At 71.9% G+C, this 57,671-nt stretch carries 44 protein-coding genes and 1 pseudogene (1 of these 45 running past the window's edge); 26 read left to right on the top strand and 19 right to left on the bottom strand.

The window, feature by feature from the left end; genetic code table 11:
- From ABT127_RS17200 to gabT, 3 genes are all read right to left on the bottom strand, one after another.
- Window positions 1-2,023, bottom strand: the 5' portion of a protein-coding gene (locus tag ABT127_RS17200; protein ID WP_351450174.1) for an McrB family protein. 440 nt of this gene lie to the left of the window's left edge; only the first 2,023 of its 2,463 coding nucleotides appear in the window; the start codon lies at window positions 2,021-2,023; its stop codon lies beyond the left edge, outside the window.
- A 15-nt stretch (window positions 2,024-2,038) separates the two neighbouring features.
- Complete coding sequence (locus tag ABT127_RS17195) at window positions 2,039-2,569, bottom strand: phosphatase PAP2 family protein (RefSeq protein ID WP_351450171.1); 531 nt, start codon at window positions 2,567-2,569, stop codon at window positions 2,039-2,041.
- A 372-nt stretch (window positions 2,570-2,941) separates the two neighbouring features.
- A complete protein-coding gene (gene gabT, locus ABT127_RS17190) occupies window positions 2,942-4,276 on the bottom strand; it encodes a 4-aminobutyrate--2-oxoglutarate transaminase (RefSeq protein WP_351450168.1) in 1,335 nt (444 codons plus the stop codon).
- Between the two features lie 285 nt (window positions 4,277-4,561).
- Between gabT and ABT127_RS17185 the strand changes: the two genes are divergently transcribed.
- From ABT127_RS17185 to ABT127_RS17130, 12 genes are all read left to right on the top strand, one after another.
- Window positions 4,562-6,697, top strand: coding sequence for an ATP-binding protein (locus ABT127_RS17185; RefSeq protein ID WP_351450165.1), 2,136 nt, complete (start codon window positions 4,562-4,564; stop codon window positions 6,695-6,697).
- A 174-nt stretch (window positions 6,698-6,871) separates the two neighbouring features.
- On the top strand, window positions 6,872-8,539 hold the full coding sequence (locus tag ABT127_RS17180; RefSeq protein ID WP_351450163.1) for a PucR family transcriptional regulator: 1,668 nt from the start codon (window positions 6,872-6,874) through the stop codon (window positions 8,537-8,539).
- Between the two features lie 320 nt (window positions 8,540-8,859).
- Window positions 8,860-10,305, top strand: coding sequence for an aldehyde dehydrogenase family protein (locus tag ABT127_RS17175; RefSeq protein ID WP_351450161.1), 1,446 nt, complete (start codon window positions 8,860-8,862; stop codon window positions 10,303-10,305).
- A 103-nt stretch (window positions 10,306-10,408) separates the two neighbouring features.
- Window positions 10,409-10,837, top strand: a complete 429-nt coding sequence (locus tag ABT127_RS17170; protein ID WP_351450158.1) for a DUF6892 domain-containing protein — start codon at window positions 10,409-10,411, stop codon at window positions 10,835-10,837.
- Between the two features lie 114 nt (window positions 10,838-10,951).
- Window positions 10,952-12,898 (top strand): acyl-CoA dehydrogenase family protein, encoded by a 1,947-nt coding sequence (locus tag ABT127_RS17165; RefSeq protein WP_351450155.1) that lies wholly within the window; start codon window positions 10,952-10,954, stop codon window positions 12,896-12,898.
- A gap of 199 nt (window positions 12,899-13,097) precedes the next feature.
- Window positions 13,098-14,384, top strand: a complete 1,287-nt coding sequence (dxr, locus tag ABT127_RS17160; protein ID WP_351450152.1) for a 1-deoxy-D-xylulose-5-phosphate reductoisomerase — start codon at window positions 13,098-13,100, stop codon at window positions 14,382-14,384.
- Window positions 14,381-15,682 carry a M50 family metallopeptidase gene (locus tag ABT127_RS17155; RefSeq protein ID WP_351450149.1) on the top strand — a complete coding sequence of 434 codons (1,302 nt, stop codon included), beginning with the start codon at window positions 14,381-14,383 and terminating at the stop codon, window positions 15,680-15,682. The genes dxr and ABT127_RS17155 overlap by 4 nt, the downstream gene beginning before the upstream one ends.
- Window positions 15,683-15,838: 156 nt before the next feature.
- Complete coding sequence (gene ispG / locus ABT127_RS17150) at window positions 15,839-16,996, top strand: flavodoxin-dependent (E)-4-hydroxy-3-methylbut-2-enyl-diphosphate synthase (protein ID WP_351450146.1); 1,158 nt, start codon at window positions 15,839-15,841, stop codon at window positions 16,994-16,996.
- A gap of 224 nt (window positions 16,997-17,220) precedes the next feature.
- Window positions 17,221-18,069, top strand: coding sequence for a GNAT family N-acetyltransferase (locus tag ABT127_RS17145; protein WP_351450143.1), 849 nt, complete (start codon window positions 17,221-17,223; stop codon window positions 18,067-18,069).
- Between the two features lie 43 nt (window positions 18,070-18,112).
- Window positions 18,113-18,679: a GNAT family N-acetyltransferase gene (locus ABT127_RS17140; RefSeq protein WP_351450140.1), complete on the top strand. Its 567-nt coding sequence runs from the start codon at window positions 18,113-18,115 to the stop codon at window positions 18,677-18,679.
- A 78-nt stretch (window positions 18,680-18,757) separates the two neighbouring features.
- The gene (locus ABT127_RS17135) at window positions 18,758-20,464 is read left to right on the top strand and encodes a proline--tRNA ligase (protein WP_351450137.1); all 1,707 of its coding nucleotides are present in this window, start codon (window positions 18,758-18,760) and stop codon (window positions 20,462-20,464) included.
- Between the two features lie 163 nt (window positions 20,465-20,627).
- On the top strand, window positions 20,628-21,116 hold the full coding sequence (locus ABT127_RS17130) for a GNAT family N-acetyltransferase (protein WP_351450135.1): 489 nt from the start codon (window positions 20,628-20,630) through the stop codon (window positions 21,114-21,116).
- A gap of 12 nt (window positions 21,117-21,128) precedes the next feature.
- Here ABT127_RS17130 and ABT127_RS17125 read toward each other — a convergent pair whose 3' ends face one another.
- Genes ABT127_RS17125 through ABT127_RS17115 form a run of 3 tightly spaced genes read right to left on the bottom strand, consistent with a single transcriptional unit; the run spans window position 21,129 to window position 23,018 of the window.
- The gene (locus ABT127_RS17125; protein WP_351450132.1) at window positions 21,129-22,031 is read right to left on the bottom strand and encodes an aminoglycoside phosphotransferase family protein; all 903 of its coding nucleotides are present in this window, start codon (window positions 22,029-22,031) and stop codon (window positions 21,129-21,131) included.
- Between the two features lie 28 nt (window positions 22,032-22,059).
- On the bottom strand, window positions 22,060-22,533 hold the full coding sequence (locus tag ABT127_RS17120) for a ferritin-like domain-containing protein (RefSeq protein WP_351450130.1): 474 nt from the start codon (window positions 22,531-22,533) through the stop codon (window positions 22,060-22,062).
- 8 nt (window positions 22,534-22,541) lie between these two features.
- Window positions 22,542-23,018 (bottom strand): hypothetical protein, encoded by a 477-nt coding sequence (locus tag ABT127_RS17115; RefSeq protein WP_351450127.1) that lies wholly within the window; start codon window positions 23,016-23,018, stop codon window positions 22,542-22,544.
- A 173-nt stretch (window positions 23,019-23,191) separates the two neighbouring features.
- Between ABT127_RS17115 and rimP the strand changes: the two genes are divergently transcribed.
- From rimP to ABT127_RS17075, 8 genes are all read left to right on the top strand, one after another.
- Window positions 23,192-23,689 carry a ribosome maturation factor RimP gene (gene rimP / locus ABT127_RS17110; RefSeq protein WP_351450124.1) on the top strand — a complete coding sequence of 166 codons (498 nt, stop codon included), beginning with the start codon at window positions 23,192-23,194 and terminating at the stop codon, window positions 23,687-23,689.
- A gap of 2 nt (window positions 23,690-23,691) precedes the next feature.
- On the top strand, window positions 23,692-24,690 hold the full coding sequence (gene nusA, locus ABT127_RS17105; RefSeq protein ID WP_351450121.1) for a transcription termination factor NusA: 999 nt from the start codon (window positions 23,692-23,694) through the stop codon (window positions 24,688-24,690).
- Window positions 24,691-24,792: 102 nt separating this feature from the next.
- Window positions 24,793-25,071 carry a YlxR family protein gene (locus ABT127_RS17100; RefSeq protein WP_351450118.1) on the top strand — a complete coding sequence of 93 codons (279 nt, stop codon included), beginning with the start codon at window positions 24,793-24,795 and terminating at the stop codon, window positions 25,069-25,071.
- Between the two features lie 146 nt (window positions 25,072-25,217).
- Entirely contained in the window at window positions 25,218-28,310 is a 3,093-nt protein-coding gene (gene infB / locus ABT127_RS17095) for a translation initiation factor IF-2 (protein ID WP_351450116.1), read from the top strand.
- Window positions 28,311-28,450: 140 nt separating this feature from the next.
- Window positions 28,451-28,744 (top strand): DUF503 domain-containing protein, encoded by a 294-nt coding sequence (locus ABT127_RS17090; RefSeq protein ID WP_111667322.1) that lies wholly within the window; start codon window positions 28,451-28,453, stop codon window positions 28,742-28,744.
- 44 nt (window positions 28,745-28,788) lie between these two features.
- A complete protein-coding gene (gene rbfA, locus ABT127_RS17085; protein ID WP_351450113.1) occupies window positions 28,789-29,262 on the top strand; it encodes a 30S ribosome-binding factor RbfA in 474 nt (157 codons plus the stop codon).
- Window positions 29,263-29,264: 2 nt separating this feature from the next.
- Window positions 29,265-30,170, top strand: coding sequence for a tRNA pseudouridine(55) synthase TruB (gene truB, locus ABT127_RS17080; RefSeq protein WP_351450110.1), 906 nt, complete (start codon window positions 29,265-29,267; stop codon window positions 30,168-30,170).
- A 265-nt stretch (window positions 30,171-30,435) separates the two neighbouring features.
- Window positions 30,436-33,066: a trypsin-like peptidase domain-containing protein gene (locus ABT127_RS17075; RefSeq protein WP_502971719.1), complete on the top strand. Its 2,631-nt coding sequence runs from the start codon at window positions 30,436-30,438 to the stop codon at window positions 33,064-33,066.
- A gap of 150 nt (window positions 33,067-33,216) precedes the next feature.
- Here ABT127_RS17075 and ABT127_RS17070 read toward each other — a convergent pair whose 3' ends face one another.
- Window positions 33,217-34,476, bottom strand: coding sequence for an MFS transporter (locus ABT127_RS17070; protein ID WP_351450107.1), 1,260 nt, complete (start codon window positions 34,474-34,476; stop codon window positions 33,217-33,219).
- 128 nt (window positions 34,477-34,604) lie between these two features.
- On the opposite strand from ABT127_RS17070, the gene ABT127_RS17065 reads away from it, so the two are divergent.
- The 3 genes from ABT127_RS17065 (at window position 34,605) to ABT127_RS17055 (ending at window position 37,184) form a co-directional block, all read left to right on the top strand.
- Window positions 34,605-35,483: a winged helix-turn-helix transcriptional regulator gene (locus ABT127_RS17065; protein ID WP_351450105.1), complete on the top strand. Its 879-nt coding sequence runs from the start codon at window positions 34,605-34,607 to the stop codon at window positions 35,481-35,483.
- Window positions 35,484-35,626: 143 nt separating this feature from the next.
- Window positions 35,627-36,586 (top strand): bifunctional riboflavin kinase/FAD synthetase, encoded by a 960-nt coding sequence (locus ABT127_RS17060; RefSeq protein ID WP_351450102.1) that lies wholly within the window; start codon window positions 35,627-35,629, stop codon window positions 36,584-36,586.
- A gap of 127 nt (window positions 36,587-36,713) precedes the next feature.
- The gene (locus tag ABT127_RS17055; RefSeq protein WP_351450099.1) at window positions 36,714-37,184 is read left to right on the top strand and encodes a carboxymuconolactone decarboxylase family protein; all 471 of its coding nucleotides are present in this window, start codon (window positions 36,714-36,716) and stop codon (window positions 37,182-37,184) included.
- Window positions 37,185-37,233: 49 nt separating this feature from the next.
- Here ABT127_RS17055 and ABT127_RS17050 read toward each other — a convergent pair whose 3' ends face one another.
- The 12 genes from ABT127_RS17050 to ABT127_RS16995 all read right to left on the bottom strand — a co-directional run bounded on the left by ABT127_RS17050 (window position 37,234) and on the right by ABT127_RS16995 (window position 53,298).
- A complete protein-coding gene (locus tag ABT127_RS17050; protein ID WP_351450096.1) occupies window positions 37,234-38,220 on the bottom strand; it encodes an oligopeptide/dipeptide ABC transporter ATP-binding protein in 987 nt (328 codons plus the stop codon).
- A complete protein-coding gene (locus ABT127_RS17045) occupies window positions 38,217-39,212 on the bottom strand; it encodes an ABC transporter ATP-binding protein (RefSeq protein ID WP_351450093.1) in 996 nt (331 codons plus the stop codon). Before ABT127_RS17045 ends, ABT127_RS17050 begins: the two co-directional genes overlap by 4 nt.
- Window positions 39,209-40,132 carry an ABC transporter permease gene (locus ABT127_RS17040; RefSeq protein ID WP_351450090.1) on the bottom strand — a complete coding sequence of 308 codons (924 nt, stop codon included), beginning with the start codon at window positions 40,130-40,132 and terminating at the stop codon, window positions 39,209-39,211. Before ABT127_RS17040 ends, ABT127_RS17045 begins: the two co-directional genes overlap by 4 nt.
- The gene (locus ABT127_RS17035) at window positions 40,129-41,217 is read right to left on the bottom strand and encodes an ABC transporter permease (RefSeq protein ID WP_351450088.1); all 1,089 of its coding nucleotides are present in this window, start codon (window positions 41,215-41,217) and stop codon (window positions 40,129-40,131) included. The genes ABT127_RS17040 and ABT127_RS17035 overlap by 4 nt, the downstream gene beginning before the upstream one ends.
- Before the next feature lie 73 nt (window positions 41,218-41,290).
- Window positions 41,291-43,177: an ABC transporter substrate-binding protein gene (locus tag ABT127_RS17030; RefSeq protein WP_351450085.1), complete on the bottom strand. Its 1,887-nt coding sequence runs from the start codon at window positions 43,175-43,177 to the stop codon at window positions 41,291-41,293.
- A gap of 265 nt (window positions 43,178-43,442) precedes the next feature.
- The gene (locus tag ABT127_RS17025; RefSeq protein WP_351450082.1) at window positions 43,443-46,094 is read right to left on the bottom strand and encodes an SCO5717 family growth-regulating ATPase; all 2,652 of its coding nucleotides are present in this window, start codon (window positions 46,092-46,094) and stop codon (window positions 43,443-43,445) included.
- 441 nt (window positions 46,095-46,535) lie between these two features.
- Window positions 46,536-46,805: a DUF397 domain-containing protein gene (locus ABT127_RS17020; RefSeq protein WP_351450079.1), complete on the bottom strand. Its 270-nt coding sequence runs from the start codon at window positions 46,803-46,805 to the stop codon at window positions 46,536-46,538.
- Between the two features lie 113 nt (window positions 46,806-46,918).
- On the bottom strand, window positions 46,919-48,343 hold the full coding sequence (locus ABT127_RS17015; protein ID WP_351450077.1) for a S8 family peptidase: 1,425 nt from the start codon (window positions 48,341-48,343) through the stop codon (window positions 46,919-46,921).
- 85 nt (window positions 48,344-48,428) lie between these two features.
- Entirely contained in the window at window positions 48,429-50,063 is a 1,635-nt protein-coding gene (locus tag ABT127_RS17010; RefSeq protein WP_351450074.1) for a WXG100 family type VII secretion target, read from the bottom strand.
- 12 nt (window positions 50,064-50,075) lie between these two features.
- Window positions 50,076-50,393, bottom strand: coding sequence for a hypothetical protein (locus ABT127_RS17005; RefSeq protein WP_351450071.1), 318 nt, complete (start codon window positions 50,391-50,393; stop codon window positions 50,076-50,078).
- Between the two features lie 129 nt (window positions 50,394-50,522).
- Complete coding sequence (gene mycP / locus ABT127_RS17000) at window positions 50,523-51,776, bottom strand: type VII secretion-associated serine protease mycosin (protein ID WP_351450068.1); 1,254 nt, start codon at window positions 51,774-51,776, stop codon at window positions 50,523-50,525.
- Window positions 51,777-51,798: 22 nt separating this feature from the next.
- Complete coding sequence (locus ABT127_RS16995) at window positions 51,799-53,298, bottom strand: type VII secretion protein EccB (RefSeq protein WP_351450065.1); 1,500 nt, start codon at window positions 53,296-53,298, stop codon at window positions 51,799-51,801.
- A gap of 409 nt (window positions 53,299-53,707) precedes the next feature.
- On the opposite strand from ABT127_RS16995, the gene eccE reads away from it, so the two are divergent.
- The 3 genes and pseudogenes from eccE to ABT127_RS16980 form a co-directional block, all read left to right on the top strand.
- Entirely contained in the window at window positions 53,708-54,925 is a 1,218-nt protein-coding gene (gene eccE, locus ABT127_RS16990) for a type VII secretion protein EccE (RefSeq protein ID WP_351450557.1), read from the top strand.
- Window positions 54,925-56,472 (top strand): hypothetical protein, encoded by a 1,548-nt coding sequence (locus tag ABT127_RS16985; protein ID WP_351450063.1) that lies wholly within the window; start codon window positions 54,925-54,927, stop codon window positions 56,470-56,472. Before eccE ends, ABT127_RS16985 begins: the two co-directional genes overlap by 1 nt.
- 208 nt (window positions 56,473-56,680) lie before the next feature.
- A pseudogene (locus tag ABT127_RS16980) lies at window positions 56,681-57,671 on the top strand (hypothetical protein); the annotation flags it as partial.

Genomic DNA, 57,671 nt, shown 5'->3' with positions numbered 1-57,671 from the left:
GCCGGACGTTCGGCGGGACGGCGAAGCGCTCGCCGCTCAGTGACAGCGTGACCGTGCGGCCCCGCTTGTCGAGCTCGATCAGGGTGATCAACTCGCCCAGGATCTTGGGGAGATCGCCCCGGTTCAGTTCGTCGACGACGATCAGGTACGGGCGCTCCGGATCCTTGGCCGCGGCCCGGCAGACCCGCTTGAAGACACCGTCGACCCGGTCGAGCGCGAGTCCGGTGCCTCCGGCTCCGGGTATCGGCCGGAATCCCTCGACGAAGTCCTCGTAGCCGTAACCGGGATGGAAGGTGACCACGGTCAGCAGGCCCGCCTCCACCAGCGCGGCGAGAGCGGCCTCGTAGCCGGGGGAGCCGGGCTCGGCGTACGGGTCGAGGCCGGGGAGGCCGCTGACCTCGCCGAGTCCGCGCACCGCGTAGTTCAGGGCGGTGTACGTCTTTCCGGTGCCCGGCGGGCCGAACAGGACGACCTGGCCGCGCCGGTCGAGGCCCTCGGCGATGCGCCGCAGCAGGGGTTCCAGCGGTGGGACGGGGGCTTCCTCGGACTGCCCGGCCGCTTCCGGGGTCTCCGTCCGCCGCAGGTCCTTGATCCGTTTCCAGGTGGCGGGGGGAACGTCCTTCACCGTTACCGTGGCCCAGGAACGCTCCGGTTCGGCGAGCCGGCCCTCGTAGCCGTCGTCCCACTCCACGGAGACGGTGTGCCGGTGGTCCGCCCGCTCGGGACGCCACGCGTAGCCCTCGTCGGTGACCCGGCCCACGGCGAGGATCTGGCTGGCCCCCGTGTTGGCGACGACCAGGTCACCGGCGCGCAGACTCAGCAGCTTCCAGACCTCGTTCGCCTTCGCGGAGACCTTCGACTGGAAGTTGTTGTGCTGGGCGCTGAAGGCCTCGCGGAACGCGGCCGTGTACTCGTCCTTGTCGGCGAACTCGCGCAGATCGCCGATCTCGTCCCAGCCCACCGCGATGTACCCGCCCGCGCGGCACTGCTCCCACAGCGCGCCGTCCCGGCCCGCCGCGATCTTGACGATCTGCTGGATCCGGTTCGGATCCGCCCACCAGTACAGGAACCGCATCACGAGCTGCGGCGGCCAGCCCGCGAACCGCCCGTCGGCGTCGATCACCTGCTTGAGCATCGCCTGGAGTGCGAACCGCTCCAGGCGCGGCGCGGGCCGCCCGGTCAGCCGGTGCAGGAAGTGGCGCACGGACTCGCCCGCGTGGACCGGGAGCGTGGACTGCGGCACGTACACCGACAGGGTCTTGGCGATCAGGGAGGGACCCGAGCGGACCGCGTCGATCGCGTCGATGTCGGACAGTCTCCCGTCGCGGGCCGCCTCCACCGCCTCGACGATCCCGGACCGCACGGCCTGCCACGCCGTCTCGACGTCGGGGTACCGGGGATCGTGCCACCAACTGCCGTCCTTGCGACGGAAGACGAGGTGCTTCATCGCCGAGCCGCCCGCGATGCTGCCGACCGCGCTGCTGCCGAACTCGAGGCGGTAGCAGTAAGGCCGGGTGGTGGCGCTGTCGCCCTGCCCGAGCGCGTAGCGCGCCAGCGACAGGGTGGGCCACCCGGCGAGCGGGAAGGCCTCCCGGATCCCGGCCGCCTGTTCCTCCGCCTCGGCCAGCGTCTTCTCGTGGCCGGCCCGGTCGAACGTGGCGAGGGCGTCGGCGAGCGGCCACGGCCGCATGGTCTCGGCCTGTGCGGAGGTGACCGGTTCGAGGACGCAGCCGCACACACCGGTGACCGGACGCCCCTGAGCGTTCGAAAGCCCCACTTCTCTGGCGAACGCGGCACGTCCCGCGATGTCGTCGGTCGGCGCCGAGTCGATCAGACGCCGCCAGAGCAACCCGTCCGGATCGGGTGCGCGGCGCAGGGTGTGCGCGTCGGTCAGATGCCGGCACGCGGGGTCGTGGTGGATCTTCTGTCCGTGCAGCGGCAGGATCACCGTGCCCGGCGACGGGGTGAGGGCGTACTCCCGGCCCTCGAACGCCACGACCGTCCGCTCCAGCCCGTCCGCCATGCGCAGCCCCCTCCGTCAACCATCGCCGTCCGGCTGTCGACCGTACCGTGCCAGGAGGTGGGCGACTCCGGTGAGCAGCAGGACCGACAGGCACCAGCTGCCGATCACGTCGACCGGCCAGTGATAGCCCTGCCGTACGAGGCCGATCCCGACGCCCACGTTCAACACGACGTATCCGTAGGCCGGTTCACGTCTGCCGAGGAGCAGGGCGCACAACCCGTACGCCACCGCCGCCGTCGCCGCGTGCCCCGACGGGTAGAAGCCCGTCTCCGGAGACATCGGGGGTGGGCCGGGGCGGGCCAGGAGGGACTGGAGGGGGGCCACGACGGCCAGGGTCAGGACCATCGTGAGTGCGGCGGTCGTCGCCGGGAGCCAGTGGCGGGTGCGCCACGTGACGTACGCGAGGACGGCGGCCATGACCGGGAGTGCGATCTGGAGATTGCCGAGGTCGGCGAAGAACTCCGCCGGGCCCGACGGGACGGCGCTGGTGCGGATCGCGGTGCCGAGACGTTCGTCGGGGGCCAGGAGCGGGCCGTCCGCCGCCACCTGCCAGGTGAGGACCGCGAAGAGGAGAGCCGCGAAGGCGGCCAGAAAAGTGGCCGGGCGCCCCGGAGCAGGGGGGGTAGCTCCGAGGCGCCCGATCTGATCGGCGTGCCGCGCGCCCCGGGGGGTTTGGGGCGGGCGACCGTCCGATCGGTGAGGAGTTCCGGAGCCGGAGGCTCCGGGTGTGTGCGCGAGGGCACGACCAGGGCAGGGCTGGGGAGGCTCCGACCCGGAACCGCCCGCAGTCCCCTGCGGGCGGGGTGTTTCTCTCATCTGCGGAAACCGTACGTCAGGGAATGGGGGCCACGACAGCCGGTTCGGCAAGCTGCCATGGGGCCCCCACACCTTCTTCACATGCTCCGACCGCCGTTCCGCTCAGAGCGCGGCGAGAGCGTTCTCGATGATGTCCAGGCCCTCGTTGAGCAGGTCCTGGCCGATGACCAGCGGCGGCAGGAAGCGCAGCACGTTGCCGTAGGTGCCACAGGTGAGGACGAGCAGGCCCTCGGCGTGGCAGGCCTTGGCGATCGCCGCGGTGGACGCCGCGTCCGGCTCCTTGGTCGCCGGGTCCTTGACCAGCTCGATGGCGATCATCGCGCCACGGCCGCGCACGTCGCCGATGACGGAGAACTTCTCCTGCATCGCCGTCAGGCGGGCCTTCATCGTCGCCTCGATCTCCTTCGCCTTCGCGTTGAGGTCGAGCTCCTTCATCGTCTCGATGGCGCCGAGCGCACCGGCACAGGCCACCGGGTTGCCGCCGTAGGTGCCGCCGAGGCCGCCCGCGTGCGCGGCGTCCATGATCTCGGCCCTGCCGGTCACGGCGGCGAGCGGCAGGCCGCCCGCGATGCCCTTGGCGGTCGTGATCAGGTCGGGGACGATGCCCTCGTCCTCGCACGCGAACCACTGGCCGGTGCGGCAGAAGCCGGACTGGATCTCGTCCGCGACGAACACGATGCCGTTGTCGGAGGCGAACTCGCGGATCGCGGGCAGGAAGCCCTTGGCCGGCTCGATGAAGCCGCCCTCGCCGAGTACCGGCTCGATGATGATCGCGGCGACGTTCTCCGCGCCGATCTGCTTGGTGATCTGGTCGATCGCCTGGGCGGAGGCCTCGGCGCCCGCGTTCTCCTCGCCGGTCAGCCAGCGGTAGCCGTAGGCCACCGGTACGCGGTAGACCTCGGGGGCGAACGGTCCGAAGCCGTGCTTGTACGGCATGTTCTTCGAGGTGAGCGCCATCGTCAGGTTCGTACGGCCGTGGTAGCCGTGGTCGAAGACGACGACCGCCTGGCGCTTGGTGTACGCGCGGGCGATCTTGACGGCGTTCTCGACGGCCTCGGCGCCGGAGTTGAACAGGGCCGACTTCTTGGCGTGGTCGCCCGGCGTCAGCTCCGCGAGGGCCTCGGCGACCTCCACATAGCCCTCGTACGGCGTGACCATGAAGCAGGTGTGGGTGAAGTCCTGCAGCTGGGCGGAGGCGCGGCGGACCACGGCCTCGGCGGAGGCGCCGACCGAGGTCACGGCGATGCCGGAACCGAAGTCGATCAGACGGTTGCCGTCGACGTCCTCGATGATGCCGCGGTCCACGCGGGCGGTGAACACCGGCAGCGTGGAGCCCACGCCGGCCGCGACCGCGGCGAGGCGGCGCTCCTGCAGCTCCTGCGACTTCGGGCCGGGGATGGCGGTGACGACGCGGCGCTCCTGCGGGATGTCGCTCATGCGGGGCTCCTTGTGGTGAAGAGGGCGTGTCACCGGGCTCTGGTCCGGTTTCGCCGGGATGTACGGGGGCTTTCCTCGCAGGTTAGGGGCGAAGGAAGGGGCCGGTCATGCTCCATCGGGGTGGGGTCGTCCCGGGCCGTTGTCCGCCGTGGACATATACATACGGAGGTACGTACCTGCCGAAGGCGCGCGTAACGGGGCGCGTAACCGGTGAACTCCCTAGGTACGGGCACTACATTGAGGCCGATTCGCAGAAAAAGATGCGCTGAGCAGGGGGCACGGGCCATGGACACCGAGGGCACGCAGGGCACGAGCGGCGCCGCCGCGGAGCACGGCCGTGCCGCCGTACCGCATCCGGCCCGCCCGGTCGCACCGCCACCGCGTCCCGCGCACGCACCGGGCGTGCGCGACGAGGCGGCCGCCGGGTCGGAGTTCCTGACCTGGCTGCGCACCCCGCGGCCGACCGCCGCACCGGGCATGTGGCGGTTCGGACACCGGCCGCGGCCCGAGGTGGAACCGGCGGTGACCCCGACCAGACAGCTGCTCAGCGGTGCGGTCATCGCGTTCCTGGTGGGCTGGCTGGTCTGGTCGCTGCTGTGGAACGGCTACCTGGGCGGCTGGTGGCTGCTCCCGCTGTACGCGATGATCCCGGACTCCTGGGCGTCCCCGCACTCCTTCACCTCCGTCGTCGTCGTGTACCTCTACTACGGCGTTTTCGCCGTCGGCATCATGGTCGCCGTCGGACGGCTCGGCCGCTGGGGCGAGATCTGGCGCCGCTTCGGCTACCCGGCCTGGCGCAAGGCCGCGGAGCCGGTGCAGGCCGCCCGGCCCGTCGCCCCCGAGAAGGACCCCGTCCAGTGGCCCACCCTGCGCGAGGCCGGTGCCGTCGACGCCGCCGACCGGCTCGGGGCCGACGCCCGCGCCGGGCTGATGCGCGACGTCGACCACGCCCGGATCGCCCGCGCCTGGCAGGGCGTGAAGCGCGGCAAGCACTCGCTCGCCGCCTTCTCCGCCGCCGTGGTCAAGGACGGCGCCGCGGCCTGCCCGCACCCCTCCGGCGTCCGCGACCTGCCCGCCCGAGCGGCCCGCCACGACCTGGGCACCGCGCAGGTCCGGCTCGGCGCCGCCGCCGACGACGAGCGCAACCCGTACGCGTACCGCGGTGTCGGCCTCGGTGTCGGCCCCGACCTGCTCGGCACCTCGCTGCTCGCGGTCGGTCCGCCCGGTGCCGGCAAGACCAGCGCCGTCGTGTGGCCGCTCGCCGAGTCGCTCTGCCTGGGCGCGCTCGCCGGACGGGCCGCCGTGATCGTCGTCGGCGCGGCCGGCGCCGGGCTGGGCCCGCAGGACGCCTACGACGTCGTGGTCCGCGTCGGCCAGTCCGACTCCGTCTACGACCTCGACCTGTACGGCGGCTCCACCGATCCGGACGAGGCCGCGGCCGTGCTCGCCGAGGCGCTCGTCGGCGACCTCGCCGACCCGCACCCCAGCGGCGACAGCCGCCGCTCCACGACCGTCCTCGGCCAGCTGCTCGGCCCGTACCACGCGGTGCACGGCCGCTTCCCGTCCGTCCCCGAACTGCGGCAGCTGCTCGACGGGGCGCCCACCGCCCTCGGCGCGCTGCGCAAGGCGCTCACCGAGGCCGGGCACGAGGCGATGCTGCGCGAGCTGGACGCGCGGGAGCGGCAGCTGAGCCAGTCGGGTGACGTGGGCGCCGTCCTCGCCGACCGGATCGCCCTGCTCGACCGGCCCGCCTTCGCCTCGTTCTTCGACACCTCCGGGCGGACCCGGCCGTTCTCCCTGCGCGCCCTCGACCACCCGGTCCGGGTCCGCATCGACCTGCCCGAGCGCGGGCACGCCGACGCCTCCCGGATCCTGGCCCGGCTCGTGCTCGCCCAGTTCACGGCGAACGTGGCGGTGCGCGAGGACCGCTCCCTGTTCGCCTGCCTCGTCCTCGACGACGCCACCGGGGTCGTCACCCCGCAGGCCGTGCGCGCCGTGCAGCGTCTGCGCTCGGCCAACGCGGGCGCCGTCCTCACCCTGCGCACCCTCGACGACGTGCCGCGCGCCCTGCGCTCCCCGCTGCTCGGCGCGGTCGGCTGCCGGATGGCACTGTCCGGGCTCACCCCGTGGGACGGTCAGGACTTCGCCGAGGTCTGGGGTAAGGAGTGGACCGAGACCCGCGACGTCACCGACCGGCAGATCATCGCCGAGACCCCCGCGGGCAAGGCACTGCACGCGGTGCGCCGGGTGATCACCGGGCGGGCGCCGACCGCCCGCGCGATCACCGTCCGCCAGGTCGAGCGCGAACGCTGGTCCGCCTCCGACCTCGCGCACGCCGTCCCGCCCGGCCACGCCGTGCTCTCCCTCACCACCGTGCGCGGTGAGCACGCGCCGCCGCTCCTGGTCGATCTGCGCGGCTGACGGCGGCCCGGCGGGCGTGCCCGTGGCCCCGGGGGACGCGGGGGCGGGGCCCCGGGAGTACGTACGGTGAGGCAGAATCGGCACGGGGCGTTCATACGGAGAGTCCAAAAGCTTCACAACTCCGCTGTCCGCCCGCCTGTCTGCCCTCCCCCCACAGCACACCTGAAGGCCCCCATGCCGCCCACGCTCGCCTCGCTCGTCCACCACTCGGCGCTCAAACTCACCGTGCGCGCGGGCGAGGCGCACCTGGACACCCCCGTTCGCTGGGCACACGTGAGCGAGCTGGCCGATCCGGTGCCCTACATGGAGGGCGGCGAGCTGCTGCTCATCACCGCCCTCAAGCTGGACGCCGACGACCCGGAGGCCATGCGCCGCTACGTGAAACGGCTCGTCGGCGCGGGCGTCGTCGGCCTCGGTTTCGCGGTCGGGGTCAACTACGACGCCGTGCCCGACGCGCTGGTGCGGGCCGCCCAGGACGAGGGCCTGCCGCTCCTCGAAGTACCGCCCCGCACGCCCTTCATCGCCATCAGCAAGGCCGTCTCCGCCGCCATCGCCGCCGACCAGTACCGGGCCGTCACCTCCGGCTTCGCCGCCCAGCGCGAGTTGACCAAGCAGGCGCTCGGCGAGGGCCCCGAGGGACTGCTCTCCGTGCTCGCCGCCCAGGTCGACGGCTGGGCCGCGCTGTACGACGCCTCGGGCGCCGTCGTCGCCACCGCCCCGGAGTGGGCCGGGCGGCGGGCGGCCCGGCTGACCCCCGACGTCGAACGGCTCCGGGAGCGCCCCGCACCGGCCAGCGCGGTCGTCGCGGGCGGCTCCGACAACGGCACCGACCGCGTCGAACTGCACTCCATCGGCACCGGTCGCAGGCCGCGCGCGGCGCTCGCGGTCGGCACGGCCGCCGCGCTCGGCACCGCCGAGCGGTACGCGCTGCACTCCGCCATCGCCCTGCTGACGCTCACCACCGAACGCTCACGGGCCCTGTACGCCGCCGAGCAGCGGATCGGCGCGGCCGTGCTGCGCATGCTCCTCGCCGGTGAACCCGACCACGCGCGGGCCGTCGCCGGTGATCTGTACGGGGCGCTGCTCGACGCGCCCTTCCGGATGGTGCTCGCGGAGGCCGTGGCGCCGCCGCCCACCGGCGTCGCGCCGAGCGGGGGCCGGCCGGCCGGTACCGCGCTGCTGCTCGCCGAGGCGGTGACCGGAGCGGGCGGTGCGCCCGGCGACCCCGTCCCGGTCCTCATCGACATCGTCGAGTCCGCCGCCGCGCGCTCCGGCGAGGCCGTGCTCGTCGTGCCGGACGGGGAGCGCGTGGTGCTGCTCGTGGTCGACGGGGGAGCGGCGGGCGAGGCCTGCGCGCAGTACGCGGAGGCGCTGGAGGTCACCCGGTCCGCGGCCTCCGGTTCGTCGGGCGGCCCCGACGAGGAACTGGTCATCGGCTTCTCGGCGCCGGCCGGGCCGATCGCGGCGGCCACCGCGTTCAAGCAGGCCGAGCAGGCGCTGTCGGTCGCGCGGCGGCGCGGGCGGGTCCTCGTCGAGCACGAGGACGTCGTCGCCGGGTCGGTCCTTCCGCTGCTCGGGGACGACGCGGTGCGGGCGTTCGCGGACGGGTTGCTGCGGGCGCTGCGCGATCATGACGCGACGGGTCGGGGAGACCTCGTCGCGTCGCTCCGGGCGTGGTTGTCGCGGCACGGCCAGTGGGATGCCGCTGCCGCCGATCTCGGCGTCCACCGCCACACCCTGCGCTATCGCATGCGCCGGGTGGAGGAGATCCTGGGCCGCTCCCTGGACGACCCGGACGTCCGCATGGAGCTCTGGCTGGCCCTGAAGGCGACCGGCGCCTAGCCGGTCGTTCGTCTGCGGCTCCGGTGGGGGCGGGCTGCCGCACGCTGCGCGTCACGCTCGCCACCGTCGTGGCTGGTCGCGCAGTTCCCCGCGCCCCTGAAGGCTGCGCTTTGCGCGCCTTCCCCCCGGCCCCGGGGCGAGCGAAGCTCGCTTCAGGGGCGCGGGGAACTGCGCGGGAAGCGGCCACCGGTCGGCACCCGACGAACCGTCCAACAAAGGTCCCCGAACACTCCAGCCCGGCCAAACCGATCCACCCGGCGCCCCACCTAACGTGGACCCCGCAACAAGCCCACGAACACGGAGAGGCCGGTAGAAGACACATGACCGCCACCCACGCCTTCTGGCTCGCCGGCCGCCAGGCCACCGGGGACGAGACCTTCGACGTCCACAACTCCTACGACGGCCGCCTGGTCGGCACCGTCGCCGTGCCGACCGAGGCCCAGGTCGAAGAGGCCGTCGCGGCGGCCCACGCCGTGGTCGACGAGTTCGCGGCGACCCCGGCCCACGTCCGCGCCAAGGCCCTGAACCACGTCGCCGACCGCCTCACCGAGCGCACCGAGGAGATCGCCCAGCTGATCTCCGCCGAGAACGGCAAGCCGATCAAGTGGGCCCGCGGCGAGGTAGGCCGCGCGGTCTCCGTGTTCCGGTTCGCCGCCGAGGAGGCCCGCCGCTGGAACAGCGGTGACGCCCAGCGCCTCGACACCGACGCCGGCGGCCAGGGCCGCCTCGCCCTGACCCGCCGCATCCCGAAGGGCGTCGTCCTCGGCATCGCGCCGTTCAACTTCCCGCTGAACCTCAGCGCCCACAAGGTCGCCCCGGCCATCGCGGTCGGCGCCCCGATCATCCTGAAGCCGGCGCCCGCGACCCCGATCTCCTCCCTCGTCCTGGGCGAGCTGCTCGCGGAGACGGACCTCCCGGCCGGTTCGTGGTCGGTCCTCACCGTCCCGAACGACAAGATGCCCGCCCTGGTCCAGGACGAGCGCCTCCCGGTCATCTCCTTCACCGGCTCGGGCCCGGTCGGCTACGCGATCATGGACAGCGTCCCGCGCAAGCACTGCACCCTGGAGCTCGGCGGCAACGGCGCGGCGGTCGTCCTCGCCGACTACGCCTCCGAGAAGGACCTCGACTGGGCCGCGACCCGCATCGCGACCTTCTCCAACTACCAGGGCGGCCAGTCCTGCATCTCGGTGCAGCGCGTCATCGCCGACGCCGCCGTCTACGACCGGCTGCTCCCGAAGATCGTCGCCGCCGTCGAGGCGCAGGTCACCGGCGACCCGGCCGACGAGGCCACCGACGTGGGCCCGCTGGTCAGCGAGGACGCCGCCAAGCGCGTGGAGACCTGGGTGACCGAGGCCGTCGACGCCGGCGCCACCCTCCTCGCGGGCGGCAAGCGCGACGGCGCCACGTACGCGCCGACCGTCCTGGCCGACGTACCGGCCGACGTCACGATCTCCTGCGAGGAGGTCTTCGGCCCCGTCCTCACGGTGAAGAAGGTCGACGGCGAGGCCGAGGCGTTCGCCGCCGTCAACGACTCCAAGTACGGCCTCCAGGCGGGCGTGTTCACGCACGACCTCCAGACCGCCTTCCGCGCCCACCGCGCCCTCGAGGTCGGCGGCGTCGTCGTCGGTGACGTCCCCTCCTACCGCGCCGACCAGATGCCGTACGGCGGCGCCAAGCAGTCCGGCGTCGGCCGCGAGGGCGTCCGCTACGCGATGGACGACTACACCTACGAGCGCGTCCTGGTCCTGACCGGCCTCGCCCTGTAGGTCCCTGACAGAACGGCGGCCCGAACCCACTGTGCGGGGGTTCGGGCCGCCGTTCCGCATGCGCGCCGGCCCCGTTGTCAGTGCCGCCCCCTACATTCCCCCCATGGCCACCTTCACCGACCTCAACTTCAAGCTCGTCGTCGTCGAGCAGCTCATGTACACCGACGGGACCCTCGCGCCGGCGTTCCGGATCGCCGATCTGCTCAAGGAGCGCGGGCTCGGGGACGATCCGTGGACGTACGCGTACGACCACGATCTGGCGTACAAGATCGTGCCGGAGGCGCGGGAGTACTTCGAGGCACTGGAGATAGGTGACGAACTCCTCGCCTCCGTGGAGGAGTTGGTGATGGACGGCGGGCTGCGGGTGTACCAGGAGTGCGCGCCGGTGTGGGACGGGGAGGACGACCTGTTCGACATCCGGGTGCTCGACGACCTGGCGCTGCTGCCCAACCTGCGGCGCGTCACCGGATCGGAGTTCCTCGGCCCCGAGCTGCGGGCCGCCCTCACCACGCGCGGCATCGACGCCGACTAGAGCCAACCGGGTCCGAGGACTGGTCGACATGCCTGTTTTCGGGTACATACGATCGGGTAGCACCGGCCGGTAACGGGACCGGGCCGGTGGACCCGAAGCGGCGAGGTGAACCTCATGTCCGCAACACCCCAGCATCAGGCGAAGGTCTCCGAACGGGAGGCCCGGCAGGTCGCCGAGGCCGCACGCGAACAGGACTGGCGCAAGCCCAGTTTCGCGAAGGAGCTGTTCCTCGGCCGGTTCCGGATCGACCTCATCCACCCCCACCCGCTGCCCGCCGACGAGGACGCGCAGCGCGGCGAGGAGTTCCTGGCCAAGCTGCGCGACTTCTGCGAGACGGAGATCGACTCGGCCCGCATCGAGCGCGAGGCGAAGATCCCCGACGAGACGGTCAACGCGCTCAAGGAACTCGGCGCGCTCGGCATGAAGATCGACACGAAGTACGGCGGGCTCGGCCTCACCCAGGTGTACTACAACAAATCGCTCGCCCTGGTCGGCTCCGCGTCCCCGGCGATCGGCGCCCTGCTCTCCGCGCACCAGTCCATCGGCGTACCGCAGCCGCTGAAGCTGTTCGGGACGCAGGAGCAGAAGGACACCTTCCTGCCGCGCTGCGCCCGTACCGACATCAGCGCGTTCCTGCTGACCGAGCCGGACGTCGGCTCCGACCCGGCCCGGCTCGCCACCACCGCCGTCCCCGACGGCGACTCGTACATCCTCGACGGCGTCAAGCTGTGGACGACGAACGGCGTCGTTGCCGATCTGCTCGTCGTCATGGCGCGCGTCCCGAAGTCCGAGGGGCACAAGGGCGGCATCACCGCGTTCGTGGTCGAGGCCGCATCCGAGGGCATCACGGTCGAGAACCGCAACGCGTTCATGGGCCTGCGCGGCCTGGAGAACGGCGTCACCCGCCTCGACCGGGTCCGGGTGCCGGCGGCGAACCGGATCGGGCCCGAGGGCGCCGGACTGAAGATCGCGCTCACCACCCTCAACACCGGACGGCTCTCGCTGCCCGCGATGTGCGTCGGCGCCGGCAAGTGGTGTCTGAAGATCGCCCGCGAGTGGTCGGCGGCGCGCGAGCAGTGGGGCAAGCCGGTCGCGTTCCACGAGGCGGTCGGCGCGAAGATCAGCTTCATCGCGGCGACCACGTTCGCCCTGGAGGCCGTCGTCGACCTCTCCTCGCAGATGGCCGACGAGGACCGCAACGACATCCGCATCGAGGCCGCCCTCGCCAAGCTGTACGGCTCCGAGATGGGCTGCCTGATGGCGGACGAGCTGGTGCAGATCCGCGGCGGCCGCGGCTTCGAGACCGCCGAGTCGCTCGCCGAGCGGGGCGAACGCGCGGTCCCCGCCGAGCAGATCCTCCGCGACCTGCGCATCAACCGCATCTTCGAGGGCTCCACCGAGATCATGCATCTGCTGATCGCCCGTGAGGCGGTCGACGCGCACCTCTCCGTCGCCGGCGACCTCATCGACCCCGACAAGTCCCTGTCCGACAAGGCGAGGGCGGGCGCGAAGGCGGGCGGCTTCTACGCCCGCTGGCTGCCCAAGCTGGTCACCGGCCCCGGTCAGCTCCCGCGCTCGTACGGCGAGTTCCACCCGGCGGGCCACCGCGACCTGTCCGGCCATCTGCGCTACGTGGAGCGCTCGGCCCGCAAGCTGGCCCGCTCCACCTTCTACGCCATGTCCCGCTGGCAGGGCCGCATGGAGACCAAGCAGGGCTTCCTCGGCCGCATCGTCGACATCGGCGCCGAACTGTTCGCGATGAGCGCGGCCTGCGTGCGCGCCGAACTCCTGCGCACCACCGAGGAGTACGGCCGCGAGGCGTACCAGCTCGCCGACGTCTTCTGCGGCCAGGCCCGCATCCGCGTCGACGAACTCTTCGACCGGCTGTGGACCAACACCGACGAGCTGGACCGCAAGGTCGTCAAGGGCGTGCTCGGCGGTACGTACACCTGGCTGGAGCAGGGTGTCGTCGACCCGAGCGGCGACGGACCGTGGATCGCGGACGCCAAGAAGGGTGAGGCTCCCCGGCCGAATCTGCGCCGGGTGATCGAGAAGGGGTGACCTCCGGCCCACGGCCCCCACCGCCCGAGGCGGCGGGGGCCGGTCGTTCGAGGTCGAGCCGGGAGGGAGCACGCGCCCCGCCTGTTCCGGCCCGGCAGCTTCCGGAATCCCACCCCATATGTGCGCTCGACGACCCCTTGAGGACGAACTGCCGGGGCACCCTGTCGGCCGCGCGGCCCGCGCGCGCAAGAATGGGGCAATGACCGACAGCCCCGACAGCTCCGTCAGCCCGTCCCCGCTCGCGGACCCCCACCTCGTCTTCGATCCGGCCCCCACCGACACCCCGCGGGACATCGCCGTCCTGGGCTCGACGGGCTCGATCGGCACCCAGGCCATCGACCTGGTCCTGCGCAACCCGGACCGTTTCCGCGTCACCGCCCTGAGCGCGGCGGGCGGCAGGGTCGAACTCCTCGCCGAACAGGCCCGCCGCCTGGGCGTGCGCACGGTCGCCGTGGCCCGCGAGGACGCCGTGCCGGCGCTGCGCGAGGCCCTGGCCGCCCAGTACGGCGCCGGCGAGCCGCTGCCGGAGATCCTGGCCGGCCCCGACGCCGCCACCGAGATCGCGGGCCGCGGCGACTGCCACACCGTGCTCAACGGCATCACCGGCTCCATCGGCCTGGCCCCGACGCTCGCCGCACTCGGAGCGGGCCGCACCCTCGCCCTGGCCAACAAGGAGTCGCTGATCGTCGGCGGCCCGCTGGTCAAGAACATCGCGAAGCCCGGCCAGATCATCCCGGTCGACTCGGAGCACGCGGCGCTCTTCCAGGCGGTCGCCGCGGGGACCCGCGCCGACGTGCGCAAGCTGGTCGTGACGGCGTCGGGCGGCCCGTTCCGCGGCCGCACCCGGGCCGATCTGGAGCAGGTCACCGTCGAGGACGCCCTCGCGCACCCCACCTGGGCGATGGGCCCGGTCATCACCGTCAACTCGGCGACCCTGGTCAACAAGGGGCTGGAGGTCATCGAGGCACACCTGCTCTACGACATTCCGTTCGACCGCATCGAGGTCGTCGTCCACCCCCAGTCCTACGTGCACTCCATGGTCGAGTTCACCGACGGCTCCACGCTCGCCCAGGCCACCCCGCCCGACATGCGCGGTCCGATCGCCGTCGGCATCGGCTGGCCCGAGCGGATCCCCGACGCGGCCCCCGCCTTCGACTGGACCAAGGCCTCCACCTGGGAGTTCTTCCCGCTCGACAACGACGCGTTTCCGTCGGTGGGGCTCGCCCGGCACGTGGGGGAGCTCGCGGGGACGGCCCCGGCGGTGTTCAATGCCGCCAATGAGGAGTGCGTGGACGCGTTCCTGAAGGGCGCCCTGCCGTTCAACGGGATCATGGACACGGTGACGAAGGTCGTCGAGGAACACGGCACACCGGAAACGGGAACTTCGCTCACCGTCGCGGACGTCCTCGAAGCGGAGACCTGGGCACGCGCCCGGGCCCGTGAACTGACGCTGACGGACAAGACGGCCGCGGAGGCTCGTGCATGACGACCTTGATGATGATCCTCGGCATAGTCATCTTCGTGGTGGGTCTGCTCGTCTCCATCGCGTGGCACGAGCTGGGCCACCTGTCGACGGCGAAGCTCTTCGGCATCCGCGTGCCGCAGTACATGGTCGGCTTCGGCCCCACCCTCTTCTCGCGGAAGAAGGGCGACACCGAGTACGGCGTCAAGGCGATCCCGCTCGGCGGCTACATCCGGATGATCGGCATGTTCCCGCCCGGCCCGGACGGCAAGATCGAGGCCCGCTCCACCTCACCCTTCCGGTCGATGGTGGAGGACGCGCGGGCGGCGGCCTTCGAGGAACTGCAGCCCGGCGACGAGACCCGGCTCTTCTACACGCGCAAGCCGTGGAAGAGGGTGATCGTGATGTTCGCGGGCCCGTTCATGAACCTGATCCTGGCGGTCGGACTCTTCTTCACGGTCCTGATGGGCTTCGGCGTCACCCAGCAGACGAACGTGGTCTCGTCGGTCTCCGCCTGCGTCATCAAGGCCAGCGCCGAACGTGACACCTGCAAGGCGTCCGACCCGGCGTCCCCGGCGAAGGCGGCGGGACTCCAGGCGAAGGACAAGATCGTCTCGTTCAACGGGATCGCGACGGACAAGTGGAACACGCTGTCCGACGAGATCCGCGAGAGCGCGGGCAAGACCGTCCCGATCGTCGTCGAGCGCGACGGGCAGCGGAAGACCCTGACCGCGAAGATCGCCACCAACCAGGTGGCGAAGAAGGACTCCAGCGGCCAGATCACCGACGGCTACGTGAAGGCCGGGTTCCTCGGCTTCACCGCCGCCACCGGCGTCGTCCACCAGGACTTCGGCGACTCGGTGTCCTGGATGACCGACCGGGTCGGCGACGCCGTCGACTCCATCGTCGCGCTGCCCGCGAAGATCCCCGCACTCTGGGACGCCGCGTTCGGCGACGGCCCGCGCGAGGCGGACTCCCCGATGGGCGTGGTCGGCGCGGCCCGGGTCGGCGGTGAGATCTTCACCATCGACATCCCGGCGACCCAGCAGCTGGCCATGTTCCTGATGCTGGTGGCCGGCTTCAACCTGTCCCTGTTCCTCTTCAACATGCTCCCGCTGCTGCCGCTGGACGGCGGACACATCGCGGGCGCGCTCTGGGAGGCACTGCGGCGCAACGTCGCGCGGGTGTTCCGGCGTCCCGACCCGGGCCCGTTCGATGTCGCGAAACTCATGCCGGTGGCCTACGTCGTCGCGGGAATCTTCGTCTGTTTCACGATCCTGGTGCTGATCGCCGACGTCGTTAACCCGGTGAAAATCTCCTGATCGCGTGATGTTCGGGGCGGCCGGGCACCCTGGGTGCCCGGCCGCCCACCTTCGGGTGGTGCGGCAGGGCGCGATGTGCTCGGCCGTGCACCGGTGACGTAATCTCGGAAGCCTCTGGACTCGATCCTCGATCCACACCTTGGGGTTGCACAGCAGATGACTGCGATTTCTCTCGGCATGCCGGACGTACCGACCAAGCTCGCCGAGCGGCGCAAGAGCCGGCAGATCCAGGTCGGCACGGTCGCCGTGGGCGGCGACGCCCCGGTCTCCGTGCAGTCGATGACGACCACGCGGACGTCCGACATCGGCGCCACGCTCCAGCAGATCGCCGAGCTGACCGCGTCCGGCTGCCAGATCGTGCGTGTGGCCTGCCCCACGCAGGACGACGCCGACGCGCTGCCGATCATCGCGAAGAAGTCGCAGATCCCGGTGATCGCCGACATCCACTTCCAGCCCAAGTACGTCTTCGCGGCCATCGAGGCCGGCTGCGCCGCGGTCCGCGTCAACCCGGGCAACATCAAGCAGTTCGACGACAAGGTCAAGGAGATCGCCAAGGCGGCGAAGGACCACGGCACCCCGATCCGCATCGGGGTGAACGCGGGCTCGCTCGACCGCCGCCTGCTCCAGAAGTACGGCAAGGCGACCCCCGAGGCGCTCGTCGAGTCGGCTCTGTGGGAGGCGTCGCTCTTCGAGGAGCACGACTTCCGCGAGATCAAGATCTCGGTCAAGCACAACGACCCGGTGGTCATGGTCAACGCGTACCGGCTGCTCGCCGAGAAGTGCGACTACCCGCTGCACCTCGGCGTCACCGAGGCCGGGCCCGCCTTCCAGGGCACGATCAAGTCGGCCGTCGCCTTCGGCGCGTTGCTCTCCGAGGGCATCGGCGACACCATCCGCGTCTCCCTCTCGGCCCCGCCGGTCGAGGAGATCAAGGTGGGCAACCAGATCCTGGAGTCGCTGAACCTCAAGCCCCGCCGCCTGGAGATCGTCTCCTGCCCGTCCTGCGGGCGCGCCCAGGTCGACGTCTACAAGCTCGCCGAGGAGGTCACCGCCGGTCTCGACGGCATGGAGGTGCCGCTGCGCGTCGCCGTCATGGGCTGCGTCGTGAACGGCCCGGGCGAGGCCCGCGAGGCCGACCTCGGTGTCGCCTCCGGCAACGGCAAGGGCCAGATCTTCGTCAAGGGCGAGGTCATCAAGACCGTCCCCGAGTCGAAGATCGTGGAGACCCTCATCGAGGAAGCCCTCAAGATCGCCGAGCAGATGGAGAAGGACGGGGTGCCTTCCGGCGAGCCGTCCGTCGCGATCGCCGGCTGATTCAGGGTCCGGCCTGATTGTTCCGCGCGCCTCCCCTGGGCGAGCGAAGCTCGCTTCAGGGGCGCGGGGAACTGCGCGGGAAGAGGCCACCGGCCGGCAGCCGCCGACGAACCCCCACCCGGCAGACGCCCCGGCGGAGGGCGGCCGAAGGCAGCCCCAGTACACCCGCTGCCACCGCCAGGTACAGTGCGGAGATCAGCCCTCCCCGCCAAAAGGCCCCGCACGTGTTGACTCAGACCACCACCCGGGTCCTCGAACCGAGTGACCTCGACGCCGCGCTCGCCGTCCTCGACCGCGAGCCGGTCGTGAACGCCTTCGTGACGGCCCGCGTCCGCATCGCGGGCCTCGACCCGTGGCGGCTCGGCGGCGAGATGTGGGGCTGGTACGAGGACGGCATGCTCCGGTCCCTGTGCTACGCGGGCGCCAACCTCGTGCCCATCTGCGCCACCGACCGAGCCGTCAGAGGCTTCGCCGACCGCGCCCGCAGAGCCGGCCGCCGCTGCTCCTCCATCGTCGGCCCGGCCGAGCCCACGGCCCGCCTGTGGCAGCTTCTCGAACCCTCCTGGGGCCCGGCCCGCGAGGTCCGCGCGCACCAGCCCCTGATGGTCACCGACCGGCTGCCGGCCCACGTCGAGCCCGACCCCTACGTCCGCCGCATCCGCAAGGACGAGATGGAAACGATCATGCCGGCGTGCGTGGCGATGTTCACCGAGGAGGTCGGCGTCTCCCCGCTGGCGGGCGACGGCGGCCTGCTCTACCAGGCGCGGGTCGCCGAACTGGTCGGCTCGGGCCGCTCCTTCGCCCGCCTCGACGAGCACGGCAAGGTGATCTTCAAGGCGGAGATCGGCGCCGCGACCCCGGAGGCCTGCCAGATCCAGGGCGTCTGGGTGGCGCCCGAGCACCGCGGCAAGGGCCTCGCCGCCCCCGGCATGGCAGCCGTGGTCCGCTACGCCCTCGCGGACGTGGCCCCGATCGTCAGCCTCTACGTCAACGACTTCAACACCCCGGCACGCGCGGCCTACCGCAGGGTCGGCTTCGAGGAAGTCGGCGCCTTCATGAGCGTGCTGTTCTAGCGCCCGCCCCCTCACCCGCCCGCCCCGGGGTACTCTCCGGGGCATGCCGCACCGCAGCAGCACGGACGAGCCCTCCGTCACCATCGGCCCCCTCGACCTGCGCACTCGCGTGGACGAGGCCCTCGCGGTCCAGGCCCATGCCTTCGGCCTCAGCGACGACGAGATCGCGGTCCGCCGCCAGATTGTGCTGCGTCACATCACCTACCCGGGAGCCCGCGCCCTAGGCGCCACCACCGAGACCGGCCGCCTCGTCGGCTTCGTGTACGGCATGCCGAACGACCGCACCCACTGGTGGTCCACGGTCGTCGAGCCGTACCTGCGCTCGCGCGGCACCGACCACTGGCTCGACGACTCCTTCGTCATCACGGAGCTGCACGTCCACCCCGGTTACCAGAACCGCGGCATCGGCCGCACCCTGATCACGACGATCACCGACACCGCGTACCAGCCCCGCTCGATCCTCTCCGCGATCGACCACGAGAGCCCCGCACGCGGTCTGTACCGCTCCCTCGGCTACGCCGACCTGGCCCAGCAGGTGCTCTTCCCGAGCGCCCCGAAGCCGTACGCCGTGATGGGCGCCCCGCTTCCGCTGCTGCGTCACCGTCCCTGACCGGCAACCGATTTCCGGCCGCCGGGCCCGCACGGCTAACCTCCTGGGACCACCCTTTTCCAGCAGGAGTCAAGAATCATGGCCAAGGCCCAGGTCCAGCGCATGTCCCGGTTGATGGTGAAGACCCTGCGCGACGACCCGGCGGACGCCGAGGTGCTGAGCCACAAGCTCCTCGTGCGCGCCGGGTACGTGCGTCGCACCGCCGCCGGAATCTGGTCCTGGCTGCCGCTCGGCAAGAAGGTCCTCGCCAACGTCGAGCGCGTGGTGCGCGAGGAGATGGACGCCATCGGCGCCCAGGAGGTCACCCTCCCCGCCCTGCTGCCCAAGGAGCCCTACGAGGCGACCGGCCGCTGGACCGAGTACGGCGCCGAGCTGTTCCGCCTGAACGACCGCAAGGGCGGCGACTACCTCCTCGGCCCGACCCACGAGGAGATCTTCACCCTCCTGGTCAAGGACCAGTGCACGTCCTACAAGGACCTGCCCGTGATCCTCTACCAGATCCAGTCGAAGTACCGCGACGAGGCCCGCCCCCGCGCCGGCATCCTGCGCGGCCGCGAGTTCCTGATGAAGGACTCGTACTCCTTCGACCTGGAGGACGAGGGCCTCGCCCACTCCTACGCGCTGCACCGCGCCGCCTACCAGAAGATCTTCCAGCGCCTCGGCCTCGACCACCGCATCTGCGCCGCCACCGCCGGCGCCATGGGCGGCTCGAAGTCCGAGGAGTTCCTGGCTCCGGCCGCGGCCGGTGAGGACACCTTCGCCGACTGCCCGAACTGCGACTACGCGGCCAACACCGAAGCCGTCTCGTTCGCGCTGAAGGCGGTCGACGCCACCGGCGCCGCGGCCCTCGAAGAGATCCCCACGCCCGACACCCCCACCATCGAGACGCTCGCCGCGCACCTGGGCGTCCAGGCGTCCGAGACCCTGAAGAACCTCCTCGTGAAGGTCGACGGCGAGATCGTCGCCGTCGGCGTTCCCGGCGACCGCGAGGTCGACCTGGACAAGGTCGAGGCGCACTTCGCCCCGGCCGCCGTCGAGCTGGTCACCGCCGAGGACTTCGAGGGCCGTGACGACCTGGTCCGCGGCTACGTCGGCCCGCAGGGCCTGGAGAAGGTCCAGTACATCGCCGACCCGCGCGTCGCCCCCGGCACCGCCTGGATCACCGGCGCCAACAAGACCGGCGTGCACGCGAAGAACGTCGTCGCGGGCCGCGACTTCGACGTCGACGCGTACGTCGACGTCGTCGTGGTCCAGGAGGGCGACCCCTGCCCCGCCTGCGGTACGGGCCTGAAGCTGGACCGCGCCATCGAGATCGGCCACATCTTCCAGCTCGGCCGCAAGTACGCCGACGCCTTCCAGCTCGACGTGCTCGGCCAGAACGGCAAGCCGGTCCGCGTGACCATGGGCAGTTACGGCATCGGCGTCTCCCGCGCCGTCGCCGCCCTCGCCGAGCAGCACGCCGACGACAAGGGCCTGGTCTGGCCCGAGGAGATCGCCCCCGCCGACGTGCACGTGGTCGCCGCGGGCAAGGCGCTCCAGACCGAGCTGGCCCTGGAGGTCTCGGACCTCCTTGCCGAGGCCGGCGTCCGCGTCCTGGTCGACGACCGCCCGGGCATCTCGCCCGGCGTGAAGTTCACCGACTCCGAGCTGATCGGCGTCCCGAAGATCCTGGTCGCGGGCCGCCGCAGCGGTGACCGTGTCCTCGAGCTGAAGGACCGCCGCACCGGCGAGCGCGAGGAGCTCTCGGTCGAGGAGGCCGTGGCCCGCCTCACCGCCTCCAAGTAGGCGCTCCGCTTTCGTCTGACGGCCGGTGGGGGCTGGCCGCGCAGTTCCCCGCGCCCCTGGAAGCGAGCTTCGCTCGCTCAGGGGAGGCTGCGCGCAGCGCATGCCTCAGGGGCGCGGGGAACTGCGCGGCCAGCCCCCACCGGCCCGCACTATCGTGACGACCATGCCCGAACTGCAGCGCCTGGCCCCGGAACACGCGGCGGCCGTCCTCGCTTTCGAGCGCGAGAACCGTGAGTTCTTCGCCGCTCATGTTCCCGACCGCGGCGACGCCTACTTCCGCGACTTCGCCGAACGGCACGCCGCCCTCCTCGCCGAGCAGGACGCCGGCACGATGCAGTGCCATGTGCTGACCGGTGACGACGGCGAGATCCTCGGCCGCTTCAACCTCTACGACCCGGCCGACGGCAGCGCCGAACTGGGCTTCCGCGTCGCAGAGAAGGCCACCGGGCAAGGCCTGGCCACCGCCGCCGTCCGCCGCCTGTTCGAGGTGGCCGTCGCCGACTACGGCCTGAACCGGCTCACCGCCGCCGCGGCCGAGGCCAACCACGCCTCCCGCACGGTGCTCACCCGCACCGGCTTCCGCCGGGCCGGCGAACGCCTCCTGAAGATGGGCGGCCCCGGCATCACCTACGTCCGGGACCTGACCGCCTGACTGCCTGAACGCTCAGAGCCAGCCGGCGAATTCGAGCAGGTTCTCGGCGTCCCGCTCGCGCCCCACGCGCAGCGCCCGCACCCCGGACTCCACCGCACGGAACAGTGTCCAGCCGCGCAGCCGCTCCTGCTCCACGTCCAGCGACTCGGCGAGCTTCTTCACCCGGCGCCGGGTGATCGCGGGCCCCGACGGCGAGCCGATCAGGTCCTCCACCCGGTCGCGCACCAGCCGCGCCAGATCGAAGGCGCACTCGCCGACCACCGGGTCGGGACCGACCGCCAGCCACGGCGTGCGCTCCCCGGACAGCACTTTGGACTGCCGGAACGTGCCGTGCAGCAGCCGCAGTTCGGGGGCGGAGGCCACCAGCTCGTCCCGCGCCGCGAGCGCCGCGTCCACGAGGGGCGCCACCTCGGGGAAGGCGTCCACGGACGCACGCATCGCCGTCGCCTGACGGCCCGTGCGCTCGGGCACCGTCTCGCAGTTGCGCCCGGCCGGCGGGTCCACCCACAGCCGCCGCAGCGTGCCCGCCGCCTCCAGGAGCGCCTTCGCCTCCGGCAGCGTCCGCACGGAGACCTCCGGGTGCAGCCGCTCCAGCAGCAGCGCGCCGTCGTTCGGCCCGGCGTCGAGCAGCCGTACCGCGCCGAACCCGTTCCAGTGCGTCAGCGCCGCCCGCTCCGCCTCCGGCCGGAACCGCTCCGGCGCCAGCTTCAGGATCGCGGGTTCGCCCTGCGCGGTGCGCACCTGGGCGACCAGGCTGCTGCGTCCGCCGGGCACGTGCACCCGCTCCACGGTCACCGCGCGGCGGGCCGCCGCCTCGTCGAGCAGCGCGCCCAGATCGGCGAGCCACGCGGACGCCCCGTCGTCGCGCACCTCGCCGAGCGCGTTCACCAGCCGCTGCGGCGGTTCGAAAGCCATACGCGCGTGATTCCCTTCCGAAGACTCCTCAGGTGCCGGGCGTCGCCGTGGAACCGGAGGCGGACGCCGAAGGCGCCGCGGCCCGTTCGGTGAGCCCAGGGAAGGCTACGCTGCTGCCGCGCCAGCGCACCGCACGGACCGCCGCCTCCCGCAGTGCGTCGGCCGCCGCACGCCGCCGCGCGCCGCTCGCGGCCCGGACGAGGTCCGAGTAGACCCCGGCGACCTTGTCCTCGATGTCGGCCGCCAGCCGGGCCGCCGCGGCCGAGTCCGGCACCGGGAACGGCAGCGCGTACGCGCCCGCCGACTCCTCGGGGGCGCCGCCCAGCTCACGCACCGTGCGGCGCAGCTCGTCGCGCCGGGCGCGATGGGCGTCGTACGCGGACTTCGCCTCGTCGCCGCGGCCCGCGCGGATCCGGCCGCCGACCACCCCGTACCCGTACACGGCCGCGTGTTCGGCACGCAGCGCCGCCTGCACGGCGGCCAGCAGATCCTGATCGGTCATCGCGATCCTCACCCCTCACCCAGCAGATACGCGTGCCCGGCACCGGCCGCCGCCACCGACGCGAGCAGCCGCGCCTGCTCCGCCGGGGTGTCCGGCTCGGCCAGCGCCTTCATCCGGCGGTCGGCCAGCTCCCGCTCCGCCGCCGCCAGCGCCCTCAGCACGTCCTTCTCGGCGACCGGCGGCGTCGAGGCGCTGCTCGCCGAACTCGGCCGGGACGCCCCGCCGAACGCCTGCACGTGCCGGGCGACCTCGTCGCGCAGCGGTGCGAGCCGGGCGGCCAGCGACGGCTGCGCGGCGAGCGCCCGGTCGTACTGTCCGAGCAGGTCGGCGCTCTCGCGGGCCGCCTTCGCGCGCAGCCGCTTCTCCCGTGAGACGGCGGGCGCCCCCTCGGCGCCGCCGCCGTCACCGCCGCCGTCCGAGCACCCGGAGAGCAGCGCGGCGCCGGCCAGCGAGACCAGCAGACTCCTACGAGTGGTGAGCGGCACGGCGGACGTCCTTGAGGCAGGAGCGGGCGGGGAACGGGGAGTGACCGGTGATCACCGTACAGTCGGCCCCCCTCCGGTGGACGGCAACACCCCCCTGGACCGGATACCCTTTGACCTGACGCGCAGGGAATGTCAGCAACCACAACAGCACACGCGGCCGAGGAGTCACCCGGATGAGCACGACCCAGAACGAGAGGCTGCGGGAGCTACTGGAACCGCTCGTCAGCTCTCAGGGACTCGACCTCGAAGAGGTCGAGGTGGCCTCGGTGGGACGCAAGCGTGTGCTGCGTGTCGTCGTCGACTCGGACGAGGGCGCCGACCTGGACGCGATCGCCGATGTGAGCCGCGCGCTCTCGGCGAAGCTCGACGAGACGGACGCCATGGGCGACGGCGAGTACGAGCTGGAGGTCGGGACGCCGGGCGCCGAGCGCCCGCTGACCGAGCACCGCCACTACGTCCGCGCCACGGACCGCCTCGTGAAGTTCACGCTGAACGACGGCGCCGAGCTGGTGGCCCGCATTCTCAAGGTCGACGACGAGGGTCTCGACCTGGAAGTACCGGGTGTGAAGGGCCGCAAGCCCACCGCCCGACGACTCGACCTCGCCGACATCGCCAAGGCGCGCGTGCAGGTCGAGTTCAACCGCAAGGACAAGAACGAAGAGGAGGCGTAGCCGTGGACATCGACATGAGTGCCCTGCGGGGTCTGGTCCGGGAGAAGGAGATCTCCTTCGATCTGCTGGTCGAGGCGATCGAATCGGCCCTCCTCATCGCCTACCACCGCACCGAAGGCAGTTTCCGCCGGGCGCGCGTGAAGCTGGACCGCGAGAGCGGCCACGTCACGGTGTGGGCGACGGAGGACCCGGCGGACCTCGAAGAGGGCCAGGAGGCCAAGGAGTTCGACGACACCCCCTCCGACTTCGGCCGGATCGCCGCCACCACCGCCAAGCAGGTCATCCTGCAGCGGCTGCGCGACGCCGAGGACGACGCGACGCTCGGCGAGTACGCCGGCCGCGAGGGCGACATCGTCATGGGCCAGGTCCAGCAGGGCCGCGACCCGAAGAACGTGCTGGTCGACATCGGCAAGCTGGAAGCGATCCTGCCGGTGCAGGAGCAGGTGCCGGGCGAGGAGTACCCGCACGGGCTGCGGCTGCGCAGTTACGTCGTCCGCGTCGCCAAGGGCGTGCGCGGTCCGTCGGTGACGCTGTCGCGCACGCACCCGAACCTCGTGAAGAAGCTCTTCGCGCTCGAGGTCCCGGAGATCGCCGACGGCTCGGTGGAGATCACCGCCATCGCCCGCGAGGCCGGCCACCGCACGAAGATCGCCGTGCGCTCCACCCGGAGCGGACTCAACGCCAAGGGCGCGTGCATCGGTCCCATGGGCGGGCGCGTGCGCAACGTGATGGGCGAGCTGAACGGCGAGAAGATCGACATCGTCGACTGGTCGGACGACCCGGCGGAGATGGTGGCCAACGCCCTGTCCCCGGCGCGCGTCTCCAAGGTCGAGGTCGTCGACATGGGCGCCCGCTCGGCCCGGGTCACGGTGCCGGACTACCAGCTGTCGCTGGCCATCGGCAAGGAGGGGCAGAACGCCCGCCTGGCCGCCCGGCTGACCGGCTGGCGGATCGACATCCGTCCGGACACCGAGCAGCCCGGCTCCGACGCCGGGGAATAATTCCGGGCGCTGTGCGCTTGGATCACGACAGAATGTGACGTAGACGGCCGTTCGATTCTTCCCCCAAAGGGGTGAGGTCGCTGCGGGGAGGTAGACTTAAGCGTGTCTGGCCGGACGCAAGCCCGCGCCTGCCCTGAGCGAACCTGCGTGGGATGCCGGGAGCGAGCGGCCAAGAGCGATCTGCTGCGGATCGTGATCGTCGAGGGTGAATGTGTCCCCGATGATCGCGGTACGCTGCCCGGCCGGGGTGCTTATGTGCATCCCGCCGAGATCTGTCTCGACCAGGCGGTCCGCCGCCGGGCGTTCCAGCGGGCGTTCAAGTCCCCTGGTCCGTTCGACACGGCGGCCCTTCGCCACCGCGTCGAGCAGGCAACACCGTAAGAAGCGCCGCACGGAACCCCCGTGCGGCCCTGGTACCTCGCGAGTTGGAAGTAGGTCGAGATTGCGATGAGCACTCGATGAGTACGCGATGAGTACGCCCATGAAGTAGCGACGGTCCGGCGTAACCCGGACCTAAAAGGAGCGAAGTGGCTAAGGTCCGGGTATACGAACTCGCCAAGGAGTTCGGTGTGGAGAGCAAGGTCGTCATGGCCAAGCTCCAAGAACTCGGTGAATTCGTACGTTCGGCGTCCTCGACGATCGAGGCGCCGGTTGTGCGCAAGTTGACTGACGCCCTGAACCAGGGCACCAACGGCGCGGGCAAGCCCGCGTCGAAGAAGGCCGCGCCCGCGAAGCCCGCGGCGCCGCGTCCCACCCCTTCCCCCGCGCAGGCCTCCAAGCCTGCCGCTCCGCGTCCGGGCCCGGCTGCGCCGAAGCCCGCCGCCGCGGAGAAGCCCGCCGCGACCCCCGCCCCCGCGGCGCCGGGCCCGCGGCCTACCCCGGGTCCGAAGCCGGCTCCCAAGCCCGCTTCTCCGGCCCCGGCAGCGCCCGAGTTCACGGCGCCGCCCGCCGCCCCGGCCGCCTCGTCGGCCCCGGCGCCGGCCGGCCCGCGTCCCGCCGGCCAGGGTGCCCGTCCGGGCGCCCCGAAGCCCGGTGGCCGTCCGGCCCCCGGTCAGCAGGACCGCGGTGACCGTGGTCAGGGCCGTGGCGACCGTCAGGGCGCCCCGCGCCCCGGTGGCCAGGGCGCGCGTCCCGGTGGTGCCCGTCCCGCGGGTCCCCGTCCGGGCAACAACCCCTTCACCTCTGGTGGCTCCACCGGCATGGCGCGCCCGCAGGCGCCCCGTCCGGGCGGCGCCCCGCGTCCCGGCGGCCAGGGTGCCCCGGGTGGCCCCCGCCCGCAGGGCGGCGGCCAGGGTGGTCCCCGTCCCCAGGGTCAGGGCGGCGCCCGTCCGACCCCGGGCGGCATGCCTCGCCCGCAGGGCGGCGCGGCCGGTGCCGGTGCGGGCGGTCCCCGTCCCGGCGGCGGCAACCGTCCGAACCCGGGCATGATGCCGCAGCGTCCCGCTGCCGGCCCGCGTCCCGGTGGTGGCCCCGGCGGTGGCCGTGGTCCCGGTGGCGGCGGTCGTCCCGGCGGTGGCGGCGGCGGTCGTCCCGGCTTCGCCGGTCGTCCCGGTGGCGGCGGCGGTGGCGGCGGTTTCGCCGGCCGTCCCGGTGGTCCCGGTGGCGGTGGCGGCGGTTTCGCCGGTCGTCCCGGTGGCGGCGGTGGCCGTCCCGGCTTCGGCGGTCGTCCCGGCGGTCCGGGTGGCCGTGGTGGCACGCAGGGTGCGTTCGGCCGTCCCGGCGGGCCCGCCCGTCGTGGCCGCAAGTCGAAGCGGCAGAGGCGCCAGGAGTACGAGGCCATGCAGGCCCCGTCGGTGGGCGGTGTCATGCTGCCTCGCGGCAACGGACAGTCCGTCCGTCTGTCGCGCGGTGCGTCGCTGACCGACTTCGCGGAGAAGATCGGCGCCAACCCGGCCTCGCTCGTCGCCGTGATGATGAACCTCGGCGAGATGGTCACTGCCACGCAGTCCGTCTCCGACGAGACGCTGAAGCTTCTCGCGGACGAGATGAACTACATCCTCGAGATCGTCAGCCCCGAGGAGGAGGACCGCGAGCTGCTCGAGTCCTTCGACATCGAGTTCGGCGAGGACGAGGGCGGCGAGGACATGCTCGTCTCGCGTCCGCCGGTCGTCACCGTCATGGGTCACGTCGACCACGGTAAGACCCGCCTGCTCGACACCATCCGCAAGACGAACGTCATCGCGGGTGAGGCCGGCGGCATCACGCAGCACATCGGTGCGTACCAGGTCACGACCGAGGTCAACGACGAAGACCGCAAGATCACCTTCATCGACACCCCGGGTCACGAGGCCTTCACCGCCATGCGTGCCCGTGGTGCGAAGTCGACCGACATCGCGATCCTCGTGGTCGCGGCCAACGACGGTGTCATGCCGCAGACGGTCGAGGCGCTCAACCACGCCAAGGCCGCCGAGGTCCCGATCGTCGTCGCGGTCAACAAGATCGACGTCGAGGGTGCCGACCCGACCAAGGTGCGCGGTCAGCTGACCGAGTACGGCCTGGTGGCCGAGGAGTACGGCGGCGACACCATGTTCGTCGACATCTCCGCCAAGCAGGGTCTGAACATCGACTCCCTGCTCGAGGCCGTGGTCCTGACCGCGGACGCCTCGCTCGACCTGCGGGCCAACCCGGAGCAGGACGCGCAGGGTATTGCGATCGAGTCGCACCTCGACAAGGGCCGCGGTGCCGTCTCGACGGTCCTGGTCCAGCGCGGCACGCTGCGCATCGGCGACACGATGGTGGTCGGCGACGCGTACGGCCGTGTCCGGGCGATGCTCGACGACAGCGGCAACAACGTCGAGGAAGCGGGTCCCTCGACCCCCGTCCTCGTGCTCGGTCTCACCAACGTCCCGGGTGCCGGCGACAACTTCCTGGTGGTCGACGAGGACCGTACGGCCCGTCAGATCGCCGAGAAGCGTGCCGCTCGCGAGCGCAACGCCAACTTCGCGCGCCGCGGCGTCCGGTTCTCCCTGGAGAACCTGGACGAGGCCCTCAAGGCCGGTCTGGTGCAGGAGCTCAACCTCATCATCAAGGGCGACGCGTCCGGTTCGGTGGAGGCTCTCGAGTCCTCGCTGCTCCAGCTCGACGTCGGTGAAGAGGTCGACATCCGTGTCCTGCACCGCGGTGTGGGTGCGGTCACCGAGTCCGACATCAACCTGGCGACCGGCTCCGACGCCATCGTCATCGGCTTCAACGTCCGGGCAGCCGGCCGTGCGCAGCAGATGGCGGAGCGCGAGGGCGTCGACGTCCGGTACTACTCGGTGATCTACCAGGCCATCGAGGAGATCGAGGCGGCCCTCAAGGGCATGCTCAAGCCGGAGTACGAAGAGGTCGAGCTGGGCACGGCGGAGATCCGCGAGGTCTTCAAGTCGTCCAAGCTGGGCAACATCGCCGGTGTGCTGGTCCGGTCCGGAGAGGTCAAGCGCAACACCAAGGCGCGCCTGCTGCGCGATGGCAAGGTCATCGCGGAGAACCTCAACATCTCCGGTCTGCGTCGCTTCAAGGACGACGTCACCGAGATCCGCGAAGGGTTCGAGGGCGGTATCAACCTCGGCAACTTCAACGACATCAAGGTCGACGACGTCATCGCGACGTACGAGATGCGCGAGAAGCCGCGCGTCTGACCGATGCGGTAAGCGATCGGGGCCGATCGGCGGGACTTATTTCCGTCGATCGGCCCCGGCCGTTGCGTGTACGGTTCCGGTGACGGTGTCCGGAACCGGCACCTCGACGAACCCGAACCGGCGGGACATCCGGAACACCTATGTACGTGGGGACTCTGTCCTTCGACCTGCTCCTCGGCGACGTCCACTCGCTGAAGGAAAAACGCTCCCTCGTCCGACCGATCGTGGCCGAACTCCAGCGCAAGTACGGAGTGAGCGCGGCGGAGACGGGGAACCAGGACCTCCACCGCAGGGCCGAGATCGGCCTCGCGGTGGTCTCCGGGGACACGGGACATCTCACCGATGTACTGGACCGCTGCGAGCGGCTCGTCGCCGGGCGGCCGGAGGTGGAACTGCTCTCGGTTCGACGCAGGCTCCACAGCGACGAAGACTGAAGCCTGAAGCAACAAGAAGTAAGCACTTAAAAGGAGACGGACCAGTGGCCGACAACGCGCGCGCCAAGAGGCTGGCGGACCTCATCCGAGAGGTGGTGGCCCAGAAGCTGCAGCGCGGGATCAAGGACCCGCGGCTCGGCACCCACGTCACCATCACGGACACCCGCGTCACCGGTGACCTGCGGGAGGCGACCGTCTTCTACACGGTGTACGGGGACGACGAGCAGCGGGCCGAGGTGGCCGCCGGTCTGGAGAGCGCCAAGGGCATCCTGCGCTCCGCGGTCGGAGCGGCGGCCGGCGTGAAGTTCACGCCGACCCTGACCTTCGTCGCGGACGCCCTGCCGGACAACGCCAAGACGATCGAGGACCTCCTCGACCGGGCGCGGTCCTCGGACGCCCAGGTGCGCGAGGCGTCCGCGGGCGCCTCGTTCGCCGGGGACGCCGACCCGTACAAGAAGCCCGAGGACGACGACACGGACACCGACAGCGCCGCCGCCGACAAGGACGGCGACGCCTGAGCATGTCCGACCGCACCCCTCCGCCCGACGGCCTGGTCATTGTCGACAAGCCGTCGGGCTTCACCTCGCACGACGTGGTGGCCAAGATGCGCGGGATCGCCAAGACCCGGCGCGTCGGCCACGCGGGCACCCTCGACCCGATGGCGACGGGTGTCCTGGTGCTCGGCATCGAGCGCGCCACCAAGCTCCTCGGCCATCTCGCGCTGACCGAGAAGGAGTACCTGGGCACGATCCGGCTCGGGCAGAACACGCTCACCGACGACGCGGAGGGCGAGATCATCTCGTCCACGGACGCCTCCGGGGTCCGGCGCGACGCCGTCGACGCGGGCATCGCCAAGCTGACCGGCGACATCATGCAGGTGCCGTCCAAGGTCAGCGCCATCAAGATCAACGGCGTACGTTCGTACAAGCGGGCGCGGGACGGCGAGGACTTCGAGATCCCGGCCCGGCCCGTGAAGATCTCCTCGTTCGCCGTGTACGACGTCCGGGACGCGGTCGCCGAGGACGGCACCCCGGTGCTCGACCTCGTGGTCTCCGTGGTCTGCTCGTCCGGTACGTACATCAGGGCGCTCGCCCGTGACCTGGGCGCCGGCCTCGGGGTCGGCGGGCACCTGACCGCGCTGCGCCGCACCCGCGTCGGCCCGTACAAGCTGGACCGGGCCAGGACGCTCGACCAGCTCCAGGAGTCCTTCGCCGTGATGCCGGTGGCCGAGGCCGCCGCTGCCGCCTTCCCGCGCTGGGACGTCGACGCCCGGCGCGCCGGGCTGCTGCTGAACGGTGTGCGGCTCGACGTGCCCGGGGAGTACGCGGGCGCCGGGCCGGTCGGGGTGTTCGACCAGGACGGCCGGTTCGTGGCCCTCATCGAGGAGTCGAAGGGCAAGGCGAAGAGCCTCGCCGTCTTCGGCTGAGTCCGTCTTCGGCTGAGCCCCTTTTCGGCTGATTCACCGCCGGGTTCTCCGGTGGAGCGGCGGTTGCCAGGTCTGCTTGGTGGCCGCCGCTCCACGTTCCCCCTCTCCAAGGTGTATCCGCCCGTCCCGCCGACTTCACCCCTTCGAGCAGGCGCTCGGAGTGAAGCGGGGGAGCGGAAGGGGGCGCGTTCGGGCCGTGTCCTGTCGGGCTGATCACCGCGCGCCTACCGTCGGACGGGACGGGGCGTGGCGGGAGGTTGCGGGCATGGTGGATCCGCCGCTGGTACGGATCTGTGATCTGGCCGGACGGCCGCGCGGAGCCGGGTTCGCGGCGGACGACCGAGGCACCGTCGTCACCAGTCATGAGGCGGTGGACGGCCTCGGCCGGGTGGTGCTGCACGCGCCGGACGGCTCGGGGACGTGTGTCGTGGGCCCCGAGGCGGTCGTGGAGCTTCCGGAGGCCGATCTCGCGCTCGTACGGACCGAGGGGCTCGGGATGGCGCCGGTGCCCGTGGCGGCGTCCGTGATGCCCACGGCGGGGGCGTACGTCAGGATCCCGGCGGGCGGCTGGCGCGAGGCCCGGGTGCTCGGGCACGCGGAGGTGAGCTATCCGGCGGCCGACCGCGTCCACGTCCTCGGAAGCGTCCTGGAGCTGGCGGTCGGGACGGCGGGGGCCGACGCGCTGCGGCCGGGTGGCGGCGCCGCGGGCGGGCCCGTCCTCGACGCCCGCACCGGCGCGGTCGTCGCCGTACTCGGTACGGCCCTCGATGCCGGGCACCCGGCGGCCGGGTTCGCGGTGCCGCTGCGCGTGGCGGCCGCCGCCGACCCGTGCGGTCCGCTCGCCGGGCTGCTCGCGCGCAACGCGGCGACGGTGCCCGCCTACGGCCCCGACCTCAATCTGGCGGGCGTGCTCCAGCTGGCCGCCGTCTCCGTGGGCAGCGACGGGCCGGGACCGGCCGGCGGTCCCGACCCGGTCGAACGGCCCGAAGTGGTGCGTGCGCTGGCGGAGTTCGAGCGCGGGACCGCTCCCGTCGTCGCCCTCGTGGGGGACCCGGGGAGCGGACGGACGACGGAGCTGGCCGGCCTCGCCGCGCGGCGGACCGACGCGCCCACGGTGTGGCTGCGCGGCGCCGATCTGCGCGGCGACGACGCCTCCGTCGCGGACGCGGTCGAGCGCGCCCTGGACCGGGCGAAGCGGATCGTGGCGGCGTCCCGCGAGGACGGCGCCCCGGGGGCTCTCTCGCCGGAGCGCTTCGCCACGGCGGCCCGCGCCGCGGGGCGCCCCGTGGTGCTGCTGCTCGACGGGCCCGAGGAGATGCATCCCGTCCTCGCCCACCGGCTCGCCGCCTGGTCGCGCGGTACCGAGCGGTGGCTCACCCGGTGCGGGGTGCGGCTGGTGGTGGCGTGCCGCGGGGAGTACTGGGAGCAGGCGGGGACGCTGTTCGGCGCGGGGGCGCTGTACGGGTCCGTGCGGCTGGACGATCTGACGGGGGAGCGGGCACGGCTCGCGCGGGAGCGGTTCGGGATCCCCCGGGGCGCGCTGGCGGACCGCGACGCCGGGCATCCGCTCGCGCTGCGGCTGCTCGGGGAGGTGCGGGCCGCCGTACCGGAGGGCGGCCCGGCCGGATGCCCCGACCGCGACGAGATCTTCTCCGCCCATCTGGACCTGATGTGCCTGCGGGTTGCGGTGCGGCTCGCGGCGCCCGCGGGAGTGCGGGGGAGCGGGGTGCGGCGGCTGGCGGCCCGGGTGTCGGGGCGGCTGCACGAGGCGGCGCGGCGCAGCCTGGGACCCGGGCAGGGGGACCTGGACCGGGAGACCTTCGAGGAACTGTTCCCGTGGGGAGTGCTGCACGGTGTCGCCGGATGGGCCTCCGCCGTCCTGGCGGAAGGGGTGCTGGTGCCGGCCGGGGCCGGCTACCGGTTCGCGCACGAGGAGGTCGCCGACTGGATCCAGGGCATGCATCTGGACCTCGACGCGGCGCTCGCGGCTCTGGTGTTCCGGCGGCAGGACGGCGACGGGGCCGTGCCGGTGCCGAGACATCGCGCGGGGCCCGTGGTGCGGGCGCTGCTGCTCGTGGGGCGGGAGCGCGGCGCCGGTGAACTGGGCGTACGGCTGCGCGAGTTGGCCGGTCGGGTCGTGCGCGGGCCCGCCCCGGACGACCGCGCCGAGGCGTCCTGGTGGGCCGCGCATCTGCTCGGCGGGGTGCTGCTGCGCGTCCCCGACGCCACCGTCCATCTGCCCGTGCTGGAGGACCTGGCCGGGCGCGGGGTGTTCGGGCCCGCGTTCTGGTGGGCGCTGCCCGTTGCCGACGAGGTGCGGTTCGAGCTGGTGCGGCGGCTCGTCGTGCACGATCCGGAGCCCGGCGCGGGGGAGCGGCACCTGGACGCCGTCGCCGACCGGCTCGCCGCCGAACCGGTGCGGGTGCAGCGGCAGTTGACCCGCTGGTTCGACGACGACCGGGTGCTGCCCGCGCTGCCGGACGCCACCGTCGCGACCGCCGCGCAGGCCCTGCTGCACACGCATCGGCACCTGGCCCTCGACGAGCTCGTCGAGGCCCTGGTGGACTGCGGGCATCCGCGTGCCGACGAACTGCTCGCCACCCTCGCCGACGAGGAGCCGTCGGCCGTGTGCCGGGCCGTCGACCGGTGGGCGCGCGACGAGCGGCCCGAGCGGCGGGTCGCGGCGGTCGCGTACGGGTTGCGGGTCGCTCCGCGGGTGGTTGTCGAGGGTGATCGGGGGGCTTTGCGGCGGGCCGCTCTCGCGCTGCTCGCGCGGCCGTCCGACAGTGCGTTGCACGGGGCGGCGCTTGCGTTGCTTCTGCGGGGCCCCTCCGGGGGTGCTGATCCGGCGGCTGCGGGGCGACGGGGCTTCTCGCGCAGTTCCCCGCGCTCTTAGGGCCGTCCGTCAGGTGCGGCTCGCGTCGTGGCTGGTCGCGCAGTTCCCCGCGCCCCCGAGATGCGCACTTCGTGCGGCATCTCATCGGGCGCTCGCCCCAGAGGCGCGGGGAACTGCGCGAGAAGCGGCCACCGGGCCGCGCGTGACGCACTACCCGCCGAGGTCGGGGCGGCGGCCCACCGGGGACGCGTACAGGTACAGCGCGGGGAGGACCGCCGCCGCGCACACCGTCCACAGCGCCGCATGCGTGCCCACGTACGTAGCCAGCAGACCGGCGGCGAGCGCGCCGAGCGGCAGCGCGCCCCAGGAGACGAAGCGCACCGTGGCCATCACCCGGGACAGCAGCTCGGGCGGCGACTGCGTCTGGCGGTAGGTGCGGGTGGTGATCGAGCCGATGACGGTGCCGAAGGCGAACCCGGCGTTGCCCAGGGCGAACCAGTACGCGTCCCCCGCGGACGTGGTCAGCGGCGCGAGCAGCAGCAGCGCGCCGCCCGTGAGATCGGCCGCGATGATCCCGCGCGCGGTGCCCAGGCGCCGGGTGACCCGGACCGCGACGGTGGCTCCGACGAGCGCCCCGGCCCCGTCCGCCGCGAGCACCAGGCCGAGCTGCACGGAGTTCAGCCCGGCCTCGCGGACCAGGTAGAGCGGGGTGAGGGCGACCAGGGCCGCGTTCAGGAAGTTGGCGGCCGTCGCCCAGACCGTGCAGGGCAGCATGACCGGGTGCCGGGTCACGTACCGCCAGCCCTCGCGCATCAGCCGCAACGCGCTCTCGCCGGTGCCGGGAGCGGGACGGCGTTCGGGCAGGGTCCGCAGCAGCACGGCCGAGGCCAGATAGCTGGCCGCGTCCACGACGAGCGCGCCGACCGGGCCCGCCGCGCTCACCAGCACCCCGCCGAGCGAGGGCCCGCCGGTCTCGGTGACGGCGTGCGTCCCGGACACCACGCTGTTGCGGGCGGCGAGCTGCCGGGCCGGTACGACGGCCGGCAGGAACGTCGAGTTGCCGATGTCGAACAGGACCGTCGCCGCGCCCGTGACCAGCGCCGCGGCGAGCAGATGCGCGTACGTCAGCGCGCCGAGCCACCACGCGAGCGGCAGTGAGCCGAGTGCGGCGAACCGGACGAGGTCGAGCCCGACCTGGAGGCGGCGCAGCGGCACCCGCTGCGCGACGACCCCGGCGGGCAGGCTGAGCAGCAGCCAGGACACCTGTCCCGCGGCGGCGAGCAGGGCGGACTCGAAGGCCGTGGCGTCCAGCACGGTCAGGGCGATCAGCGGCAGGGCGAGCGCGGTGACGGCGGTGCCCGCGTCGCTGATCGTGGCGGCCGTCCAGTACCGCCAGAAGACACCCGGTGGTGCTTCGGCCTTCTCGGCGCTGCTTCGTTCGAGGTCCGGGACCGTCTGCGTCTCGGTCATGTGCGGGTACGCCCTCCATGGGTCTCTTTTGGGAACTCACTGGATTCGAGTAAGTTCCTATCTGAAACTGACCTGATGGCGCAAGATGGTCGCGACGACGGAACGTCACAGGAGAGAGGCGGGAAACCATGGTCAGGACGGTGCCCGAGCGGGACGCGGCCTGTGCGATCGCGCAGGCCGCGTCCGTGGTCGGCGACTGGTGGAGCCTGCTCCTGATCCGCGAGACGGCGCGCGGCCACCACCGCTTCGACGCGCTCCAGGAAGAACTGGGCATCTCCCGCAAGGTCCTCACCGAACGCCTCGCACAGCTGGTGGACGCCGAGATCCTGGAGAAGGTCCCCTACCAGAGCGGCCCCGTCCGCCACGAGTACCGGCTCACCCCGAGCGGCCGGGGACTGCTGCCCGTCCTGCTGTCCATGCAGGACTGGGCGGACCGCTGGGTCTTCGGCGACGGCTCGCTCAGCGGCACCGCCGACGAGGAGAGCGAGCAGGCGCGGCGCGTGTCGGCCCTCGCCGGGGAGCGGCTGCCGCACCTCGAACTGCCCCGGCACCGCGACGGCGCCCCCCTCGACCCGGTCTCCGGGGCCGCGGCCACCGTCCTGTTCTGCTACCCGGCGACGGGCCGCCCGAGCCCGCTGCCGGAGGGCTGGGGCGACATCCCCGGCACCGTCGGCTGCACGCTGGAGAACCGGCTGTTCCGGGACGCGTACGACGACTTCCGGGCCGCGGGCGCCGAGGTGCGCGGCGTGAGCACCCAGCGCCCGGACGAACAGCGGATGTTCGCCGTCGAGGAGGGCATCCCCTTCGACCTGCTCTCGGACGTCGACCTGCGCCTCGCCGCCGCGCTGCGGCTGCCCGTCTTCCGGGCCGGTCAGGCGCTGCGCCTGAAGCGGGCCGTCCTCGTCGTGGACCGGGACCGGACGGTGCGGCACGTGCGCTTCCCGGTGACCGACATCCCGGACGCGGTGCGCGAGGCGCTGGCCGCGGCGCGCGCACTGGCCGCGTGACCTGCACCGGGTGGGCCGGGGAGAGGCGCGGACCCTCGGCATGGCACTCTTAGACCTGCGTATTCGGTAATGCGAGATGGGTTACGGAGATACGCGGACACAGAGATGAACCGTCGTACACAGGTTTGCGAGGAGCAATCACCGTGCAGCGCTGGCGTGGCTTGGAGGACATCCCCCAGGACTGGGGGCGCAGCGTCGTCACCATCGGCTCCTACGACGGCGTGCACCGCGGACACCAGCTGATCGTCGGCCGCGCCGTGGAGCGCGCCCGCGAGCTGGGCGTCCCCGCCGTCGTCGTCACCTTCGACCCGCACCCCAGCGAGGTCGTGCGGCCCGGCTCGCACCCGCCGCTGCTCGCGCCGCACCACCGGCGCGCCGAGCTGATGGCCGCGCTCGGCGTCGACGCGGTGCTGATCCTGCCGTTCACCACCGAGTTCTCGAAGCTGTCCCCGGCCGACTTCGTGGCCAAGGTGCTCGTCGACAAGCTGCACGCGCGCCTGGTCGTGGAGGGGCCCAACTTCCGGTTCGGGCACAAGGCCGCGGGCAATGTGGAGTTCCTCGCCGAGCAGGGTGCCACGTACGACTTCGAGGTCGAGGTCATCGACCTGAAGGTGAGCGGGAACGCCGGCGGCGGTGCCCCCTTCTCCTCCACGCTGACCCGCACCCTCGTCGCCGAGGGCGACGTGGAGGGCGCCGCCGAGATCCTGGGGCGGCCGCACCGGGTCGAGGGCGTCGTCGTGCGCGGCGCGCAGCGCGGCCGCGAGCTGGGCTTCCCGACGGCCAACGTGGAGACGCTGCCGCACACCGCGATCCCCGCCGACGGGGTCTACGCGGGCTGGCTGCACGTGAACGGCGAGGCGATGCCCGCCGCGATCTCCGTCGGCACCAACCCCCAGTTCGACGGCACCGAGCGGACCGTCGAGGCCTATGCCATCGACCGGGTCGGGCTCGACCTGTACGGGCTGCACGTCGCCGTGGACTTCCTCGCCTTCGTGCGCGGCATGTCGAAGTTCGACTCACTGGACCAGCTGGTCGAGGCCATCGCGAACGACGTGAAGCGGTCCCGGGAGCTCATCGAGGCGTCGGGCGACCCCGAGGCGTGATCCGCGCGGGGGCCCGTTCAGGGCCCCGCACGGTGGAGTGACGCAGGTCACATGCGAACCTGTCACATCCTCGTGGACCGCTCCGTCATAGGGGTGTCAGCACATACGGCACACCAAGGAGCCCACCATGGAACCCCGCCTCAACCTCTTCGCCAACCCGGCCCTCGGCAAGGCGCTCAAGCACATCATCGCGGCGGGCAAGTCCGTCGAGAACGCCGGGGTGCCGGGCGCCACGCACCAGCTCATGCTGATCCGCGCCAGCCAGATCAACGGCTGCGCGGGCTGCCTCGACATGCACACCAAGGACGCCGCCGCGGCCGGTGAGACGTCGGTCCGGATCAACCTGGTCGCGGGCTGGCGCGAGGCCAAGGTCTTCACCGAGGCCGAGAAGGCCGCCCTCGCCCTGACCGAGGCCGGCACCCGGATCGCCGACGGCGCCGGCGTCTCGGACGAGGTGTGGGCCAACGCCGCCAAGCACTACGACGAGGACCAGCTCGGCGCGCTCGTCGCGACGATCGCCGTGATCAACACCTTCAACAGGATCAACGTGATGACCCAGCAGCCCGCCGGCGACTACGAGCCCGGCATGTACAGCTGAGGCGACGACGCCCCACGGGCCCGGCTCCAGGAAGCCGGGCCCCAGCGCCCTAATCCGCCGCCACCTTGGCCGCCGCCCAGTGGCACGCCACCTGCGACGCGCCGCCGCCGGACAGCACCGGCAGATCCTCGGTGCGGCACTTGGCCGCGACCCCGGCACGCTCCGCCTCACCGCCCGCCAGGATCTGGCAGCGCGCGTGGAAGTGGCAGCCGCCCGGGATCCGGGACGGGTCCGGCGCCTCGCCCGTCAGCACCACCGGCTCGCCCGGCGCCTCCGGCAGCACCGACAACAGGGCCTGCGTGTACGGATGCTGAGGTGATGTCAGCACGTCCTCCACACGGCCCGTCTCGACGATCCGGCCGAGATACATCACCGCGACCCGGTCCGCGATGTTCCAGGCCAGGCCCAGGTCGTGCGTGACGACCAGCGCCGAAAGGCCCAGCTCCTGGCGGAGCTTGAGGATCAGCGCCAGGATCTCGCCGCGCACCGACGCGTCCAGGGACGCCACCGGCTCGTCGGCGACGATGAGTTCGGGCTCCAGGACCAGCGCGCCCGCGATCACCACCCGCTGGCGCTGACCGCCCGACAGCTCGTGCGGATAGCGCAGGAAGAACCGCTCGGGCGGGCGCAGACCCGCCCGCGACAGGGCGTCGGCCACCGCCGCGCGCTCGTCGCCCGGGTGCCCGTGGATGCGCAGTCCCTCCGCCACGGCCTCGTACACCGTGTGCCGGGGGTTGAGCGAGCCGCTGGGGTCCTGGAGGACCAGCTGGACGCGCTTGCGGTACGCCTTCAGCGCGCGCGAGGCGTAGTCCAGCGGCCTGCCCGCGAACGTGACCCGGCCCGACGTCGGCCTCTCCAGGCCGAGGAGGGTGCGCGCCAGGCTCGTCTTGCCGCAGCCCGACTCGCCGACGAGGGCGACGATCTCGCCCGGCGCGATGTCCAGGTCGACGCCGTCCACCGCCCGCGCCGCGGGGGCACCGCGCCGGCCGGGAAACGTCACCTGGAGCTGCTCGGCACTCAACAGAGACTCGGTCATGCGGTCTTGCTCCCTGCTTCGACGCCCTGTGCGGGCGAGCCGCCCGACTCCACGTGCACGCACGCCGCGCGCCTTCCGGGGCCCGCGTCCCGCAGCACCTGGTCCTCGCTCGCGCACACGTCGAGCGCGACCGGGCAGCGCGGGTGGAACGTACAGCCGGACGGCAGGGCCGCCGGGTCCGGCGGGTCGCCGGGCAGCCCGCGCGGCGCGAACCGGGACGCCGGGTCGCCGATCGTCGGGAACGCCGCCGACAGCGCCCGGCCGTAGGGGTGCACCGCGTTCTCGTAGACCTCGCCGGCCGGGCCCTCCTCGACGACGCGGCCCGCGTACATCACGGCGAGCCGGTCGCAGGTGTCGGAGAGGACCGCCAGGTCATGGCTGATCATGACGAGGCCGAGGTCCTGCTCGGACACCAACTGCTCGATGAGCCGCAGGATCTGGGCCTGGATCATCACGTCGAGCGCGGTCGTCGGCTCGTCCGCGACGATCAGTTCCGGGTCGCAGGCGAGCGCCATCGCGATCATCACGCGCTGGCGCTGACCGCCGGACAGCTCGTGCGGATAGGCCGCCGCGCGCGCCGCGGGCAGCCCCACGTGCTCCAGGAGTTCGGCGACCTTCTTCTTCGCCTCGTCCGGGGTGGTCTTCCGGTGCAGCAGGATGGGCTCGGCGATCTGGTCGCCGATGCGGTGCACGGCGTTCAGCGAGTGCATCGCGCCCTGGAAGACGATCGACGCCCCGGCCCACCGGACGGCCCGCAGCCGGCCCCACTTCATGGCGAGGACGTCCTCGCCGTTCAGCAGGATCTCGCCGGTGACCTTCGCGCTCGCCGGCAGCAGCCGCAGCAGGGCGAGCGCCAGCGTCGACTTGCCGCAGCCCGACTCGCCCGCGATGCCGAGCTTCTGCCCGGCCTCCACAGAGAGGTTCACCCCGCGGACTGCCCGGCCCCCGCCCGCGTACGTCACGTGGAGGTCGCGTACCTCGAGCAGCGTCATGAGCGCACCCCCAGCTTCGGGTTGAGGACGGATTCGACCGCGCGGCCGCACAGCGTGAAGGAGAGCGCCACGATGGCGATGGCGACGCCGGGCGGTGCCAGGTACCACCAGTCGCCCGCGCTGACCGCGCCCGCCTCGCGGGCGTCCTGGAGCATGCCGCCCCAGGAGGTGATCGTCGGATCGGACAGGCCGAGGAAGGCGAGCGTCGCCTCGGTCAGGATCGCCGAGGAGATGATCATCGTGGTCTGGGCGAGGACCAGCGGCATCACGTTCGGCAGTACGTGCCGCAGCATGATGTGACCGTGGCCGCCGCCCAGCGCCCGCGCCCGCTCGATGTACGGGCGGGACTCGACCGCGAGCGTCTGGGCGCGCACGAGCCGGGCCGTGGTCGGCCAGGTCGTCACCCCGATCGCGATGATGACGGTCCACATGGAGCGGTCCATCACCGTCGCGAGCGCGATCGCGAGGACCAGCGTCGGCATCACCAGGAACCAGTCGGTGACCCGCATCAGGACCGTCGAGTACCAGCCGTGGAAGTGCCCGGCGACGATCCCGACGACCGTGCCGATCGCCACGCACAGGAACGCGGCGAGCAGCCCGACGGTGAGCGACACGCGCGCCCCGTACACGAGCAGCGCGAGGACGCTGCGCCCGAACTGGTCGGTGCCCAGCGGGTAGTCGCCGCTCGGCCCGGCCAGCGGGGAGCCGTCGGCGTCGGTCACGGACTGCGAGTCGGCGCCGACCAGGACCGGCGCGAAGATCGCGATGAGCGCGATCAGGACGAGCAGGCCCAGGCCCCACAGTCCGCTCGTGTGGGAGCGGTACGAGGTCCAGAAGCGGGCCAGCGACTGGCGCTTGCGGGCGCGGGCGAGCGCGCGCGGGTTGGCCGCCTTGTCGGCGGCGGCGGTCGGCGTCGTCATCGTCCCACCCTCGGGTCGAGCAGCGGATAGAGGATGTCGGCGAGGGTGTTCGCCAGGATCACGGCGGTCGCGAAGACGAAGAACAGGCCCTGCACGAGCGGCAGATCGGGCACGGACAGGGCCGAGTAGAAGAGCCCGCCGAGGCCCGGCCAGGAGAACACCGTCTCGACGAGGATCTGTCCGGCGACGACGTGCCCGAGGTTCACGAACATCAGCGTGAACGTGGGCAGCATGGCGTTCGGCACCGCGTGCTTGCGGCGCACCGCGTCGTCCCGGAGTCCCTTGGCGCGCGCGGTCGTCAGATAGTCGCTGCCCATCTCGTCGAGCAGCGAGGAGCGCATGACGAGCAGCGTCTGCGCGTAGCCGACCGCGACCAGCGTGATCACCGGCAGGACCAGGTGGTGGGCGACGTCGATGACGTACGCGAAGCCGGTCTCGCCGCCCGATTCGAGGCCGCCGGTCGGGAACATGCCGGGGATCGGGCCGATGCCGACGGCGAAGACGATGATGAGGAGCAGGCCCAGCCAGAACGACGGGACCGAGTAGAGGGTCAGGGCGAACGCCGTGTTGAAGCGGTCGCTCCTCGACCCGTTGCGCCATGCGGTGCGCGTGCCCAGCCAGATGCCGAGCGCCGAGTACAGCACGTACGCCGTGCCGGTCAGCAGCAGCGTCGCCGGCAGCGCGTCCACGATCTTGTCGATGACGGGCGTGTGGTACTGGAACGAGATCCCGAAGTCGCCGGTCAGCGCGTCCCCGACGTAGCTCGTGAACTGCTTCCACATCGGCTGGTCGAGGCCGTACTGGTGGCGCAGGTTGGCCAGTTGCTCCGTGGAGACCTTGCGGCCGCCGGTCATCTGCTTGACCGGGTCGGACGGGATGAGGCGGAAGAGGAAGAAGCTGGTGACGAGGACGGCGAAGAGGGAGACCACGGCCCCCGCGATCTTCGCCGCCGCGTACTTCAGGTATTCCGTGGTGGTGCGGGCCCGGGGGCCGCGGGCGGCCGACAGCGGCCCGGCCGGGGAGGCCGGGTCGCCGTCGGGACCGTCCGCGGGCTGCACGAGCGCCGGAGTGCTGTCAGCTGTCATGGTTCACGTGTTCTCTGCTGGTCATGCGAACTCTCGTTGCTCGTGCGGGTGGTGAGGTCCGAGCGGGTACCGCTTACTCGCGCTCGTCGGCCGTCGTGCGGCGACGCCTCGTGAAGAGGATCCCGCCACCGATGACCACCAGGGCGGCGATCACGATGCCGATCACCACTCCGGTCGAGCCGGACGAGTCCGAACTCCCGCTGTCGGAGGACGACACCGGCTCGGCCGACCACCAGCTCCAGTAACCGTCCTGGCCGTAGATGTTGCCCGCGGCGGTCGGCATGGTCTCGATGGACTTGATCTGGTCGGTGCGGTAGGCCTCCACGGCGTTCGGATACGCCATGACGTTCATGTACCCCGAGTCGTACAGCCACGACTCCATCTGCTTGACGTACTCCGCGCGTTTGGCCGGGTCGTACTCGGCGAGCTGCTTGCCGTACAGGTCGTCGAACTTCTTGTCGCAGATGAAGTTGTCGGTCGCCGCGCTCTCCTTCGCCTTCGCGGGCAGCGCCGCGCAGGTGTGGATGCCGAGGACGAAGTCCGGGTCGGGGTTGACCGACCAGCCGTCGAACGCGAGGTCGTACTCACCGGCGTACCAGGGGACCGAGACGTCGTCGAGGCAGTCGACCTTCAGGCCGATGCCGATCTTGCCCCACCACTCCTTGAGGTACTTGCCGACCGCCTTGTCGTTCGGGTCGGTGGCGTGGCACAGGATGCGCAGGTTCAGCGCCTTGCCGTCCTTGCCGACGCGCTTGCCGTCCTTCAGCTTGTAGCCGGCCTCGTCGAGCAGCTTGCCCGCCGCGTCGGGATCGTAGGACAGCTTCTGGCTGTCCGACGGCGTCCAGAAGTAGTCCTTGAAGCGCGGCGGGATGTATCCGTCGCCCTGCACGGCGTGGCCCTGGAAGACCTTGTCGACGATGGTCTGGGTGTCGACCGAGCGGAAGAGCGCCTGACGGACCTTCTGGTCGAGCAGCGCCTTGTTGCCGTCGCCGAACTTCTTGCCGTCCTTGGTGCGCGCGCCGGGGTTGGTGGCGATCGCGTAGAAGCGGCGGCCGGGACCCTCGTTGACCTTGATGTTCTTCTCGCCCTTGAGCGAGGCGGCCTGAGCGGGCGTCAGGGCGGGCGAACCGGCGACGAAGGAGACCTCGCCCTTGCGCAGGGCGGCGACCGCGGCGTCCTGGTCCTTGTACGTCTTGAAGACGATCTCGTCGAACTGCGGCTTCTTCGACTTGCGCCAGAAGTCGGGGTTGCGCTTCAGCTTCACGTACTGGTCGGTCTTGTAGTCCGTGAGGATGAACGGCCCGTTGCCGACGATCGGGAACTTCTGGTCGTTGTTGAACTTCGAGTAGTCCTTGACGTCCTTCCACACGTGCTCGGGCACGATCGGGACGTCGAGCGAGGTCATCGTCGCCTGCGGCTTCTTCAGCTTGACGACCAGCTGGGTGTCGCTGGGGGCGGTGACCTTCTCGAAGTTGCCGACGAACGAACCGTTGGCGGTGGCCGCCGCGTCGTCCGTCATCATCTTGTTGAACGTGAAGGCCGCGTCGTGCGCGGTGGCCTTCTCACCGTCCGACCACTTCGAGTCGGAGCGGATGGTGTACGTCCAGGTCAGCTTGTCCGCGGACGGTTCCCACTTGGTCGCGAAGCCCGGGACGACGTGGTTGTCCTTCGGGTCGTAGTTGGTGGGGTAGTCGTACATCAACCGGAGGATGCTGGTACTGACCAGGCGCGTTGCCAGGAACGGGCTCAGCGAGTCGACGCTCTGCGCGAGCGCGACGGTGAGGACCTTCTTGCCGCCGTCGTCGGCCGCCTTCGCCTCGTGCGGCGCCGGGTTGAGCGGCGTGGCGAGGGCCGCGGTGAGGCTGAAGGCCGCGGCGCCGGCGGCGAGGAGAACCCGCACGCCGCTGCCGTTCGTTCTGTGGTGCTGATCGTGCGTATCTCGCTGAGCTTTCGTGGCCATGGGGCGGACACCTCGCGTCGTGACTCTCACAGCAGGCTGAATGAAGTGAGTGTCTATCAGCGGCTCTTGACGTGCGTCAACGGCAGGTGAACCCCATGTGGCCTGCGGAAATAACGAGTTGACCTGTATTTCACGCACATTGGTCAAGACCTCTGATGCTTTGCAGGCCAGCGCGTGGCGACGTATTGGACGTATGCGCGTGATGTACGTGAAAGGCCCGCACCGGGGAGGGTGCGGGCCTTTCACGGAGTTGGCGAAATCGTTGCTACTGGTGGGGCGGGGGTGGCTGCGGGGGCCACTGGGCGGCGGGTGCGGGCGGCTGGCCCTGCTGGGGCTGGGGCTGGGGTTGCGGCTGGGGCTGAGGAGGTTGCGGCTGGGCGTGGCTTTGGGGCTGAGCCTGGGCAGGGGGCTGGGCCCATGGGTTGACCTGCTGCTGGCCCCGTGCGAAGCCCTCGGCGACCAGCGCCGAGAGCTCGAAGTAGGCCTCCCGGACCTTGGGCCGCATCATGTCGAGGTCGACCTCGGCGCCGGCCGCCAGGTGCTCGTCGAACGGGATGACGACCACGCCCCGGCAGCGCGTCTCGAAGTGGCTGACGATGTCCTCGACCTTGATCATCTTGCCGGTCTCGCGCACCCCGGAGATGACGGTGAGGGAGCGCGAGACCAGTTCCGAATACCCGTGCGCCGACAGCCAGTCGAGGGTGGTGCTGGCGCTGGACGCACCGTCGACCGACGGGGTCGAGATGATGATCAGCTGGTCGGCGAGGTCGAGCACGCCGCGCATCGCGGAGTAGAGCAGACCGGTGCCCGAGTCGGTCAGGATGATCGGGTACTGCTTGCCCAGGACGTCGATGGCGCGGCGGTAGTCCTCGTCCTGGAACGTCGTCGAGACCGCAGGGTCCACGTCGTTGGCGATGATCTCCAGACCGGACGGGGCCTGCGAGGTGAACTGCCGGATGTCCATGTACGAGTGGAGATTCGGGATCGCCTGCACCAGGTCGCGGATGGTCGCCCCGGTCTCGCGGCGCACCCGGCGGCCGAGCGTGCCGGCGTCCGGGTTGGCGTCGATCGCGAGGATCTTGTCCTGGCGCTCGGCGGCGAGGGTCGAGCCCAGCGCCGTGGTCGTGGTCGTCTTGCCGACGCCGCCCTTCAGGCTGATCACGGCGATCCGGTAGCAGGACATGACCGGCGTACGGATCAGCTGGAGCTTGCGCTGCCGCTCGGCCTCCTCCTTCTTCGCACCGATCTTGAAGCGGCTGCCGGACGCACTCGGTGCCTTGCTCTTGGCCTTCTGCCGCTTGTTGTTGAGCAGCCGGTCGGCCGACAGCTCGACGGCTGCCGTGTAGCCGAGCGGGGCGCCGCCGACGTTCGTGGGCTGCCGCTGATCGTGCTGTACCGGCTGCGGCCAGGCAGCGCCGGTGCGGGGGTCCACCGCGGGGTAGGGCTGTGGGGGTTGCGTGGTGGGGGCGCCGGGTGCTCCGAATGCGGCGGGGGTGCCGGGCGCGGCCGCTGCGCCGGGTGCGGGCGGGCCGGGGTTGGGGTGGGGCGGAGCCGGGGGCGGTCCGGTCTGCGGGGGGAAGGGCTGGTTCGGGGCGGTCTGTGGTGGCGGGAAGCCGTAGCCCGGCTGGGACGGGGGCTGGGGTTGGGGCTGGGGTTGGAATTGCAGGGTGGCCTGCGAGGGCTGGGGGTGAGGCTGGGGCTGGGCCGGTGGTTGGGGGAAGCCGTAGCCCGGTTGCGGCTGGCCGTGCTGGGGCTGGGGCTGGCCGGGCTGCGGGAAGCCGTAGCCGCCCTGCGGGGCAGGGGGGCTGCACGCGGTGTGGGCCTGCTCCGGCGGGGGCGGGCCGTACCCGCTCTGCGGCGCCGGGGCGCTCGGGGTGGGCTGGGCCTGCTCCGGCTGGGCCGGGGGCTGCGGCGGGCCGTAACCGGGCTGCGGCGCGGGGGAGCCGGGTGCGGGCTGAACCGGCGACGGAGGGCCGTAGCCGCCCTGCGGTGCGGCAGGGCTCGGCGCCGGCTGAGGCTGTTCCGGCTGTGCCGGAGGCGGCGGGAAGCCGTAACCGCCCTGCACTGCAGCGGAGTTGGGCGCGGGCTGGGCCTGTTCCGGCTGGGCCGGGGGCTGCGGCGGGCCCTGGTGCGGGAAGCCGTAGCCGTCCTGGGGATGCGGGGCCGCCGGGGGCTGCGCGGGCCAGGCGGCCGGAGCGGGGGCCCCGCCCGGCGCGGGGTCGGTCCACTGCGGCGCCGGGTTCGGCGCGGCCGGCTGGAACGTGGGCGGCAGCGGCGGAACCGCGCTGTCCGGCGCGGGCGGGGGAGTCCAGCCCGTGGGCGCGCTCGGCGCCGGGGCGGGAGCGGGAACGGAATCGTCGGCGGCCCCGCCGTTGACGGCCGCCGCGGTGCCGCCGCTCCGGTCGAACTCGACATGCACCCGGTGCGCGTCGACCCAGGAAAGCTCCGACTGCGCGGCAGGGCTCTCTTCGGCCGCGGGTTCCGTGGCCGCCGGTCCCGTGGCCGCCGGTCCCGTGGTCGCCGGGTCCGCGGGTGCCGGGTCCGCGGGTGCCGGTTCAGTGGGCGTCGGGTCAGCGGCCGCCGACGGCTCTTCGGGCTCCCGCTTCAACGGCCCGGAGAACCGCATGGTGGCACCGCTCTCCAGGTCCCCGTCCCCGACCGCGACATCGGGCTCCGGCGCGGGCGGCGGCGGAGGCGGGAGCAGCGGGGCAACGGCCGCCGGAGCTGCGGGCGGCGCCGAAGCGGGCGGTGCGGGCGGTGCGGGCGCGGCGGTCTCCGGCGCGCTCTGCGAGTACCAGGGCGGTGGCGCGTAGTCGATGGTGAACTCGCCGGTCCGCTCGACACTGGACTGCGCGTCGGACTGATCGTCGACGGGTGAGTCCGAGCCCCCGTGGAGACCGTCCCGATCGCTGTTCACAATGCCTCCTGGTGTGGTCGAGCACCCGCGTCCCGTGCTGGGGCGACCGGTTTGCGTGGTCTGGTCATCACTTCCGGCGACCGTCCCCTCGGCCCCCGGCGTACGCCTCACCCGCACACGGGTGTACGTGACACGTCCAGACCCAGCCTAATCACGAAAACCAGCAGTACGGCAGGCCCGCCCACCCCTCGCCGCTGTCCGCTGCGTCACGTGACCCCGCAACCACGCGGTCCGGCACGGCCCTTGGCGGCTCGGGCGGGGTACGGGTGCGGCCCGAGGACACTCCTGCGGCCGCTGAGGCGCCGTCGACCGACATCGCGGGACGCACCATCCGGTCGTCCATGGCCGACAGCACGCTGCACGCGTTCAGGGTCGTTCAGGGGCGTCCAGGGACGGGTCTGGGCCGTCGCCATGTCGGCGACGGCCCAGACCCTCGGTTTCCTACGCGTCGAGTCCGCCGTTGTGCGGTGCCGGCTCCAGGTCGAACTCACCGTCGCGCGCACCGAGCACGAACGCCGTCCACTCGGCCTCGGTGTACCGCAGCACGGTCTCGGGCTCCAGCGACGACCGCATCGCCACCGCTCCGCCCGGCAGATATGCGATCTCGACGCGCTCCTCGTGCTGCTCGGTACCGGGGGCGCCCTGCCACTCGACGCCGGAGATGTCGAGCGCGTAGAGCTCGTTCTTCTCGCGCTCCTTGCGGGCTGTCATCTCCTCGGGCGTTTCCTTCGGCGACTCGCCATTCGTCCCCACGCCGCATCAGCCCTTTCCGTTGCCCTGCGCTAATCGCGGTCAGCTTAACGGGAGTTCACCCGCTGTGACGGTCAGTAGCTCGGAGGGCCACCCTGCTGCTGGCCGCCGTACGGACCTGCCGGGGGCTGCTGCTGGTAGGGCTGCTGCTGGCCGTACGGCTGTTGCTGGTACTGCTGAGACTGCTGGTACGGCTGGTTCTGGTACGGCTGCTGCGGGGCACCGGGCCCACCCCAGCCACCGGGGCCACCGGGTCCGCCCGGTCCGCCGCCGTTGTTGTTCTTCTTGCGGGTGGCCAGAACGACGATCAGCACGATGACGATGAGGACACCGGCGCCGATGCCGACGTAGAGCATGGTGTTGGAGCTGTCGTCGTCACTGCTGTCCGAGGCGGTTGCACCGGAGGCGGAGGGCGAGGACGCCGCGCCGCTCTTGCCCTCCTCGGACTTGGGGAGCGAGGACAGGTCCCAGGGGCCGTTGTCGCTGCCCTTGGGGATGTTCTCGGTGAGGGCCTTGAGCGGGCTCAGGTCGCCGTAGCCGTGGTACTTGTCGGGAAGGCTCGCTTTGTCGACGCCCTTGGCGATGTACGTGGACTTGATGACGCGGTTGACGAGCTGGCCGGGGGTGTAGTCCGGGAACTTCTGCTTGAGGAGGGCGAAGGTGGCGGAGGTGATGGCCGTGGACATGGAGGTGCCGTCGCCGGTGACGTAGTCACCCTTGAAGAACTTGCCGTCTACCTCGTAGCCACCCTTGGCGGTGGCGACGATGATGTCCTTGGCCGGGGCAGTGAACATGAGCTTCTGGGAGTAGTTCTCGTCCTCCCAGGGGGTTCCGTTCTGGACCGAACCGCCGACCTGCACGACGCCAGGGACGGAGCCGAGACCGGAGTTCTGCTGAATGCCGTCGTTGCCGGACGCCTGGACGACTACAACGTTGTGGGCGATCGCGTAGGCGACGGCTTCCTTGTCCGCTTCGCCGGCGTAGTCCTGAGTGGTTGAGATGCTGATGACGTCGGCGCCATGGTCGACGGCGTAGCGAATTGCCTCGTCCCAATCACAGGCTGTCTTCTTCTTGACGCCGAACCCCGTGCCTTCGGTGGCGAAGATGTCAAGGGGCAGGAGCTTTGCGTCCGGAGCAAGCCCCAGCACTCCTTCGCTGTTCCCGGGACCATGTCCGTGGCCGGTGATCAGCGAGGCCATACCCGTGCCGTGATCGTCTAGGGTCTCCCGGTTGGCGGGCTTGCCGTCTGAACAGCGCTTACCTTCAAGCACCGTGCCTGTCAGGTCCGGGTGTGTGCTGTCCACGCCGTCGTCGAGTACAGCGACAGTGACGCCCTTGCCCGTGGCCACCTTGTGGACCGCGTCGATGTCGAACGCCTTGTTCTGCCACTGGGCGGCTCTGGTCGCGTCCGCCGATGCGGCCGGTGCGGTGCCGAGCACCAAGGCTCCCACCATCGCCGCGCCGCCCATCGCGCGGAGCGTCGTTTGCGTGAAGCGCATGCTCTGACACCCTTCTGGATTCCATGCTGCTGTCGGACGTGGGGCCCGCGACCAGACGGTCACGGGCCCCACGAAGGCTAACCGGTCATTCGATGACCGGCGGGTTGACCTTGCGCTCCTTCGGCGTCCAGGTCTCTTCGTCCTCGTACAGGTAGTCGGGACGACGGCTGTTGTTTCCGCCCTCGCCACGTTGCTTCCCGGCACCGCGCCCGCCGGCGGCGCCGCCGGGCCCCATGCCGTTGCGGCCGTTCTGTCCCCGGGCCCCGGTGCCGGTTCCCGCGCCGCTCGCGCTGCCGCCGCGGTTGCGCAGTCCCGTACCGCCAGGGGTGAACGCCCCGCCGGTCTTGCCCTTGGGGGCGCCTACCACGCCGCCCTTGGCCCGTGCCGAGGCGCCCGTCCGGCCCGCTCCGCCGAGGCCGCCCTTACCGGCGCCGGCGCCTCCGGCGCCACCGCCCATGCCGCCCATGCCTCGTCCGGCACCCGCGCGACCGGCCGCACCACCCGCGCGTCCGGCACCGGCTCCGCCCGCCGCGCGCCCGGCTCCTGCTGCGCCGCCCGCCATGCCACCGGCCAGACCGCCGGCCAGGCCACCGGCACCGAGGCCCGCTCCCGCACCGCCGCCGATCCCGCCACCGGCTCCGCCGCCGATGCCGCCGCCGGCGCCGAGACCGGCGCCCGCTCCACCGCCGAGGCCCGCGCCGCCTCCCGCACCCAGGTTGGGCCCGGCGCTGTCGAGGCCGGTGTTGATCTGAGAGGCTCCGCCGCCGAAGGGGTTCGACCCGGGCGCGGGCATCGTCGAGATCCCGGAGTTGTGAGTGGGCATGGTCGAGATGTTGGGCGGGTTCACGCCGCCCAGACCGGAGCTGCCGACGCCACCGCCGATCGAGCCCGAAGGGATGCTCGTACCACCAGGGATGCTCGGGTTGACGCCACCGGAGCCGGGGACGCCCGTGTTACCAGGGCCGCCGGTGTCGACCTGGTGCGGGTTGAAGACGGAGCCCGTACCGCCACCCTCGTCCAACTGCTGGGAAGCCGAGTTGTAAGACTTCGCCAACGCCTCCAGATGCGTAGCGGCCTGCAGAGACGCCTCCTGCTTGGCGCCCATGCTGTCGCTCCACTTCGAGATGACGTTCTTGGTCTCCATCCCGCTGGCGATATCACCCTGCACGCTGCTCTGAGCACTCTGGGCTGCCTGCATGTGCCGGTACTGCGAGACCATCGCGCTGGCGCCGAAGGAGGCGGGAGCCGCCATCACCGCGGCGAAATCCGCGGCATCCATGTTGCTGAAGTAGTCGCTGACGGAGTCGCAGGCTTCGTCCCACCAGCTGACGTCGATGTCTCCGACCGCCGTCATCACCTGGTCGAGGTTGTCCGCAGAGGAGAACATCGCGTCCGAGGTGAACTTCGCGGAGTTGCCGCCGGACGCCATCTCCTGGCCGATCTTTCCCGCCTCTTCCGCGAACCTTGCCGCGGAGTCGCCCTTCCAGCTCTCCAGAACCTTCTTCACCGAGTCGTTGAACTGCTTCAGCAGCCCGCCGTTCCCGTCCGAGCCGACAAGCTCGTCGTGAACCTCCTGCCAGCTCTGCGAAACCTCCCTGAGGAGGCCCGGATTGGCGCTGCTGACCATGGCCTTCAGAGTGTCGAGGTCCTTCGTGTTGAAGGGAGTGTCGAACCCTCTGCCGGACGCACCACGGGGCGCGCCGCCCGATCCCACCGTCATTGCCAGTCCCCCTTACGCGTTGCGGTCCGCCGTGATGGAGTTGTCAGCTTCCGCGTCCTGGTAGACGCCGCGAGCCTTCTCCGTCTTCCTGCCGAACTTGTCGATCAGCTTCTCGATCTTGCCGATCATTTCGTTCTCGATCCTGGCCTTCATGGCGTCGTGCGCGTCGGCCAGCTTCTGCGCCTCGTCGAAGTTCCCCAGTGCCGACTTCGGCACGTACGTCGAGTACGCCGCCTTACGTTTCGGCCCACCCATGTCCTTCAGGACCTGATTGAGCTCCTTGACCACCTGGTCCAGCGCGTCGAGATCGACCTCGTACCCGTCAGCCATCTCCGGCTGTCCTCCCCGTTAACGTCAACGACCCACACCTGGCGCCCACTTACGCCTACTGCATGTGCATGCCTTGACGTACAGGGTGCCCTGCTTTACTAGCCCCTTACAAGTTTCCTCACAAACCGCTCACAGCACGTCGGCCCCGCGCTTGCGCAGCCAGTCGCGGCGGGCCATCGCCCCCGCCGAGATCACCCCGAGCAGCAGCCCGCCCCCGATCACCAGATACGTCCCGTACCGGGCGTTGCGCTCCGCCGGGGTCTCGCCGAGCGTCAGCTTCGCGGCGACGATTTTTTCCTTGTCGCTGTTGTTCGTCGTTGCCGCGCCCTGCAGATCGGCGTTGGTGACCGGCCCGGTCGGCTCGGTGTCGTCCTTCACGGCGTTCACCGGGTCGATGACACCCCAGCCGATGTTGCGGTCGTGGTACGGGTGCGAACGCGCCGCCGTCCGCTCCAGGTGCCAGATGATCTGGGCCGGCTTCCACTTGGGGTGCTTCTCCTTGAGCAGGGCCGCCACCCCGGCCACGTACGGCGCCGAGAACGACGTGCCCTGATCGACGCACTGGCCGCTCACCGGCACCGTCGAGACCATGTCGACACCGGGGGCCGCGATGTCCACCATCTTGTTCGGGGAGGAGAACGAGGCCCGCTCGTTGTTGCGGTCGGAGGCGGCGACGGACAGGACGTTGGAGTTGGGCAGGGCCGCCGGATACGTGTCGGACTCCTTGCCGCTCGAACCGTTGTTGCCCGCCGACGCGACGATGAGGATGCCGTGCTGCTCCGCCTCGGCCACCGCTGTCTGGAGATCCCGCAGTTGGCTCACGTTCGCCGTCGTGCCCTGGGAGATGTTGATGATGTCGACCTTCGCGGTGACGGCCGTCTTGATGGCGTTGATCATCGTCGCCAGGTTGCCGCCCTCCTCGGCCGTACTGGTCTGCAACGGGAGGATCCGGGCCTTCGGGGCCATGCCGTGGAAGCCGGTGCCGTCGAAGCCGTCCGAGGCCGCGATGATGCCGGCCACCTTCGTGCCGTGACCGACGCCGTCGGCCGTCGCGCTGGACTTCGCGAACGACTTCCCGGGCAGGACCTTGCCCGCCAGCTGCGGGTTCTTCTTGTCGACGCCGGTGTCGATGACGGCGACGGTCACCCCCTCGCCCTTGAGGGAACCGCCCTCCCACAACTGCTCGGTGATGACCCGCTGCAGTGACCACGGGGTGCCCTTGATGACATCACCGCCGAACTGGCAGTCGGTACTGGCCAGTCGAGTGCCGGGATCGCCGTCGTCGGCGAGTGCCGGAGTGCCGGTCAGCGCGGTCAGCGCCGCGGTGGCCCCCAGCACCGCGGCCGTACGGCGCGCGACACCTGCCGAGGCCGTGGTTGGCATGGAACGCACGGTGTCTGTCCCCCTAGGAGTTCTGCGTCTGCTCGGCGGCTTCGGTCGTCAGGTCGGGCCCGGACGGCAGGAGGCCGGACCACTGCGAGGGCACCGTGACCTTCTGTGCCTTCTCGTAGCCGAGGCGGACCTTGTTCCTGTTGACCTCTTCCTGGTCCGAGCCCGACTTGTCCTTGCCGGAGTCGTTGTTGACCGGCAGGAAGTAGCGCAGGCCCGTGTCGGTGACCAGGTAGTTGAAGCCGGTGCCCGAGGTGCCCTCGCGCTCCTGGTACAGCAGGCCGCTGCCCGGGCTCACGTACGAGGACGCGCTCGCCGCGATCGACTTGACGGGCAGCGAGGTGCCGGCCCAGGTGGTCAGGTCGGTCGCGCTGCCGCCGCCGTAGACGGAGCAGGAGGTGTCCGTCCGGCCGCCGTTGGCGAGCGAGACGGCCTGCGTGGGCCAGGTCTCGCCACCCGCCAGCTTCCCGGTCGTGTCGGGCTGGATGTCGGTCTGCTTGACCGTCTCCGTGCGCGAATCGGCGAGCGTCTCCTTGAGGAGGGCCGTCTGGAAGGCCGTCACGGGGATGAGCCGGTCCCGCTCGACGAGGTAGTGCTGGCCGTTGTTGACCCGCAACAGGGTGCCCGTGGTGCGGTACTTGGCGGGCACGCCGGCCGCCTGCGACGCCTGTCCGTCGCCGGGCACGGTCGGCATCGAGATCGCCTGCCGGCTCTTCCTGACCGTGTTCATCCAGTCGTCCGTGACGGTGCTCGGCTCGGCACCGTCACCGAAAAGAGTGCGGATCAGCGACGGAAGATCCCCGGACGTGCTCGTCTTCAGCTCGTACGCGACACCGCGGCTGCTCACCAGGTACGGCGTCCCGCGCTTGTCCCGGACGTACAGGGCCTGGTTCCCCGCCAGCTTGCCCGAGCCCTTCTCCGTGACCTTCCGCGCGTCCTTCTGGTTCAGTACGAAGACGGTCTGCTGCACGGAGGACTTGTCCGTGGTGCTGGCGCTCGTCTGCTGGCACAGGGCCCACACCTTGGCCGTGCCCGCGTCCTTGTCGCTCGGGAGCCGGTCGGGTGCGTACGGAATTCCGACCATCGAACCCTGGGCGATATTCGAGGAGTCGAGGAATTTCTCCTTGATGGTCTTCACAGAACCATCACCGCTGTTTTTCGGGTTCAGCAGAAGTCGCGCCGATGCGAGGTTGAGAACCGGGTGCAGGACGGGAATATCCTTGCCGTTCTTGTCCTTTTTGCCGGACTTCAGGACCACGTACCGAGTCGCCGACGGATCCGTGACGATGATTCCGGCCTCCGGGGTGTCCCACCCCTTCGGTGCCACGGGGCTCAGCATGCCGCACGCCCCGAACCCGGCCAGGATCACGACGCTCATGACGATGCCGGAGATCGCGTGCTTCAGCGGCTTGGGCGCCGACTCCACCGAGCCGTTGGGAAGCGGCTTCAGGAAAGAGGCAACTGTCCGCTTCCGTGAGAAGTTGTAGGCATTCAGCTCATCACGACGTGACGCCATCGTTACGTAATCTCCCCGTTCTTGCCGGACCGTACTGGTAGTTACCTGGGTCCACTTCTCGACCACCCCCGGCGCACGCGCCGCACGGGCCTCTACTATGCCGTGTGACGATCGACCCGTGGCGTACGGGTATGAATTTTCGACGCGCCAGTGAAACTCAGGGCCCGGAGGCCCGTCGACCCGGCGCCACCGCCGGATCGGGCGGGTCACCACAGCAGCGAGCGAAGGAGCAGGGCGGGGGATGTCCAGCGCCAGCAGGACCCGACAGCGCGGCAATCAGGGGCGACCGGCCCCGGCCGGGCGCCGTGGGACGGGAAGGCCCCAGCAGGGCCGCCCGCCCGCCCGGCGCGGCGGTCGTACCGCACCACCGACGCAGCCCGAGGCGGCCGCGCCGCCGCCGGCCGGACCGGTGCGTCCGAGGCTGCCGCGCAAGGCGGGCAGCTTCGGGCCGGTCAGCGCCCACCATCTGCTCATCATCCAGATCGCCCTCGCGCTCGTCGTGGCGGCCGCGGCGATCAGTCCCATCCTCATGGTGCCCGCGGCCGTCGTCGGCGGGCTGCTCGTCTTCTTCAACCTCGGCCGCCGCAGGCGCCATCCGCTGCCCGAGTGGATGGCCATCGGCCGCGCCCTCAAGCGCCGCCGCCGCACCTTCACGGGCCCGCCGCCCGCGGAGGTCGACAGCTCCTTCGCGCCGCTGCTCGAAGCGGACCCGGCGCTGCGCACCCATGAGTACGAGTCCCGCGACCGGCGCCTGATCGGGTTCGTCGGCGACGGCACCTTCCTGACCACGCTCGTCCAGGTCGACTCCGCGCCCGGCCCGCTGCGGCCGACCAGCGACGCGCGGCCCCTCCCGGTCGAACTCCTCGCCGACTCCCTGGACGTCGAGGACATCCACCTCGAATCGGTGCAGCTGGTCCAGTACACCCAGCCCGCCCCGGCCCCGCACCTGCCGCCGCAGGCCCTCGCCGCCCAGGCGTACGCGGCCGTCCAGGCGCAGGCGGGCGCCCCCGCGGTACGCATGACCTGGGTGGCGCTCAAGCTGGACCCCCAGCTCTGCCCCGAGGCCGTCGAGGCCCGCGGCGGCGGGGTGCGCGGTGCGCAGCGCGCGCTGCTGCGCGCCTCGGACCAGCTGATCAGCCGGCTCAACGGACTCGGCTTCCGCGCCGAGGCCCTCGACGAGACCGGCATCATCTCCGCGCTGTCCATGGCCGCCTGCGTCAACCCGCGTGCCAACCTCAACGCCCAGTCGCGCGGCGGCAGTTCTGGTCCGCGCACCGAGGAGACCGTGCGGGCCTGGCGGTGCGACGACCGCTGGCACGCCTCGTACTGGGTCGGTACGTGGCCCCAGCTCGGGCACGGCGCGACCCCGCTCGGCGCGCTCACCGGTGGCCTGTCCACCACCCGCACCATGGCCACCACCGTCTCCCTCGCCGTCTCGGGCGCCGGCCGTGACGAGGTCGCGCTCAGCGGGCACGTCCGGCTGTCGGCACGCAGCGAGAACGAGCTGGACCAGGCCAAGCGCGAACTCGAACGCTCCTCCTCCGCGCTCAAGGCCGGCCTCGTCCGCCTCGACCGGGAACAGCTGCCCGGCCTCCTTGCCACCCTTCCCCTCGGAGGCACGCACTGATGAGCACCCCCGACAACCGCGATCCCCGCGACCCGGGCGGACAGTTGACCCCCGAGGAATACGCCGAGCAGCAGCGCCGTGCCGCGGAGGCCGCCGAGCGGCGCCGCCAGTGGGAGGCCCAGCAGGCGGCGGCCGCCGCCCAGCAGCAGGGCGGGTACGGGTACCCGCAGCAACAACAGCCTGCACAGCAACAACAGCAGCCCGCACAGCAGCAGCACCTCGCCCCCGAGCAGCAGGCCGCACAGCAGCAGGCCGCCGAGCAGCAGCGTCGTGCGGCCGAGGCCGAGATGCGCCGCCGGCAGTGGGAGGCGCAGCAGGCGGCGGAGCAGCAGGCCGCGGCCCAGCAGCAGGCGGCGGCCGAGGCGCAGGCGGCGCAGCAGCGGGCCGAGGCCGAACGGGCGGCAGCCCAGCAGGCGGCGCAGCAGCAGGCGGCCGCCCAGCAGCAGGCCGCCGCCGCTCAGCACGCCGAGGAGCAGCGGCAGTTGCGCGCCCGCTACCAGGAGGAGCAGCGCCGGGCCGAGGAGGCCGAGGCGCGGCGCCGGCAGTGGGAGGACCAGCAGCGGCAGCAGCAGGCGGCGGCCCAGCAGCAGTACACGCAGCCGCCCCAGCAGCCGCAGCCGCAACAGGCGCCGCCCCAGGCCGCGTTCCAGGGAGGCGTTCCCGCGCAGGGCGACTTCTCCGGCGGCGCGGGCCACGTGCAGCAGCAGGCCGCGCCGGAGCCCGCACCCTCCACCACGATGACGTACGCCCCGGCGCCCGAGGTCGGCTCCGGCCGGCCCACGCACCGGGCGCTGCCCGACGAACCCGAGGCGAACGACGACGACTTCGCGGAGTTCGAGGAGGAGTTCAGCCACGCCGGCTACGGCCTGCGCGGCCCGCGCCGCCGTCGGCACGTCCTGCCGAAGAAGTCGCTCGGCTCGCTCGGCGTGCACGTCGGCGACGACGGCGTCGTCATCGGCGTCGATCCGCAGGGCATGCCCGCCGTCCTCGACGTGCTGCGGCCCAAGCCCCTCGAGGTGGTCGTCGTCGGCTCCATGTGGACCGCGCAGATCATCGCGCTGCGCACCGCGGCCGTCGGCGCCCGCATCGCCGTCGAGTCGGTGCGCCCCCAGGGGTGGGCCCCGATGGCCCAGGCGGCGGGCGGCGGTCTCCAGTGCGTCGCCGTGTACGAGCCGGGCCAGCTCGCCGCGCAGGGCGCGTCGGTCGCCAGCCCCGTCCTCGTCGTACGCGACCTGGGCGCGCAGCCCGGACGGTCCCAACTCGCCCCGATGCCGTGGCAGTCGACGCTCACCGTCGTCCCGTTCCTCGGCCCGCGCGCACCGCGGTTGCTCACCCGCGCCGACGTGATCGGCCTGCAGAGCGTCTCCCCGCAGGAGGCCGAGGTCATCGGGCGTGTCCTGCGGCTGCCCGAGCAGCTCACCCAGACGCTGCCGACGCTCAGCGACGCGACGATGCTGTGGATCTCCGGCGGCAAGCACCAGTACGTGATGGTGCAGCCGACGGACCCCGAGACCGGTCTGCTCGGCGGCCCGCGCCGCATGGACTGACACCTGAACGCTGCACCCCGGCCCCGTCGAGGGGCGGTACGAGAGTCGTGCGTACCGCCTTTACGGCGGGTGCCCCGGAGCGTTTAGGCTGTCTTGACGAACGGCAATGACGCATGTGGTGCGGGACCGCTTCAGCGGTCCGGGGGGACGACCGAGGAGCCGTGCCAGGCCGAGTCGTTCAGATGCACAGCCAAGACCAGGAGGCGTAGTGACCAGTGACCGGGACCAGCGGAACCCGGACCTCGGCGACGGATCGATCGAGACGGAACTGACTGGCGAGTTCCACCTCGACTTCGACGCGCCGTCCTGGTACACGAATGCGGGTGAATCGGGCGCCCCGGCGACGCCTGCACCCCCTTCTTCCGGCACGCCCGCCACCCCTCCGGCCGGGACGCCCGCACCTCCTGCGCCCGCTCAGTCCGCGCCTCCGGCCGCGCCGGGCTTCCCGAGCTTCGGGAACCCGGGGACGACCCCGGGCCCCGGTTCGGATCCGGGGACGAGCGCGGGGACGGGAGACGCCGCGGCCTCCGCACCCGCCGCGCCTCCGGCCCCGCCCGCTCCTCCCGCCGCCTCCGCCGATCCCGCCGCGTCGAGTCACCGCTCCGGCACGGTCGACCCCACGGGTGACCTGTGGGGCGACGACGACGAGGACGACGACACGGCCGCCCCGGCGACCGCCGAGTCGGGGACCGACAACAGCACCGACACGGGCGCGCAGGCCCCGCAGGCATCCCCGGCACCTGCTCCGCAGGCTCCGGCACCCGCTCCCGAGGCGCCCGCCCCCGCGCCGGCCGCGCCTCAGCCCCAGCAGCAGTTCCCGGGTCAGCCTGTGCCTCCGGTGCCGGGTGCGCCGCTGCCGCCCGCCGAGGGGTACGGCTACCCGCAGCAGCCGACCCCGCAGGCCGCGCCGGGTGTCCCGATGCCGCCCGCGGCGGGCTACGGCTACCCGCAGCAGCCCCAGCAGCAGGCGCCGGGGCAGCCCACGCCGCCGCCCGCGACCGGTGGTTACGGCTACCCGCAGCCGCAGCCCCAGCAGCAGGCCCCGCAGCCGGGCCCGATGCAGCCCCCCGTGGGTGGTTACGGCTATCCGCAGCCCCAGCCCCAGCCGCAGCCCCAGCAGCAGGCCCCGCAGCCGGGCCCGATGCAGCCCCCCGTGGGTGGTTACGGCTATCCGCAGCCCCAGCCCCAGCCGCAGCCCC

The organism is Streptomyces sp. NPDC001904 (assembly GCF_040297005.1).
Taxonomy (GTDB): Bacteria; Actinomycetota; Actinomycetes; order Streptomycetales; family Streptomycetaceae; genus Streptomyces.
The sequence above is the reverse complement of the archived record's forward strand: the minus strand, read 5'-3'. Positions and strand labels throughout refer to the sequence as shown.

What these genes read in the sequence shown, in the direction of transcription:
- ABT127_RS17075 (WP_502971719.1), top strand. Translation starts at nt 30,436, where the DNA reads ATGGTGGATCCGCCGCTGGTACGGATCTGTGATCTGGCCGGACGGCCG.
- ABT127_RS17030 (WP_351450085.1), bottom strand. Translation starts at nt 43,177, where the DNA reads ATGGCCACGAAAGCTCAGCGAGATACGCACGATCAGCACCACAGAACG.
- ABT127_RS17090 (WP_111667322.1), top strand. Translation starts at nt 28,451, where the DNA reads ATGTACGTGGGGACTCTGTCCTTCGACCTGCTCCTCGGCGACGTCCAC.
- ABT127_RS17050 (WP_351450096.1), bottom strand. Translation starts at nt 38,220, where the DNA reads ATGACCGAGTCTCTGTTGAGTGCCGAGCAGCTCCAGGTGACGTTTCCC.
- ABT127_RS17165 (WP_351450155.1), top strand. Translation starts at nt 10,952, where the DNA reads ATGTCCGCAACACCCCAGCATCAGGCGAAGGTCTCCGAACGGGAGGCC.
- ABT127_RS17055 (WP_351450099.1), top strand. Translation starts at nt 36,714, where the DNA reads ATGGAACCCCGCCTCAACCTCTTCGCCAACCCGGCCCTCGGCAAGGCG.
- ABT127_RS17010 (WP_351450074.1), bottom strand. Translation starts at nt 50,063, where the DNA reads ATGACGGTGGGATCGGGCGGCGCGCCCCGTGGTGCGTCCGGCAGAGGG.
- ABT127_RS17120 (WP_351450130.1), bottom strand. Translation starts at nt 22,533, where the DNA reads ATGACCGATCAGGATCTGCTGGCCGCCGTGCAGGCGGCGCTGCGTGCC.
- ABT127_RS17155 (WP_351450149.1), top strand. Translation starts at nt 14,381, where the DNA reads ATGACGACCTTGATGATGATCCTCGGCATAGTCATCTTCGTGGTGGGT.
- ABT127_RS17015 (WP_351450077.1), bottom strand. Translation starts at nt 48,343, where the DNA reads ATGCGCTTCACGCAAACGACGCTCCGCGCGATGGGCGGCGCGGCGATG.
- ABT127_RS17045 (WP_351450093.1), bottom strand. Translation starts at nt 39,212, where the DNA reads ATGACGCTGCTCGAGGTACGCGACCTCCACGTGACGTACGCGGGCGGG.
- dxr (WP_351450152.1), top strand. Translation starts at nt 13,098, where the DNA reads ATGACCGACAGCCCCGACAGCTCCGTCAGCCCGTCCCCGCTCGCGGAC.
- rimP (WP_351450124.1), top strand. Translation starts at nt 23,192, where the DNA reads ATGAGCACGACCCAGAACGAGAGGCTGCGGGAGCTACTGGAACCGCTC.
- ABT127_RS16985 (WP_351450063.1), top strand. Translation starts at nt 54,925, where the DNA reads ATGAGCACCCCCGACAACCGCGATCCCCGCGACCCGGGCGGACAGTTG.
- ABT127_RS17035 (WP_351450088.1), bottom strand. Translation starts at nt 41,217, where the DNA reads ATGACAGCTGACAGCACTCCGGCGCTCGTGCAGCCCGCGGACGGTCCC.
- ABT127_RS17140 (WP_351450140.1), top strand. Translation starts at nt 18,113, where the DNA reads ATGCCGCACCGCAGCAGCACGGACGAGCCCTCCGTCACCATCGGCCCC.
- ABT127_RS17020 (WP_351450079.1), bottom strand. Translation starts at nt 46,805, where the DNA reads ATGACAGCCCGCAAGGAGCGCGAGAAGAACGAGCTCTACGCGCTCGAC.
- ABT127_RS17175 (WP_351450161.1), top strand. Translation starts at nt 8,860, where the DNA reads ATGACCGCCACCCACGCCTTCTGGCTCGCCGGCCGCCAGGCCACCGGG.
- ABT127_RS17185 (WP_351450165.1), top strand. Translation starts at nt 4,562, where the DNA reads ATGGACACCGAGGGCACGCAGGGCACGAGCGGCGCCGCCGCGGAGCAC.
- gabT (WP_351450168.1), bottom strand. Translation starts at nt 4,276, where the DNA reads ATGAGCGACATCCCGCAGGAGCGCCGCGTCGTCACCGCCATCCCCGGC.
- ABT127_RS17170 (WP_351450158.1), top strand. Translation starts at nt 10,409, where the DNA reads ATGGCCACCTTCACCGACCTCAACTTCAAGCTCGTCGTCGTCGAGCAG.
- ABT127_RS17135 (WP_351450137.1), top strand. Translation starts at nt 18,758, where the DNA reads ATGGCCAAGGCCCAGGTCCAGCGCATGTCCCGGTTGATGGTGAAGACC.
- truB (WP_351450110.1), top strand. Translation starts at nt 29,265, where the DNA reads ATGTCCGACCGCACCCCTCCGCCCGACGGCCTGGTCATTGTCGACAAG.
- ABT127_RS17125 (WP_351450132.1), bottom strand. Translation starts at nt 22,031, where the DNA reads ATGGCTTTCGAACCGCCGCAGCGGCTGGTGAACGCGCTCGGCGAGGTG.
- mycP (WP_351450068.1), bottom strand. Translation starts at nt 51,776, where the DNA reads ATGCCAACCACGGCCTCGGCAGGTGTCGCGCGCCGTACGGCCGCGGTG.
- ABT127_RS17065 (WP_351450105.1), top strand. Translation starts at nt 34,605, where the DNA reads ATGGTCAGGACGGTGCCCGAGCGGGACGCGGCCTGTGCGATCGCGCAG.
- ABT127_RS17070 (WP_351450107.1), bottom strand. Translation starts at nt 34,476, where the DNA reads ATGACCGAGACGCAGACGGTCCCGGACCTCGAACGAAGCAGCGCCGAG.
- ispG (WP_351450146.1), top strand. Translation starts at nt 15,839, where the DNA reads ATGACTGCGATTTCTCTCGGCATGCCGGACGTACCGACCAAGCTCGCC.
- ABT127_RS17040 (WP_351450090.1), bottom strand. Translation starts at nt 40,132, where the DNA reads ATGACGACGCCGACCGCCGCCGCCGACAAGGCGGCCAACCCGCGCGCG.
- ABT127_RS17180 (WP_351450163.1), top strand. Translation starts at nt 6,872, where the DNA reads ATGCCGCCCACGCTCGCCTCGCTCGTCCACCACTCGGCGCTCAAACTC.
- ABT127_RS17130 (WP_351450135.1), top strand. Translation starts at nt 20,628, where the DNA reads ATGCCCGAACTGCAGCGCCTGGCCCCGGAACACGCGGCGGCCGTCCTC.
- ABT127_RS17005 (WP_351450071.1), bottom strand. Translation starts at nt 50,393, where the DNA reads ATGGCTGACGGGTACGAGGTCGATCTCGACGCGCTGGACCAGGTGGTC.
- ABT127_RS16995 (WP_351450065.1), bottom strand. Translation starts at nt 53,298, where the DNA reads ATGGCGTCACGTCGTGATGAGCTGAATGCCTACAACTTCTCACGGAAG.